49 protein-coding genes (1 of these 49 only partly in view) are annotated in these 56,973 nt (G+C 71.1%); 22 read left to right on the forward strand and 27 right to left on the reverse strand.

From position 1 onward, the window contains the following. Positions 1–225: 225 nt before the first annotated feature. Positions 226–462 (reverse strand): chaplin, encoded by a 237-nt coding sequence (locus ACWFQ8_RS24205; protein ID WP_453788416.1) that lies wholly within the window; start codon positions 460–462, stop codon positions 226–228. A 186-nt stretch (positions 463–648) separates the two neighbouring features. Continuing rightward, a complete protein-coding gene (locus ACWFQ8_RS24210) occupies positions 649–1,632 on the reverse strand; it encodes an aldo/keto reductase (RefSeq protein WP_453788353.1) in 984 nt (327 codons plus the stop codon). 110 nt (positions 1,633–1,742) lie between these two features. Here ACWFQ8_RS24210 and ACWFQ8_RS24215 point away from each other — a divergent pair, with 110 nt between their 5' ends. Together ACWFQ8_RS24215 and ACWFQ8_RS24220 are read left to right on the forward strand one after the other, a co-directional pair. Then, positions 1,743–2,414 carry a TetR family transcriptional regulator gene (locus ACWFQ8_RS24215; protein WP_453788354.1) on the forward strand — a complete coding sequence of 224 codons (672 nt, stop codon included), beginning with the start codon at positions 1,743–1,745 and terminating at the stop codon, positions 2,412–2,414. Between the two features lie 213 nt (positions 2,415–2,627). Further along, on the forward strand, positions 2,628–3,083 hold the full coding sequence (locus tag ACWFQ8_RS24220; protein ID WP_453788355.1) for an N-acetyltransferase family protein: 456 nt from the start codon (positions 2,628–2,630) through the stop codon (positions 3,081–3,083). 40 nt (positions 3,084–3,123) lie between these two features. Here the strand turns inward: ACWFQ8_RS24220 and ACWFQ8_RS24225 are convergent, their stop codons facing one another. Then, positions 3,124–3,399: an isoamylase early set domain-containing protein gene (locus ACWFQ8_RS24225; RefSeq protein ID WP_453788356.1), complete on the reverse strand. Its 276-nt coding sequence runs from the start codon at positions 3,397–3,399 to the stop codon at positions 3,124–3,126. Positions 3,400–3,669: 270 nt separating this feature from the next. Between ACWFQ8_RS24225 and ACWFQ8_RS24230 the strand changes: the two genes are divergently transcribed. After that, positions 3,670–4,884: a phospholipase D-like domain-containing protein gene (locus tag ACWFQ8_RS24230; RefSeq protein ID WP_453788357.1), complete on the forward strand. Its 1,215-nt coding sequence runs from the start codon at positions 3,670–3,672 to the stop codon at positions 4,882–4,884. A 51-nt stretch (positions 4,885–4,935) separates the two neighbouring features. Here the strand turns inward: ACWFQ8_RS24230 and ACWFQ8_RS24235 are convergent, their stop codons facing one another. From ACWFQ8_RS24235 to ACWFQ8_RS24260, 6 genes are all read right to left on the reverse strand, one after another. After that, positions 4,936–5,808 (reverse strand): YihY/virulence factor BrkB family protein, encoded by an 873-nt coding sequence (locus tag ACWFQ8_RS24235; protein WP_453788358.1) that lies wholly within the window; start codon positions 5,806–5,808, stop codon positions 4,936–4,938. A 95-nt stretch (positions 5,809–5,903) separates the two neighbouring features. After that, complete coding sequence (locus ACWFQ8_RS24240) at positions 5,904–6,404, reverse strand: hypothetical protein (RefSeq protein ID WP_453788359.1); 501 nt, start codon at positions 6,402–6,404, stop codon at positions 5,904–5,906. A gap of 132 nt (positions 6,405–6,536) precedes the next feature. Beyond that, a complete protein-coding gene (locus ACWFQ8_RS24245) occupies positions 6,537–7,412 on the reverse strand; it encodes a carbohydrate ABC transporter permease (protein WP_453788360.1) in 876 nt (291 codons plus the stop codon). Further along, positions 7,409–8,386, reverse strand: coding sequence for a carbohydrate ABC transporter permease (locus ACWFQ8_RS24250; RefSeq protein ID WP_453788361.1), 978 nt, complete (start codon positions 8,384–8,386; stop codon positions 7,409–7,411). Before ACWFQ8_RS24250 ends, ACWFQ8_RS24245 begins: the two co-directional genes overlap by 4 nt. Positions 8,387–8,432: 46 nt before the next feature. After that, positions 8,433–9,737, reverse strand: a complete 1,305-nt coding sequence (locus tag ACWFQ8_RS24255; protein WP_453788362.1) for an extracellular solute-binding protein — start codon at positions 9,735–9,737, stop codon at positions 8,433–8,435. A gap of 277 nt (positions 9,738–10,014) precedes the next feature. Beyond that, positions 10,015–10,428 carry a Fur family transcriptional regulator gene (locus tag ACWFQ8_RS24260; RefSeq protein ID WP_453788363.1) on the reverse strand — a complete coding sequence of 138 codons (414 nt, stop codon included), beginning with the start codon at positions 10,426–10,428 and terminating at the stop codon, positions 10,015–10,017. Positions 10,429–10,673: 245 nt separating this feature from the next. Here ACWFQ8_RS24260 and katG point away from each other — a divergent pair, with 245 nt between their 5' ends. After that, complete coding sequence (katG, locus tag ACWFQ8_RS24265; protein ID WP_453788364.1) at positions 10,674–12,905, forward strand: catalase/peroxidase HPI; 2,232 nt, start codon at positions 10,674–10,676, stop codon at positions 12,903–12,905. Here the strand turns inward: katG and ACWFQ8_RS24270 are convergent. After that, the gene (locus tag ACWFQ8_RS24270; protein ID WP_453788365.1) at positions 12,874–14,409 is read right to left on the reverse strand and encodes an MFS transporter; all 1,536 of its coding nucleotides are present in this window, start codon (positions 14,407–14,409) and stop codon (positions 12,874–12,876) included. The two genes, katG and ACWFQ8_RS24270, sit on opposite strands and share 32 nt — an antisense overlap. Before the next feature lie 77 nt (positions 14,410–14,486). Here ACWFQ8_RS24270 and ACWFQ8_RS24275 point away from each other — a divergent pair, with 77 nt between their 5' ends. The 3 genes from ACWFQ8_RS24275 (at position 14,487) to ACWFQ8_RS24285 (ending at position 19,805) form a co-directional block, all read left to right on the forward strand. Next, positions 14,487–15,086, forward strand: a complete 600-nt coding sequence (locus ACWFQ8_RS24275; RefSeq protein WP_453788366.1) for a helix-turn-helix domain-containing protein — start codon at positions 14,487–14,489, stop codon at positions 15,084–15,086. 224 nt (positions 15,087–15,310) lie between these two features. Then, complete coding sequence (locus ACWFQ8_RS24280) at positions 15,311–17,719, forward strand: ATP-binding cassette domain-containing protein (protein WP_453788367.1); 2,409 nt, start codon at positions 15,311–15,313, stop codon at positions 17,717–17,719. A 211-nt stretch (positions 17,720–17,930) separates the two neighbouring features. Continuing rightward, positions 17,931–19,805 (forward strand): SpoIIE family protein phosphatase, encoded by a 1,875-nt coding sequence (locus ACWFQ8_RS24285; RefSeq protein WP_453788368.1) that lies wholly within the window; start codon positions 17,931–17,933, stop codon positions 19,803–19,805. Here ACWFQ8_RS24285 and ACWFQ8_RS24290 read toward each other — a convergent pair. From ACWFQ8_RS24290 to ACWFQ8_RS24315, 6 genes are all read right to left on the reverse strand, one after another. Continuing rightward, positions 19,799–19,954, reverse strand: a complete 156-nt coding sequence (locus ACWFQ8_RS24290) for a DUF6131 family protein (protein WP_453788369.1) — start codon at positions 19,952–19,954, stop codon at positions 19,799–19,801. The genes ACWFQ8_RS24285 and ACWFQ8_RS24290 overlap by 7 nt on opposite strands. A gap of 39 nt (positions 19,955–19,993) precedes the next feature. Beyond that, the gene (locus ACWFQ8_RS24295) at positions 19,994–21,076 is read right to left on the reverse strand and encodes an iron-containing redox enzyme family protein (RefSeq protein WP_453788370.1); all 1,083 of its coding nucleotides are present in this window, start codon (positions 21,074–21,076) and stop codon (positions 19,994–19,996) included. Next, positions 21,073–21,333 carry a CDGSH iron-sulfur domain-containing protein gene (locus ACWFQ8_RS24300; protein ID WP_453788371.1) on the reverse strand — a complete coding sequence of 87 codons (261 nt, stop codon included), beginning with the start codon at positions 21,331–21,333 and terminating at the stop codon, positions 21,073–21,075. The genes ACWFQ8_RS24295 and ACWFQ8_RS24300 overlap by 4 nt, the downstream gene beginning before the upstream one ends. Further along, complete coding sequence (locus ACWFQ8_RS24305; RefSeq protein ID WP_453788417.1) at positions 21,317–21,973, reverse strand: HemK2/MTQ2 family protein methyltransferase; 657 nt, start codon at positions 21,971–21,973, stop codon at positions 21,317–21,319. Before ACWFQ8_RS24305 ends, ACWFQ8_RS24300 begins: the two co-directional genes overlap by 17 nt. 203 nt (positions 21,974–22,176) lie before the next feature. Next, the gene (locus tag ACWFQ8_RS24310) at positions 22,177–22,635 is read right to left on the reverse strand and encodes a hypothetical protein (protein ID WP_453788372.1); all 459 of its coding nucleotides are present in this window, start codon (positions 22,633–22,635) and stop codon (positions 22,177–22,179) included. 181 nt (positions 22,636–22,816) lie between these two features. After that, positions 22,817–23,014 (reverse strand): hypothetical protein, encoded by a 198-nt coding sequence (locus ACWFQ8_RS24315; RefSeq protein ID WP_453788373.1) that lies wholly within the window; start codon positions 23,012–23,014, stop codon positions 22,817–22,819. Between the two features lie 250 nt (positions 23,015–23,264). Between ACWFQ8_RS24315 and ACWFQ8_RS24320 the strand changes: the two genes are divergently transcribed. The 3 genes from ACWFQ8_RS24320 (at position 23,265) to ACWFQ8_RS24330 (ending at position 24,954) form a co-directional block, all read left to right on the forward strand. Beyond that, positions 23,265–23,657 carry a hypothetical protein gene (locus ACWFQ8_RS24320; protein WP_453788374.1) on the forward strand — a complete coding sequence of 131 codons (393 nt, stop codon included), beginning with the start codon at positions 23,265–23,267 and terminating at the stop codon, positions 23,655–23,657. A gap of 140 nt (positions 23,658–23,797) precedes the next feature. Continuing rightward, positions 23,798–24,670 carry a VOC family protein gene (locus ACWFQ8_RS24325; RefSeq protein WP_453788375.1) on the forward strand — a complete coding sequence of 291 codons (873 nt, stop codon included), beginning with the start codon at positions 23,798–23,800 and terminating at the stop codon, positions 24,668–24,670. A gap of 50 nt (positions 24,671–24,720) precedes the next feature. Further along, positions 24,721–24,954: a DUF6479 family protein gene (locus ACWFQ8_RS24330; RefSeq protein ID WP_453788376.1), complete on the forward strand. Its 234-nt coding sequence runs from the start codon at positions 24,721–24,723 to the stop codon at positions 24,952–24,954. Positions 24,955–25,018: 64 nt separating this feature from the next. Here ACWFQ8_RS24330 and ACWFQ8_RS24335 read toward each other — a convergent pair whose 3' ends face one another. From ACWFQ8_RS24335 to ACWFQ8_RS24355, 5 genes are all read right to left on the reverse strand, one after another. Beyond that, positions 25,019–26,299: a cation:proton antiporter gene (locus ACWFQ8_RS24335; RefSeq protein WP_453788377.1), complete on the reverse strand. Its 1,281-nt coding sequence runs from the start codon at positions 26,297–26,299 to the stop codon at positions 25,019–25,021. Positions 26,300–26,518: 219 nt separating this feature from the next. Beyond that, entirely contained in the window at positions 26,519–26,887 is a 369-nt protein-coding gene (locus ACWFQ8_RS24340) for a PRC-barrel domain-containing protein (protein ID WP_453788378.1), read from the reverse strand. A gap of 132 nt (positions 26,888–27,019) precedes the next feature. Continuing rightward, entirely contained in the window at positions 27,020–28,063 is a 1,044-nt protein-coding gene (locus ACWFQ8_RS24345; protein WP_453788379.1) for a fatty acid desaturase family protein, read from the reverse strand. Between the two features lie 257 nt (positions 28,064–28,320). Further along, positions 28,321–29,088 (reverse strand): NPP1 family protein, encoded by a 768-nt coding sequence (locus ACWFQ8_RS24350; RefSeq protein ID WP_453788380.1) that lies wholly within the window; start codon positions 29,086–29,088, stop codon positions 28,321–28,323. Positions 29,089–31,001: 1,913 nt separating this feature from the next. Next, positions 31,002–31,238, reverse strand: coding sequence for a hypothetical protein (locus tag ACWFQ8_RS24355; protein ID WP_453788381.1), 237 nt, complete (start codon positions 31,236–31,238; stop codon positions 31,002–31,004). 83 nt (positions 31,239–31,321) lie between these two features. Between ACWFQ8_RS24355 and ACWFQ8_RS24360 the strand changes: the two genes are divergently transcribed. Next, complete coding sequence (locus tag ACWFQ8_RS24360; protein WP_453788382.1) at positions 31,322–32,539, forward strand: FUSC family protein; 1,218 nt, start codon at positions 31,322–31,324, stop codon at positions 32,537–32,539. A gap of 311 nt (positions 32,540–32,850) precedes the next feature. Here the strand turns inward: ACWFQ8_RS24360 and ACWFQ8_RS24365 are convergent, their stop codons facing one another. Beyond that, positions 32,851–33,072, reverse strand: a complete 222-nt coding sequence (locus ACWFQ8_RS24365; protein WP_453788420.1) for a hypothetical protein — start codon at positions 33,070–33,072, stop codon at positions 32,851–32,853. A gap of 686 nt (positions 33,073–33,758) precedes the next feature. Between ACWFQ8_RS24365 and ACWFQ8_RS24370 the strand changes: the two genes are divergently transcribed. Continuing rightward, complete coding sequence (locus ACWFQ8_RS24370; protein ID WP_453788383.1) at positions 33,759–34,640, forward strand: hypothetical protein; 882 nt, start codon at positions 33,759–33,761, stop codon at positions 34,638–34,640. 64 nt (positions 34,641–34,704) lie between these two features. On the opposite strand, the gene ACWFQ8_RS24375 is transcribed toward ACWFQ8_RS24370, so the two are convergent. After that, on the reverse strand, positions 34,705–35,586 hold the full coding sequence (locus ACWFQ8_RS24375) for a hypothetical protein (RefSeq protein ID WP_453788384.1): 882 nt from the start codon (positions 35,584–35,586) through the stop codon (positions 34,705–34,707). Between ACWFQ8_RS24375 and ACWFQ8_RS24380 the strand changes: the two genes are divergently transcribed. Then, the gene (locus ACWFQ8_RS24380; protein WP_453788385.1) at positions 35,519–36,373 is read left to right on the forward strand and encodes an IS5 family transposase; all 855 of its coding nucleotides are present in this window, start codon (positions 35,519–35,521) and stop codon (positions 36,371–36,373) included. The genes ACWFQ8_RS24375 and ACWFQ8_RS24380 overlap by 68 nt on opposite strands. Continuing rightward, entirely contained in the window at positions 36,370–36,768 is a 399-nt protein-coding gene (locus ACWFQ8_RS24385) for a hypothetical protein (protein ID WP_453788386.1), read from the forward strand. The genes ACWFQ8_RS24380 and ACWFQ8_RS24385 overlap by 4 nt, the downstream gene beginning before the upstream one ends. A 635-nt stretch (positions 36,769–37,403) precedes the next feature. Here the strand turns inward: ACWFQ8_RS24385 and ACWFQ8_RS24390 are convergent. Further along, positions 37,404–37,832 carry a hypothetical protein gene (locus ACWFQ8_RS24390; protein ID WP_453788387.1) on the reverse strand — a complete coding sequence of 143 codons (429 nt, stop codon included), beginning with the start codon at positions 37,830–37,832 and terminating at the stop codon, positions 37,404–37,406. Between the two features lie 145 nt (positions 37,833–37,977). Next, a complete protein-coding gene (locus ACWFQ8_RS24395) occupies positions 37,978–42,027 on the reverse strand; it encodes a polymorphic toxin-type HINT domain-containing protein (RefSeq protein WP_453788388.1) in 4,050 nt (1,349 codons plus the stop codon). Between the two features lie 443 nt (positions 42,028–42,470). On the opposite strand from ACWFQ8_RS24395, the gene ACWFQ8_RS24400 reads away from it, so the two are divergent. The 5 genes from ACWFQ8_RS24400 (at position 42,471) to ACWFQ8_RS24420 (ending at position 50,997) form a co-directional block, all read left to right on the forward strand. After that, the gene (locus tag ACWFQ8_RS24400) at positions 42,471–44,468 is read left to right on the forward strand and encodes an FG-GAP-like repeat-containing protein (RefSeq protein WP_453788389.1); all 1,998 of its coding nucleotides are present in this window, start codon (positions 42,471–42,473) and stop codon (positions 44,466–44,468) included. A gap of 196 nt (positions 44,469–44,664) precedes the next feature. Next, positions 44,665–46,275, forward strand: a complete 1,611-nt coding sequence (locus tag ACWFQ8_RS24405; RefSeq protein ID WP_453788390.1) for an FG-GAP-like repeat-containing protein — start codon at positions 44,665–44,667, stop codon at positions 46,273–46,275. 212 nt (positions 46,276–46,487) lie between these two features. Next, entirely contained in the window at positions 46,488–48,005 is a 1,518-nt protein-coding gene (locus ACWFQ8_RS24410) for an FG-GAP-like repeat-containing protein (protein WP_453788391.1), read from the forward strand. A 207-nt stretch (positions 48,006–48,212) separates the two neighbouring features. Continuing rightward, entirely contained in the window at positions 48,213–49,601 is a 1,389-nt protein-coding gene (locus ACWFQ8_RS24415) for a phospholipase D-like domain-containing protein (RefSeq protein ID WP_453788392.1), read from the forward strand. A 421-nt stretch (positions 49,602–50,022) separates the two neighbouring features. Next, complete coding sequence (locus ACWFQ8_RS24420) at positions 50,023–50,997, forward strand: nucleoside hydrolase (RefSeq protein ID WP_453788418.1); 975 nt, start codon at positions 50,023–50,025, stop codon at positions 50,995–50,997. 537 nt (positions 50,998–51,534) lie between these two features. On the opposite strand, the gene ACWFQ8_RS24425 is transcribed toward ACWFQ8_RS24420, so the two are convergent. Continuing rightward, positions 51,535–51,945 carry a VOC family protein gene (locus ACWFQ8_RS24425; RefSeq protein ID WP_453788393.1) on the reverse strand — a complete coding sequence of 137 codons (411 nt, stop codon included), beginning with the start codon at positions 51,943–51,945 and terminating at the stop codon, positions 51,535–51,537. Between the two features lie 243 nt (positions 51,946–52,188). On the opposite strand from ACWFQ8_RS24425, the gene ACWFQ8_RS24430 reads away from it, so the two are divergent. Together ACWFQ8_RS24430 and ACWFQ8_RS24435 are read left to right on the forward strand one after the other, a co-directional pair. Further along, positions 52,189–52,467 carry a hypothetical protein gene (locus tag ACWFQ8_RS24430; RefSeq protein WP_453788394.1) on the forward strand — a complete coding sequence of 93 codons (279 nt, stop codon included), beginning with the start codon at positions 52,189–52,191 and terminating at the stop codon, positions 52,465–52,467. A gap of 150 nt (positions 52,468–52,617) precedes the next feature. Next, positions 52,618–53,634 (forward strand): hydroxyacid dehydrogenase, encoded by a 1,017-nt coding sequence (locus ACWFQ8_RS24435; protein ID WP_453788395.1) that lies wholly within the window; start codon positions 52,618–52,620, stop codon positions 53,632–53,634. Positions 53,635–53,665: 31 nt separating this feature from the next. Here the strand turns inward: ACWFQ8_RS24435 and ACWFQ8_RS24440 are convergent, their stop codons facing one another. After that, entirely contained in the window at positions 53,666–56,101 is a 2,436-nt protein-coding gene (locus tag ACWFQ8_RS24440) for a polysaccharide lyase 8 family protein (RefSeq protein ID WP_453788396.1), read from the reverse strand. Positions 56,102–56,440: 339 nt separating this feature from the next. Here ACWFQ8_RS24440 and ACWFQ8_RS24445 point away from each other — a divergent pair, with 339 nt between their 5' ends. Continuing rightward, positions 56,441–56,973 carry the 5' portion of a class II glutamine amidotransferase gene (locus ACWFQ8_RS24445; RefSeq protein ID WP_453788397.1) on the forward strand. Its footprint extends 301 nt past the window's final position, so 533 of the gene's 834 nt are visible here — the first part of the coding sequence; it begins with the start codon at positions 56,441–56,443; its stop codon lies beyond the right edge, outside the window.

Here is a 56,973-nt window from a genome sequence, read left to right on the forward strand (position 1 = left end):
ACCACCCCCCAAGACATGCGATCGACAGGGGGAGAAAGTCATGCCAACTCCGGAGGCCGGGCGCCCCATTGCGAGGCAACCAAAACGGTAATGGGAGAGACCGGCCCGTGACGTACGCGCGCCGCGCGCGGCGGAGGTGCGGCGCCCGGCGGGGAGAAACGAGGGGCCCCGGCCCGCCGGTGCGCCGGCCGGGGGCCGGGGCGCGGCGGACCGGGGCCGGGGACCTCAGGTGTTGACGCAGATATTGCCGGCGGCGGGGTTGAGCAGGCCGATCACGTTCACGGAGTTTCCGCAGACGTTGATCGGTACGTGGATCGGGACCTGGACCACGTTGCCCGACAGGACGCCGGGCGAGCCGACCGCGACCCCTTCGGCGACGGCGTCGGCCGACGCCGCGGACGCACCGCCGATCACTGCCAGGCCGACCGCCAGGGCAAGACCCGCACTCTTCCACACTCGCATCACGCGTACATCTCCTCGTAACTGCCGCGGCGGCGCCAGGAGCGCCGCACGACCCCGGTCGGGGCCGTCGCTCCTACTTCGGCAGCCGGAGGCGGCACGGCCTGGTTCGGGACCCCCGTTTCGCTCGAAGGAGTGCCCTTCCGCCCCTGATCGGGCGTACCCGGCCGACCTGCGGCCCGGGGTTCCTCAACCGTCCAGGGACCCCATCAGCTCGGGGGCGTAGCGCTCGCCCGCGGCCACGCCGAGCGGGGCCACCGCCTCGATGCGGGCCAGGTCGGCGTCGGAGACCGTCACGGCGGTGGCGGCGATGTTCTCCTCCAGGTACCGGCGGCGCTTGGTGCCCGGAATCGGCACCGCGCCCCGGCGCAGCGTCCAGGCGAGGGCCAGCTGCGAGGGGGTCACGCCCTTCTCGGCGGCGAGCAGGCGCACCTGCTCGACGACGGCCAGGTTCCGGTCGAAGTTCTCGCCCTGGAACCGGGGGTCCGTACGGCGGAAGTCGTCCGCCGCGAAGCTCTCGGGAGTGGTGATGGCCCCGGAGAGGAAGCCCCGGCCGAGCGGCGAGTAGGCGACGAGGCCGATGCCGAGCTCGTTCAGGGTGTCGAGGACGCCGTTCTGCTCGACACCTCGCTCGAAGAGGCTGTACTCCGTCTGCACCGCCGCGAGCGGGTGCACGGCGTGGGCGCGCCGCACGGTGCCGGGCGCGGCCTCGCACAGGCCTATGTGGCGGACCTTGCCCGCGGCGACGAGCTCCGCCATGGCTCCCACGCTCTCCTCGACGGGGACGTTCGGGTCGATCCGGTGCAGGTAGTACAGGTCGATGCGGTCGGTCCCGAGGTGGCGCAGGGAGCGCTCGGCGGAGCGGCGGATGTAGTCGGGGGTGCCGTTGTGGCCCACGAACGCGCCGTCGTCGGTGAACTCGATGCCCGTTTTGGTGGCGATCACGGCGGCTTCGCGGCGGCCGGCCAGGGCCTTGCCCAGGAGCTGTTCGTTGCGGAACGGTCCGTACCCCTCGGCGGTGTCCATCAGCGTGACACCCAGCTCAAGGGCGCGGTCGATGGTGGCCAGCGATTCGGTCTCGTCGGTGGCGCCGTAGTGGGCGCTCATCCCCATCAGGCCGAGGCCCTCGGCGCCGACCCGCAGGCCCCGCCCGCCCAGTGCACGCGTCTCCATGATGTTCTCCTCGTTCTCGGCCTACTTAGTAACTAACTGGTTAGGTCAACCATGCCCGGAGGGATGCGCGGATGTCAATAACCAGATAGTTACTTGCTAGGCTGCCGGTCATGGTGAGGGACTCCAGCGCAACGAGGGCACGCCTGCTCGACGCCGCGTTCTCCGAGTTCGCGACCTACGGCATCGCCGGCGCGCGCGTCGACCGGATCGCCGAGGCCGCGCGGGCGAACAAACGGCTCATCTACGTCTACTTCGGCAACAAGGAGCAGCTCTTCGACGTCGTGCTCCAGCGCGCCATGGAGACGGGCTCGGAGTCCGTGCGCTTCGACGCGGAGGACCTGCCCGGCTATGCGGGCGCGGTGTTCGACCACCTGGTCGAGCGGCCGGCGCTGATGCGGCTCCTGCAATGGAAGCAGTTGGAGCGGCCGGGGGCGGGCGCCGCGGAGGCGGAGTCGTACCGTCGCAAGATCGCGGCGGTGGAGGCGGCCCAGCAGGCCGGACGCATCGACCCTTCCCTGGACCCGGCCGACCTGCTCACCCTGGTGATGACCCTGTCCCAGGCCTGGTTCCAAGCGATGACCGGCCCGACCGCGGGTACCGGTACCGGTACCGGTACCGGTACGACGGTGGATGCCGCCCCCGCCCCGGGCTCCGGCCCGGCCGCGACCGAGGACACGCCGCGCGCCCCCGGCTGGCCGCCCGAGCAATGGGCCCGCCACCGCGCGTCAGTCGTGGAAGCGGTCCGCCGCATCGTCGCGCCTCGGCCCGACCCGGCCGCCTGAGCCCTCGGGGTCGCGTACGCCCCCGGCGCCGTGCCGGGGCCGGACACGCAGGCGTTCCGGGCGGGCTCCATCTGTCCACCTCGGCGTCACGACGCGCCGCCTCGCGCCACGACGGCGGGTTCCCGCGCGGGTGCCGTCCCGCATGATCGACCGACCGGGTGCACGGAGCCCGGTCTGTCCGCACCATCTTTTCGAGCACGGGAGTTCACGTACATGTCCGACATCACGGTCCGCGCCGCACGACCCGAGGACTTCGCGCAGTGGCGCCCCCTCTACCGCGGTTACGCGGACTTCTACGAGGTCGAGCAGACCGAGGAGGCCGCCGCGCTCACGTGGTCATGGGTGACCGATCCCGGTCACGAGGTCAACGGCCTGGTCGCGGAGGACGCCGAGGGCCGGCTCGTGGGTCTGGCCCACTACCGTCCGTTCGCACGGCCCCTCTCCGCGACGACGGGCTGTTTCCTGGACGACCTGTTCGTGGCCCCGGAACACCGCGGCTCGGGGGCCGCCGACCTGCTGCTCGGCACGCTGCGCGAGATCGCCGCCGAGCGCGGCTGGAGCGTGGTCCGCTGGATCACCGCCGACGACAACCACCGGGCGCGCTCGAAGTACGACCAGGTCGCCGCGCGCACCATGTGGGTCACCTACGACATGGCGCCCGGACACTGACGACCGAGGTCCGTACCCGCCGGCGACCAGGACGGCCCGGTCAGGTGTGGAGCCGGCTGTTGGGGCCGTCCTGGTCGCCGGCGCTCTCGTCGTTGAACCAGTAGTCGCCGGCCGCGAGGTACCGGAAGGAATGCGTGGACTCCTTCGGCAGCTCGACCGTCACCGCCCGCGTCCCGTCGCTGCGCGGGCGCAGGGGGTGCGCCCCGGCCTGCCAGTCGTTGAAGTCGCCGACCACGCTGACGGGCCCCGGCGGCCGGTCGGCGGGGAGGACGAACGTCACTTCGGTACGGTCCTGGCGCAGCCTTCGTTCCAGCACGACGGGGGACTCCTTCCGGACGGACAACGAATGCCCCCATCGTCACGTGCCGCACGCTTCCGCGCACGCGGGGTCACCCGTCCGTCCGTGCAGTGGTGCATCCCCCAACGCCTGGCGACCGCGCTCCTTCCCGCGCCGGGCAGCCCCGCCGTCGCGATCGACACGAACACCCCCGCAGGCCCGAGCGGCGGCACCGGGATCCGGCACGGGAGCCCTCGACGCCGTCGGATAGGGTCCTATGCGCTGATGGCCCGACCGAGGAGTGCCGGTATGACTGACAGAGAGCAGCCGCTCAGCGGTGCGACGGTTGCGGCCGGCAGCTGCCTGGTGGACGAGCGGATCCACCGCATACGCCGGCGTCTGGAGCGCCTCATCGGCATCGCGGCGACCGAGGGCAATGTCCTGCGGCCGCTGCGCAACGGGGACGAGATCTTCACCGCGATGCTGGACGCGATCGGCGGCGCCCGCCACACCGTCGACATGATGACCTTCGTCTACTGGCGGGGCGACATAGCTCGGCGTTTCGCCGAGGCCCTGGCCGACCGGGCACGCGCGGGAGTGCGGGTGAGGCTGCTGCTGGACGGTTTCGGCAGTCGTCTGATCGAGCGGGACCTACTGGACCGGATGAGCGGGGCCGGTGTCGAGGTGGCCTGGTTCCGCAAACCGCTCTACCTCTCGCCGCTCAAGCAGAACCACCGCTGCCACCGCAAGGTCCTCGTGGTCGACGAGCAGACGGCTTTCACCGGAGGCGTCGGCATCGCCGAGGAATGGTGCGGTGACGCGCGCAACCCCGGCGAGTGGCGGGACACGCACGTCGAGGTCCAGGGGCCCGCCGTCGACGGCATCGCCGCCGCCTTCGCCCAGAACTGGGCCGAATGCCACGCGGAACTCTTCGACGAGCGCGACCGGTTCGTCAGCCACGAACCCAGCGGGGGCGCCATCGTGCAAGTGGTCCGCGGCTCGGCCAGTTTCGGCTGGCAGGACATGCAGACCCTGATGCGCGTGATCCTCGAATCGGCGCAGGAGCGGGTCCGTCTGGCGACCGCGTACTTCGCCCCCGACGACTACTTCATCGACCTGCTCTGTGCCACGGCCCGCCGAGGCGTGGAAGTCGAGATCCTCCTGCCCGGCCCCCACACGGACAAAAGGGTGTGCCAGCTGGCGGGACAGCACCGCTACGAGGCGCTGACCGCTTGCGGCGTACGGATACACCAGTACCAGCCGACCATGATGCACGCGAAGATCATGACCATGGACGGTGTCGTCTCCCTGATCGGCTCCACGAACTTCAACCGCCGCTCCCTCGATCACGACGAGGAGGTCATGCTCGCCGTCATGGACGCCGAGTTCACCGCCACCCTCGACGGGCACTTCGACGAGGATCTCAGGGCCAGCGAACTGATCCGCCCGGACCGCTGGAAGCGGCGCTCGCTGCTGCAGCGGGCGCGGGAGAACGCGGTGCTCCCCATCCGCCGCTACCTGTAGCGGGAGGAGCCGGGCCGGCGCTCCGGCGCCCGCGGGAGCGGGAGCGCCGGATCACTCTTCGGCCCGTGCGAGGACCGCGTTGAACTGCGCGCCGGAGAGCAGTGCCAGGTTCGCGAACCACAGCCACACGAGGAAGACGACGACCCCCGCCAGCGAACCGTAGAGGCGGCTGTAGGTCCCGAACTGCGTGTAGAGGGTGAAGAGCGCCGAAGCCCCGAGCCACAGGAACGCCGCCAGGGCGCCGCCCGGAAACCCGCGGCGCATCCCGCGGGCCCGAGCGGGTCCGGTGCGGTAGAGGATGCAGATCAGGGCCGTGACGACCACCAGGAGCACCGGCCAACGCAGGAGCGCCATGGCGTCCGTGCCGGAGTGGCCGGCGGCCGTCGCGATGCGGCGGGCCACGGGGCCGGTCGCGACGAGGCTGGCGGCGCCCGCGACGAGCAGGGCCAGCAGCACGCCGGCGGTGAGCACGAGGATGTGCGCCGCGCGCAGGGGCGGCCGTGTGTCGGGCAGCCGGTGCATCGTGTGCAGGGCGCGGCGGAAGACGGCCAGGTAGCTGGAGGCCGACCACAGTGCGCTCAGGACGCCGCTGACGAGCAGTACCCACAGGGAGGACGGCTCCGAGGTGAGGCCGTCCAGAGCTTCGCGGAGCACCTGGGCCGACTGGGGAGGGGCGTAGGAGGTGAGGTCGAGGATCAGGCGCTCGCGGGTGCCGGAACCGGCCAGTCCGACGAGGGAGACCGAGACCAGCAGGGCGGGCACCAGCGCCAGCACCGCGTAGTAGGTGAGAGCGGCGGCGTAGTCGGCGATGTTGTCGTGCCACAGGCGGACGGCGGTGTCGCGCAGGGACGAGCGCGCTCGTCCCAGCAGCCCGGCGCGGTTCCGCGGAGTGCTCCGGTGCGTGCGGAGGGTGTTCGATGCCACGATGCCCTCTTGCCCGGCGTCACCGCTCCCATCCCCCGTCCCTCCCCACCTTTCGCGCCGGCCCGGGAAGCGCGCACGGCGTGCGGGACCGGGGGTCAGCGGCCGCCGCGGTGTTCGTAGACCGTGATGCAGAGGGCCTTCATCGCGGCCTCCGCCCGCTGGGCGTCCAGGCCCTGGTCGATGGCTTCCAGGGCGGCGGCCGCGGAGACCTGCACCGGGTGCGGGAGGCCCTCGTAGGCGGAGATCCGGTAGGCGACGGTGCGGCGGACGGTGCGCTCCTCCTCGCTCACGCCGTCGGGGGTGAGGGGGAAGACCGCCGCCCGGTAGGTCGCGATGCCGACGAGTACGGCGTCGGCGAGGCCCTCCGCGTATCCGTCGACCGGGGCGACCTCGCGCTCGGGGTGGAAGAGGGCGAGGACCTGGCGGCGCGCGAGGAACGACCCGGCGCCCGCGCCCAGTCCGGCCGCGCCCGCGGTGATCGCGGCCATCAGCCGGCCGCCCAGCAGGAGGCCGAGAGCGGCTCCCCCGACGACCGCGCACATCACGAGCACACCGGTGATCAGCAGGTGTACACGTAGGGCGAACGGGGACGTCATGGTCAGCAGTATGCCGCGCGCCGCGGCCGCCCCGGTGCCGATGTCCCGCGAGCGGGGTGCCGAGAATGCGGTGCGGTCTCCGTGGTGCCGTCGGGGGGAGGGCCGGGGCGCCCCGCCGTCGCCGGGGCGGGGTCAGTCCTTCACCGCGCCGCCGAGACCGGAGACCAGGCGGCGCTGGACCAGTACGAAGAAGAGCAGCACCGGCACCGTCATCACCGTGGAACCGGCCATGACTCCGCCCCAGTCCGGCTCGTCCGGCTTGAGGAACACGAGCAGCGCCATCGGGAGGGTCGACTGGGAGGTGTCGCTGATGATGAACGACTTGGCGAAGAGGAAGTCGTTCCAGGTGGAGATGAAGGAGAACACGCTCGTGGCCACGAGTCCCGGGAAGACCAGGGGGAAGAGGATCTGCCACAGGAAGCGCGTCCGGCTCGCGCCGTCGAGCTGAGCGGCCTCCTCCAGCGCTTCCGGGACCGCCTTCACGAAGCCGCGCAGCATCCAGATCGCGAACGGGAGCGAGAAGGCGATGTGCGGCAGGATCAGCGACCACAGCGTGTTGAGCTGGCCGGTGTCCCGCATGAGGAAGAACAGCGGGATCGTGAGGGCCTCGATCGGCACCATCTGCGCGACGAGGAACATGATGAGCAGGGTCGTGCGGAACCGGAAGCGGAAGCGGGTGACGGCCGTGGCCGCGAGGAAGGCGATCAGTGCGGAGGCGAGGACCACCGCTCCCGTGACGAGCAGGCTGTTGAGGAAGTAGCGCCCGAATTCCTGCTGTTCGAAGACCCGTCGGAACGAATCGAGCGAGGGCGCGAGCGTCCACGGCCGGGGTCGCGTCGACTGGATCTCGCCGGCCGGTTTGAAGGCGGAGAGCACCATCCAGTACAGCGGGAACGCCACGACGGCCGCGACGGCGAGCGCGGACGCCTCCGCCGCCAGCCGCCAGGGACGGCGGACGCGGAAGCGGGTGGTGGCCGCGGGGGTGGGGAGCGTGCCGGTGAGGCTCACAGTTCTTCTCCCTGGCGTCGCACGAGGCGCAGATGGACGAGGGTGACGGCCAGCAGGATCAGCAGCATGACGACGCCGATGGCCGAGCCCAGGCCGTACTGCGAGGAGGCGAAGGCCTTCTGGTACGCGTACACGTTGAGGACGAGGTTCTGCCCGGCGATACCGCCGCCGGCGGTCATCACGTAGATCTGGGTGAACAGTTTGAAGTCCCAGATGATCGACTGGATGGTGACGACGACCAGGATGGGCCGAAGCATGGGCGCGATGACGGAGCGCCAGGTCCTCCACTGGGAGGCCCCGTCCAGCGAGGCGGCTTCCAGCACTTCGGACGGGATCGCCTTGATGCCCGCGTACACGGTCACCATGACGAAGGGGAACGAGCACCAGACGACTTCGAGGAGTACCAGCGCGAAGGCGCTGTAGCGCCCGTAGGTCCAGGAGAAGTCGCCGAGGCCGAACAGGCGGTTGACGGGGCCGTGGTCGGGGTCGAAGAGGAACACCCAGACCGTCGAGCCGGTGACGGCGGGGGTCGCCCACGCGCCGAGCGCGGCCAGCATCAGGGCGAGCGCGGGGAGCGCCCGGACGCGGGTCAGCAGCAGGGCGAGCGCGCAGCCGACGGCGAGCGTGGCGAGAACGCAGACGGCGGCGAAGACGACCGTCGCGAGCAGGACCTGCCAGAACTGGGCGTCGGAGAAGAGGGTCCGGTAGTTGCCGAGCCCCTTGAAGGTGGTGGGCTCGCCGCCGCTGACCTGGGCCTGGGTGTATTCGAGGAAGGAGATCAGGCCGAGCTGGTAGATCGGGTAGACCAGCAGCGCGGCCAGGACGAGGAGTGCGGGGGCGAGGTAGAGCCAGGGCGTCCGGCGGTTGCCGTGCCGGCCGCCGCCGGTACGTCCGGGTCGTCCCGCCGGGCGCGGGGCGGTCCGCTGTCGCGGGACGGTCGTCGCCGGCTCGTCGGTTGCCGCTCGGGGGGTCATAGCGAGGTGTCCATGGGTGCGTGCTCCGTGAAGTCCGTGCGCCCGGTCAGCCCGCGCTGGAGAAGGCCGTGTCCATCTTCTTCGCCGCGTCGCCGGATGCGGTGGCCACGTCCTTCTTGCCGCTGACGATCTCCTGGAACATGGTCGGCAGGACGGTCGAGGCATCGATCTGGCCCCAGCCCGGGGAGGCCGGCACGAACTTGGCGCCCGCCGCCAGCGTCTTGACGAACGGTTCGACGAACGGGTCCTTGCGCGCGGCCTCGGCCCGGACGTCGGTGTACGTGGGCAGGAAGCCCATCGCGTCGAAGAGTCCCCGCTGGGTGTCCTTGCCGGCGAGCTGCTTCATCAGGTCGACCGCGAGGGTGCGGTGGGAACTGCTCTTCAGGACACCGATGTTGTTGCCGCCCGCGAACGCGGGAGCGATCTCGCCCTCCTTGACGCCCGGCAGCGGGACCACGGCGTACTTGCCCTTCACCGCGCCCGCCTCGACGGCCTGGTGGCTGAAGTCGCCGCCGATGGCCATGCCCGCGTTGCCCGAGGCGAAGGCCGTGACGGTCGCGTTGCCGCCCATGGCGGCGCACTTGGCGGCGGGACAGTTGTCGTCGCCGAAGAGCGAGGTGTACTTCTCGATGCCCTTGCGCGCGGCGGCGCCCGCTATCGCGGACCTGTAGGTGCCGCCGCTCTCCTCGGCGAGTTCGCCGCCGTTGGCCCAGATGAACGGCATCGCGCCGTAGGTGTAGGCGCCGCCGACGGCGATCCCGTACAGCTCGGGCCTGGCCTGGCGGATCCTCTTGGCAGTGGTGACCAGTTCGTCCTGGGTCCTCGGCGGCTGGAGGCCCAGATCCGTGAACACGTCGGTGCGGTAGTAGAGGGCCCGCACGCCGACGAAGAAGGGGGCGCCGTACACCTTGCCGCCGACGGTGACCGACCGGACGGCGGTCGGGTCGGTGTCCTTGGTCTCCGGCCAGGCGCCGAACTCCGCGCTGATGTCGGCGAGTCCGCCGTCCTTGACGTATCCGGCGGTGTCGGTGTTGCCGTACTCGATCAGGTCCGGGGCGCTCTTCGGGTCGTTGAAGGCGGCCTTGACGCGCTGGGCGCGGCTCTCGACGGGGATGTACTCGACCTCGACCTCCACGTTCTCGTTCCGCGCGGTGAACGCGGCGATCGCCCCGTCCACGACCTTCTTCTTGGGGTCATTGTTGACCTCCTGGAAGAGCCAGACGCGCAGGGTCCCGGTCTTCTCGTCCTTCGTAGCGGTGTTGACGGAGGTCTGCGGGGCGCAGGCGGTGGCGGTGAGTCCCGCCAGGACGAACGCGGCGACGGACACGGCGGTGCGGGAGCGGAGCTTCATTGGCGATCCCCAGACGGAAGACGAGCGCGAAGGCGTTGCGTTGTGCGCAACGCACGTTTCGTACTGCACAACTGAGAGGAGGCTAGAACGACTTGCAGGCGGGGACAAGTGGTCTCGACCACTCTGTGACCGGATGAGGGATCCCGCGCGTCGCCGCGCACGGCGGATCCACCCCGGGCGGCGGGCGAACAGCGCTGCGCCCCCTCGGCGTCGGTGCCGAGGGGGCGCGGGGGTGGGAGCCGTACCGAGGGGGCGTGGGCCCGTACGGAGAACGCGGTCAGGCGGCGCAGGTCGGGCAGAGGCCCCGGTAGGTGACCTCGACCTCGGACACCGCGAAGCCGAACCGCTCCTCGTCGGGGAGGCCCGCCATCGGGTCGCCGCGGGGGTGGACGTCGCGGATGAGGCCGCAGCGGCGGCACACCAGGTGCTGGTGCGGGTGGTGCGCGTTGGGGTCGTAGCGCTTCGCGCGGCCGTCGGTGGAGACCTCCGCCACCTCGCCGAGGGAGACCAGCTCGCCCAGGGCGTTGTAGACGGTCGCCCGGGAGATCTCCGGCAGCCGCTCCACCGCACGGGCGTGCACCTCGTCGGCCGTGAGGTGGACGTGGTCGCCGTCGAGGACCTCGGCCACGACACGCCTCTGGGACGTCATGCGCCAGCCGCGTCCTCGCAGCCGCTCCAGCAGGTCGCTCATATCGGCTCACCTTATTCAGGCTCGGCGGGATGCCCGGAGTTCACAGTTCTGTCCGAGAACCGATCACATATGGGCTTGGTGTTCTTCTTGACTTGGATTCCGTCCATCGTAGGATCGGTTTCGTAGATAGCCAAGGGACAGGAAGACGCCGGAGCGGCAGGACGGGTCCCGGGCCCCGACTGTTCCCCCGTTCCACCACATGAAGTTCCTGAGCACCGTGATCCGCCTGGTCCGGAAGGATTCCCATGTCTGAGAACCATGACGCAATCGTCGTCGACGCCAAGTCCGAGGGCGGGGGCGGCTGTCCGGTCGCCCACGACCGCGCCGCGCATCCCACCCAGGGCGGCGGAAACCGCCAGTGGTGGCCCGAACGCCTCAATCTGAAGATCCTCGCCAAGAACCCCGCCGTGGCCAATCCCCTCGGCGAGGGGTTCGACTACGCCGCGGCGTTCCAGGCCCTCGACCTGCCCGCGGTGAAGCAGGACATCGCCGAGGTGCTGACGACCTCTCAGGACTGGTGGCCCGCCGACTTCGGCCACTACGGCCCGTTCATGGTCCGGATGGCCTGGCACAGCGCGGGCACGTACCGCATCAGCGACGGCCGCGGTGGCGCCGGGGCCGGCCAGCAGCGCTTCGCGCCGCTCAACAGCTGGCCGGACAACGGGAACCTGGACAAGGCCCGCCGGCTGCTGTGGCCGGTCAAGAAGAAGTACGGCCAGAGCCTCTCGTGGGCCGACCTCATGATCCTCGCCGGCAACGTCGCCCTGGAGACGATGGGTCTGGAGACCTTCGGCTTCGGCGGCGGCCGTGCGGACGTCTGGGAGCCGGACGAGGACGTGTACTGGGGTCCCGAGACCACCTGGCTCGGCGACGAGCGCTACACCGGCGACCGGGAGCTGGAGAACCCGCTCGGCGCGGTCCAGATGGGCCTCATCTACGTCAACCCCGAGGGCCCCAACGGCACTCCGGACCCGCTCGCCGCGGCGCGCGACATCCGTGAGACGTTCCGCCGGATGGCGATGAACGACGAGGAGACGGTCGCCCTGATCGCGGGCGGTCACACCTTCGGCAAGACCCACGGTGCGGGCCCGGCCGACCACGTCGGCGACGACCCCGAGGCCGCCCCGATCGAGGCCCAGGGCCTCGGCTGGAGCAACTCCTTCGGGACCGGCAAGGGCGGCGACACGATCACCAGTGGTCTGGAGGGCATCTGGACGAACACTCCGACCACCTGGGACAACAGCTTCTTCGACATCCTGTTCGACTACGAGTGGGAGCTGTTCAAGAGCCCCGCCGGCGCGCACCAGTGGCGGCCGAAGGACGGCGCCGGTGCGGGCACCGTGCCCGACGCCCACGACGCGTCCAAGAGCCACGCCCCCACGATGCTGACCACGGACCTCTCGCTCCGCGTCGACCCGGCCTACGAGCAGATCTCCCGGCGCTTCCACGAGGACCCGGCCGCGTTCGCGGACGCCTTCGCCCGCGCGTGGTTCAAGCTGACGCACCGCGACATGGGCCCGGTCGTGCGCTACCTGGGCCAGGAGGTCCCCTCCGAGACCCTGCTGTGGCAGGACCCGCTCCCCGAGGTGACGCACGAGCTCGTCGACGCCGACGATGTCGCCGCCCTCAAGCGCACCGTCCTCGCCTCGGACCTGACGGTGTCCCAGCTGGTGTCCGCGGCGTGGGCCTCGGCCTCCTCCTTCCGCGGCAGCGACAAGCGCGGCGGCGCCAACGGCGGGCGGGTCCGCCTCCAGCCGCAGAGCGGCTGGGAGGTCAACGACCCCGACCAGCTGGCGACGGTGCTGCGCACCCTGGCGGGTATCCAGGAGTCCTTCAACTCCGCGCAGAGCGGCGGGAAGCGGATCTCGATCGCCGACCTGATCGTGCTGGCCGGCGCCGCAGGCGTCGAGCAGGCCGCCAAGGACGCCGGCTTCGAGGTGGCGGTTCCCTTCACCCCGGGCCGCGTGGACGCCTCGCAGGAGCAGACCGACGTGGAGTCGTTCGCCGCGCTGGAGCCGACCGCCGACGGCTTCCGCAACTACCTCGGCAAGGGCAACCGGCTGCCGGCGGAATACCTGCTCGTCGACCGGGCGAACCTGCTGAACCTGAGTGCTCCCGAACTGACGGTCCTGGTCGGTGGACTCCGCGTCCTCGGCGCGAACCACCAGCAGTCGTCGCTCGGCGTCCTCACCAAGACGCCCGGGTCCCTGACCAACGACTTCTTCGTCAACCTGCTCGACCTGGGTACGACGTGGACGGCCGCGTCCGGGGACCGGAACACCTTCGAGGCGCGCGACACCTCCACCGGCGAGGTGAAGTGGACCGGCACCCGTGCCGACCTCGTCTTCGGGTCGAACTCGGAGCTGCGCGCGCTCGCCGAGGTCTACGCGAGCGACGACGCGAAGGAGAAGTTCGTCAAGGACTTCGTCGCGGCGTGGGACAAGGTCATGAACCTCGACCGGTTCGACCTCGTCTGACCGGGACGTCCGGGCCGGTCTGCGCGTCCAGGCCGGCCCGGACGCTTTCCGCCGCGCTCCCGGCCGCGGGCGCGAGCGCGCGGGCGAGTGGGCGGGCGAGGGCGAGGGCGACCAGGACCGCCGTGCCCGCGACCGCGTACGTGATCCGCGTACCGGCGGCCGTGGCCGCGGGAGCCGCCGCCGTGAGGCCGGCCGTCGGCGACGCCGACGCGAGGGCGAAGACGGTGCCCATGACGGACGCGCCGGTGACGAGCCCGAGGTGGCGCGACAGGTTGAGGAGACCGGAGACGGCCCCCCGCCGATCCGCCGCCACGTCCGCCATGACGGCGGTGTTGTTGGCCGTCTGGAACACCGCGTACCCGGCGGCGAGGAGCGCGAGGGGAGCCGCGTAGCCCCCGACTCCGAGCGTCGCCGGCAGCAGGGCCAGGGCGCAGCAGCCGGCCGCCATGGCGACGAGTCCGGCGACGGTCGTACGGGACGCCCCGAAACGGTCCGTGACACGGCCGGCCGGCACCCCGGCCAGAGCGGCGACGACCGGTCCTACGGACAGGACCAGTCCGACGAGGGCGTCGTTCAGCCCGAGCGCCCGGGAGAGGTGGAACGGCCCGACCACGAGCGTCGTCATCATCACCGTCGAGACGAGGGCGCTCATGGCGAGGCCGCCGCTCAGCGCCGCATCCCGGAACGCGTCCAGGCTGATCAGCGGTGACACGGCTTTCGCTTCGACGCGCACGAACAGTCCCGCGCCGCATGCGGCCGCCAGCAGCAGCGCCGCGTCGAGCGGGCCGAAGCCACCGCGGCCCGGTGTCAAGGCGAAGGCGTAGGCGGCGAGCGTCAGGGCGAGCAGCAGCGCCCCGGGCCGGTCGAAACGGGCCCGCCCGGCCTCGCTTCCCCGCCGGTCGGCGGGCAGGTACCGGTGGGCGAGGAACAGTGTCAGGAGGCCCAGCGGTACGTTCACCAGGAACAGCGCCCGCCAGCCGGGCCCGGCGAGCAGCACTCCGCCCAGGGAGGGGCCCAGCGCGGTTCCGACGGCGGACATGGTGCCGAGCAGCCCCATGGCGCGGCCGGTCCGCTCCTTCGGGACGCTCTCGCCGACCAGGGCCACGGCGAGCGCCGTCATGACGGCGGCCCCCAGTCCCTGCGCCGCCCGGGCGGCGATCAGCAGTGACAGGGTCGGCGCGGCGCCGCACAGTACCGAGGCCGCCGTGAAGAGCAGGGTCCCGGCCAGGAGCAGCCGTCTGCGGCCGATGATGTCGCCGAGGCGTCCGGCGCCGACGATCAGGGTGGTGACGGCGAGGAGGTAGCCGAGGACGACCCATTGGACCTCCTGGAAGGAGGCGTCGAAGGCCCGGGCCAGGGCGGGCAGGGCCGCGGTGGCGCTGCCGATGCCGAGCGACGAGAGCAGCATGCAGAGCGAGAGCCCGGCGAGCGCCCCTCCGACGCGGCCGGATCGCTCGTGCGGGTGGGCCTTCGGGTGGGGGCGTGGGTTCGGGCGTGGGTTCATGCGCCGGAGCGTGCGCGCGGCGTGCCGTATCGGCAAAAATTGTTGCCGATACCGGGACGGCGGGATGGGATGCCCTTATGGACCGAACCTCTCCCCACCGGGCGACCCTCGACGAGGTCGCGCCCCGGCTCCGGCGGCTGCGCGCACGGCGCGGTCTCACGCTGGCCGCGCTGTCCGAAACGACCGGCATCTCCCGCAGCACCCTGTCCCGGCTGGAGTCCGGTCGGCGCCGCCCCTGTCTGGAACTGCTGCTGCCGCTGGCCGCCGCGTACGGGGTGCGCCTGGACGAGCTGGTCGGCGCTCCGGAGGCGGGGGATCCCCGGGTGCGGATGGCCCCCCGCCCCCTGGCGAGCGGTGGTACGGCCGTGCCCCTGACGGGGACGCCGAGCCCGCTCCAGGCGTACAAGATGCTCATCCCCGACCGCGGCGCCGAGCCGTCCTTGCGTACGCACGAGGGGTACGAGTGGCTGTACGTGCTGGACGGGCGGCTGCGGCTCGTGCTCGCCGGGCACGACCTGGTCCTCGGCCCGGGCGAGGCCGCCGAGTTCGACACCCGGGTCCCGCACTGGTTCGGCAGCGCGGACGGGCGGGCGGTGGAGGTGCTCAGCCTGTTCGGCAGGCAGGGGGAACGCATCCACGTCCGGGCCAAGCCGAAGGTCCGGACCCCCGCGGCCTGACCCGGACGGCCGGTACGGCTGGGCGCGTCCCCCGAAACCACGGTCCGGGAGCCGGTCAGGATTCGAGAAGCGCCGGCTCCCGGCTCCCGCCTAACGTGGGGGCCACGGATTTCGCCGCGCCCACCCCTTCACCACCGCTGATCGGGTAGACAGTGGACCGTCGCCGCGACCGCGTCGATGGAGCTCGCGGGAGCGACCCGACCCCCGGATGGAGACACGACACGATGAGCAAGGCCAGGAAGACGGTCCCGGCGCCGCCCGCGCAGCACGGGGCCGACAGCCACGACCTGATCCGCGTGCACGGCGCGCGCGAGAACAACCTCAAGGACGTCAGCATCGAGCTCCCCAAGCGCAGGCTGACGGTCTTCACCGGTGTCTCCGGTTCGGGCAAGAGCTCCCTCGTGTTCAACACGATCGCCGCCGAGTCCCAGCGGCTGATCAACGAGACCTACAGCTCCTTCGTGCAGGGCTTCATGCCGACGCAGGCGCGCCCGGAGGTCGACGTGCTCGAAGGGCTGACGACCGCGATCGTCGTCGACCAGCAGCGGCTGGGCGCCGACCCCCGGTCCACGGTCGGCACCGCCACCGACGCCAACGCGATGCTGCGCATCCTGTTCAGCCGGCTCGGGAAGCCGCACATCGGCTCGCCCAACGCGTTCTCCTTCAACGTCGCCTCGGTCCGGGGCAGCGGCGCGATCACGGTCGAGCGCGGCAGCGGCACCAAGACCGTCAAGCAGACCTTCTCCCGCACCGGCGGCATGTGTACGCGCTGCGAGGGCCGGGGCTCGGTCTCCGACATCGACCTCACCCAGCTCTACGACGACTCCAAGTCCATCGCCGAGGGCGCCTTCACCATTCCTGGTTGGAAGTCGGACAGTTGGTGGACCGTGCGGACCTACGCCGAGTCGGGCTTCCTCGACCCGGACAAGCCCATCCGCAAGTTCACCAAGAAGGAGATGCAGGACTTCCTCTACCGCGAGCCGACCAAGGTGAAGGTGGAGGGCATCAACATCACCTACGAGGGCTTGATCCCGAAGATCCAGAAGTCGTTCCTCGCCAAGGACCGGGAGTCGATGCAGCCGCACATCCGGGCCTTCGTGGACCGGGCGGTCACCTTCACCAGCTGTCCCGAGTGCGGGGGCACCCGGCTGAGCGAGGCGGCGCGGTCCTCGAAGATCGAGCGGATCAGCATCGCCGACGCCTGCGCCATGCAGATCAGCGACCTGGCCAGGTGGGTCCACGGCCTCGACGAGCCCACGGTGGCCCCGCTGCTCGCGACGCTGCGGCAGACCCTCGACTCGTTCGTGGAGATCGGGCTGGGCTACCTCTCGCTCGACCGCGCGTCGGGCACCCTCTCGGGCGGGGAGGCGCAGCGCGTCAAGATGATCCGCCACCTCGGCTCCCCGCTCACCGACACCACGTACGTCTTCGACGAGCCCACCACGGGCCTGCACCCGCACGACATCCAGCGGATGAACAACCTGCTGCTGCGGCTGCGGGACAAGGGCAACACGGTACTCGTCGTGGAGCACAAGCCGGAGACCATCGTGATCGCCGACCACGTCGTCGACCTGGGCCCCGGCGCCGGCGCCGCGGGCGGCAGCGTCTGCTTCGAGGGCACCGTCGAGGGGCTGCGGTCCGCCGGCACCATCACCGGCCGCCACTTCGACGACCGGGCCTGCCTCAAGGAGAAGGTGCGGACGCCCACCGGCACGCTGGAGATCCGCGGCGCGACGACGCACAACCTGCGCGACGTCGACGTCGACATCCCGCTCGGGGTCCTCACGGTCGTCACCGGTGTAGCCGGTTCCGGCAAGAGCTCGCTCGTGCACGGCTCGCTGCCGCACCGGTCGGGAGAGGTCGGCGAGGGCGTCGTGTCGATCGACCAGGGCGCGATCCGCGGCTCGCGGCGGAGCAACCCGGCGACGTACAGCGGCCTGCTCGACCCGATCCGCAAGGCCTTCGCCAAGGTCAACGGTGTGAAGCCGGCACTGTTCAGCGCCAATTCCGAGGGGGCCTGCCCGAACTGCAACGGCGCGGGTGTCATCTTCACCGACCTCGCGATGATGGCCGGTGTCGCCACTCCGTGCGACGAGTGCGAGGGGAAGCGGTACCAGGCATCGGTGCTGGAGTACCGGCTGGGAGGCAGGGACATCAGCGAGGTGCTCGCGATGTCGGTGACCGAGGCCGAGGCGTTCTTCGGCTCCGGCGAGGCGCACACACCGGCTGCGCACCGCGTCCTGACCAGGCTCGCCGATGTGGGGCTCGGTTACCTCGGTCTCGGCCAGCCGCTCACCACGCTGTCCGGTGGCGAGCGGCAGCGGCTCAAGCTGGCCACGCACATGGCCGAGAAGGGCGGCATCTACGTCCTCGACGAGCCGACCGCCGGGCTGCACCTCGCCGACGTCGAGCAACTGCTCGGCCTGCTCGACCGGCTCGTCGACTCCGGCAAGTCCGTCATCGTCGTCGAGCACCACCAAGCCGTCATGGCGCACGCCGACTGGATCATCGACCTCGGTCCCGGCGCCGGCCACGACGGCGGCCGGATCGTCTTCGAGGGCACGCCCGCCGACCTGGTCGCCGACCGCTCCACCCTCACCGGCGAGCACCTGGCGGCCTACGTCGGCGACTGATCGGGGCCCCGGATCACGGACGGCCTGGTCAGGCGGGGGCGCGGTGAAACAGCGCACGCGAGCGGGGCGGCCCCGCGTCGAGGGGGCGAGGTCGGCGCCGGACCCGACCCGCGCTGAGCGGGACCGGGCCCCGGCGGCGGCCGGTCGTAGCGCCCCCGCCGTTCTGCGATGCTGAGGGGGAGAGCCTCGGGACGGCTGGACCGGAGGGCAGATGGCAGAGCAGGGCGGGGAGCCCGAGGGGGTCCTGGACACCGCGCGGCGGCGGGCCCTGCGGCTGGCCGGACTGTCGGCCGCCCCCGATACGGGGATGGACCGTTTCGCGCGACTGGTCACCCGGCTGCTCCGGGTGCCCATGGCCTTCGTATCGCTGGTGGCGGAGGACCGGCAGGTCCTGCCCGGCATGATCGGCCTGCCCGAGCCCTGGGCGGCGGGGCGGGCGCTGCCGCTGTCGTACGTGCCCGGCCAGTACGTGGCGGCCTGCGGGCAACCCCTCGTCGTGCCCGACACCCGCGCCGACGCGCGACTGCGCGCCGACGCCGCCGTCACGGACCTCGGCGCGATCGCGTACGCCGGGATGCCGCTGACCGACGCCAACGGGCTCGTCCTGGGTTCCCTGTGCGCGCTCGACCGCGCGCCCCGGAGCTGGGAGGACGAGGAGCTGACCGACCTGGCGGACCTGGCGGCCGCCTGTTCCGCCGACCTGCGCCTGCGCATCCTCTCGGCGCGGCGCAGGTCCGCACAGGACGTACTGGAGACCGCGCGGGCCGCGGCCGAACGGGCCCGCGGCGACGCGGAGCGCCTGGAGCACGAGGCGCAGGCCGGCCTGGACCACGCCGAGCTGCTGCTGCGGGCCTCGGAGGAACTGGCCCAGACCTCGGGTCTGGAGGACGTCCGGCGGCGGCTGGGTGACCTGTTCGTCGGCGTCGGCAAGCCCTCCTACGTGGGCCTGCTCGTCGCCGACAAGAACGCCCTGCACCGGATCCCCGACCCGGACGTCGCCTACTCCCTGGAACGCGAGACGCTCGTCCTGCCCGCGGGCGCCGCGTTCCCGAGCGCCCGCGCCGTGCGGGAGCGGCGGTCCGTGTTCGTGCCCGACCGCGACGCGCTCGTGGCCGGCTACGGCCCGGAGGCGGTCGGCCTGTTCGACCGGATGGGTTTCAGCACGGTGCTGTGCCTGCCGCTGTGGGGCAGTCGTGACCTGCTGGGCGTCCTCGCGATGTGCTGGAGCGAGCGGCACGAGGTGAGCATCCCCGAGCGGGCCGCGCTGACCGCCGCGTCAAGCTATGTCGCGCAGGCGGTGGAGCGCGCCCTCTACCTCGACGAGCGGATCTCCGTGGCCCGGCAGCTCCAGGCCGCCATGCTCACCGACCTCCCGCCGACCGGCGTGCTGGAGACCGGCGCCCTCTACCAGCCGGCCGCCGACGACAACATGGTCGGCGGTGACTGGTACGACGCGTACCACCTGCCGGACGCCGGAACATCCCGCCCCGGCGCCTCCCTCATGATCACCGTGGGGGACATCACCGGGCACGACATGCGCGCCGCCACCGTGATGGGCCAGATCCGCAGCATGCTGCGGCAGGCGACCTTGGACCATCCCCCGTACAGTCCCGCCGCGGCCCTGACCGCCCTCGACGCGGCGTGCTCGGTGCTGCCCGTCGACGCCGGCGGCACGCTGGTCCATGCCCGCCTCGACCCCGTCGAGGGCTCCCCCGATTGGTCCCTGACCTGGTCCAACGCCGGTCACCCGGCGCCACTGCTCCGCGCCCCCGACGGGCGGGTGACGCTCTTGGAGGAGCACGACATCCTGCTCCACCCGGCTCTCGGCCCCGTGCCGCGGGCCGAGCACCGGCGGGCGCTTGCGCCGGGCTCGACCCTGTTGCTGTACACCGACGGGCTGGTAGAGCGCCGCGGTCACGACATCGATGCCGCCACCGCCCGACTCGTCCGCCTGGTGGCCCTGCACGGGGACCGGCCGCTGCCCGAGCTGTTGCGCCTGGTCAGCGACCGGCTGGCGACGCCGCCGCCCGAGGACGACGTCGTCCTCCTGGCACTGCGCGTTCCGGGAGCCGTGCCGGCTCAGTAGTAGTGCTTGCGGCCGCCGACGGCGTGACCCGCCGCGCCCAGGATCCAGAGGATGGCTCCGATCACCAGCAGCACGATCCCGATGGTCCACAGGATCGAGATCCCGGTCACGAAGCCGATGATCAGTAGGATGATTCCGAGGACAAGCATGGTGTCCTCCCTTTTCGTTCGACGGTGGATTTCCGGCGGTTACGCGGTCGTGGGCGTCATAGAGAGTCCTTTCCCGTCCGGAGTGTTCGTGGGCGCCGCCTGCCGCAAGGGCCGGCGCAGCGCGCTGCGCCCCTGGTCCCAGGCCTCACGGAGATACGCCGCGAGGCGGTCCTCCAGCAGCACGGTCGCCGCACACCCGAAGGCGACGTCCGCCTCCAAGTGCGGCTCGTCGGCCAGCAGGCCGCCGATGACCTCCTGGCGCACGACCTGCTCGTGCACGGCGTCGGCCTCGACGTGCTCGGCGTAGAAGTGCTCGGCGGCGGGTCCCGCTCCGCAGCGCCGCAAGGCCTTGGCCAGCCGTCGGGACCCGGGCGAGGAGGTGACCTCGACGCACGCGAAGTGGCCGACGAGAGCCCCGCGCAGGGCGCGGTGCAGGCCGAAGAGGGACATCAGGTTCACGGTCGCGAGCAGCGGGGCCGGCGCGTGGTCCAGGTAGTGGCCGTACGCGGGATCCAGGTCCAGGTCGGCCATGAGGTCCGCGAACAGGCGGGCGTGGATCCGGTCGGCGCGGCCGGCGCCGAACTCGTCGTACTCGATGGCGACCATGGCGGCCTTGGCCCGCCCCGTGAGCCTGGGCACCACCCAGATGTGCGGGTCGGCCTCCTTGAGGTGGTAGACCGAGCGCAGAGCCGCGTATTCGCGCAACTGCCAGAGTTCGCCCTCGGTGGCGAGGTGGTGGCTGAGGCTGTCGGAGAGGTCGACGGGCTCGACGAGCAGCGGCGCGAAGGCCTCGTCGACCGAGCGGGGGGCAGCGGAGAGCTCCGTGCGCAGGGCGTGCAGGAAGCGGGTTTCCAGGGCTTGGCGCAGCCGGAGCAGGTCCGGGTCCCATTCGCGTTCGCCGTCCACGCCGTCGAAGCCGCGGTAGTGCAGCTCGTACAGGAGGTGGAGTGCCAGCTGGAGGTCCTCGCCCCACGGGTCGGCCTTCAGCACGGTTCCGGTGGCGTACACGGGCGGGCCGCCGGAGCTCAGGGCGTCCCGCACGGCACCGGACAGCGCGCCTCGTCCCTCGACCAGCTGGGGGCCGGCGGCGGTCGTCGTCGCGCTCGGCGCGGGAGGGGTCATCGCGGGTTCCTGTCCTCGGGCGGCGAGTCGGCTCGCTCGCGGCGGCGGTGGCTGGTGTCGCACCAGGGGTACGTGCGGCTGCGGCGGCAGGTGCACACCGCGACCACGAAGCGGTCGGAGCGGGCGAGCGTCCCGTCGTCCAGGACGATCTCGACCGGGCCCTCGACCAGGACGGGGCCCTGCGGGTCGACGGACACCCGCCGGGCGGGCCCGGGGCCGGATGCCGGGTACGGGGTGCTGTCAGCGGCACTGGGCACGGATGATCACCAGCTCTTCCCATTCCTCGGCCCGGGCCGCCAGGCCCTGCCGTTCCAGCCAGGCTCGTCGCGACCGCAGCACGGGGCCCCACGGCACGGAGACCCGCGCCGTCACCTCGGCACTCATCCGCGCACCGCTCAGCCGGTCCACGGTGGCCTCCGCTCCGCACATCCCCGAGTGCACCATCAGCAGGACCCCGCCCGGGTGCAGCAGGGCCGGAGCGCTCGCGCAGATCCGGTCGATGATCCCGCGGCCGTCGGGGCCGGCGTCCCACGCGCGCTCCGACCCGCGGGACGGCAGCCGGGCGCCGGGGGCCGGTACGTACGGCGGATTGGCGACGACCAGGTCGAAGCGGCGCCCGCCGGTGCGGGCCGCGAAGTCTCCGTGGAGGACGCTCAGGGGAAGGCGCCGACGCAGGGAGTTCAGCCGCGCCGTGACCACGGCGGGCCAGGAGACGTCTACCGCGGTCACCCGTGCTCCCCGGCCCGCGGCGTGCAGGGCCAGTGCGCCCGTGCCCGTACCGATTTCCAGCGCGTCGGTCCCCGGCCCGAATTCCTCGCGGGCGAGTGCCGCCGCGAGGAAATGGGTGTCCTCCTGCGGTTGGTACACACCGGGCAATGCGATCAAGCCCGCGTTCAGGTGGGTGCCCGTATGGGGAGTCGTAGTGGACACCGCGTACCTCCGGGATCGAATGCGGCCACGGAGCGATCCGCATTGCTTGATGAGAACCTGCGGCTACCCCGTCACACGCGCCCCACCCGAATTCTTTCGATCTTCGGAGGATCGGACGGAATTCCGGGGTGGATTCCGCGGAACGCCCGATGCGCTCAACCGGACCGGGATCAGATGTCGGCGCGCGTGGCGGACTGGGCGGCCCGCACGGCGACGTTGGCGGCGTCCTCCAGGAGCGGCGCGGCCGGTCGGCCGCCGCCCGTCAGGGTCCCGGCCGGTCGGCCGCCGCCCGTCAGGGTCCCGGCCGGTCGGCCGCCGCCCGTCAGGGTCCATCCGCACAGGGCTGCCCAGGCCAGGGCGGAGGAGGCCGCCTTGACGCGCTCGGCCCGGCGGGCGAGGAAGGTGCCGAAGAGCAGCGCGTCCCCGACGTCCACCGCGATCCGGCCGAGGACGGCCGTACGCAGCGCGGCGCCTTCGGGAGCCGCCAGCATCGCGGCGCCGATGACCGCGTCCCGCACCCCCAGGGCACGGATCAGCAAGGCCGAGGAGCCGTACTCGGCCAGCCCGCAGGGGCGGGCCAGCAACCCGGGGCGGCAGGCGACCGCCACTCCGTGACCGAGAGTGGCCACGCCCATCACCCTTGCCGCTGCGGTACGCATTTCCGATCACTCCGTTCGATGGGCCCGGCCCGCGACCCACCAGGGGCCGCGGTCGCACGGCGCGCCTACCCCTGTCCGAGGCACCGAATCCCTGGTCCTCGCGGGTCCGGTCCTCGTGGGGCTGCTCCTCTTGGGGCTGCTCCTCGTGGGGCTACTCCTCGTGGCCGGAGCCGGAGCCCCCTCGTTCGGCCGAGTCGCCCTCGGCGTCCTGGTCCTCGTCCTCGGTCGTGCCCGAGCGGCCGACGACGGCGTCTTCCGCCTGCTCGCGCGCCTCGCGGTCGCCGCTCTCGCCCTCAGCCTCGGACGGCGTGGTCCTCGGGTGGCTCCGGGTCTCGTCCTGGTCTGCCATCGTGTCCTCCTCTGGTGGTGCCGGTGGTCTCCAGCGACTACCCCGCCCCGGCGCGCTGAGACGCCCGTGCGCGATGCGCCTACGCTGGAGGGAGCGACACAGCCACGTCGGCGCCCGCGGACACCCCGTCGGCGGCCGAGAGGCACTACGGGGAGCGGGTACGCCCGGTAGCGAGCACGCCAGCGCGGGAAGCTCCGCAGAGCGCGGAGAGCGAGGCCTTCTTCCCGCCTCAGGAAAGGCAGGCCGGCCCATGGCCAAGCAGCCGAAGTCATCCCAGCCCCCGCACGGCGAGGGGCCGAGCCCGCACAAGGGCACCTCACAGCACGGCTGGTCCCCCGACGTCGACGAGACCCGGCAGCAGGACAACCCGAGCGCCCACCGCTCCTTCCACCCCGACCAGTACGCCCCCGGCAAGGGCCCGGGCCGCACGGTGTCCGCGGAGGAAGCCGGGAACCCGCACGGCAGGCCGACGAAGAGCACGAGCCGACGCGGCGAGGACCACAGCAAGGCCGGCAGCGACGACAAGGGCATGCACGACACCGGACCGCAGGGCCGCTCCCGGCGCCCCAGCGGTACCAAGGACGCCTCCGCCACCACCGGGGTCGACCCCCAGGACCCGCCCGGCACCCGCGGCGCCGGCTGACCCGCGGCGCCCGCTGACCCGCGTCGACCGGGCCCCGTACGAACGGCCCGCACGCCACCCGTGCACAGCCGTCACCACGGGGCCCGCCGCGCGCGTGCGGGCCCCAGCACCAGCCTTACGCAATGAGGAGGCCGGCCACCGTGTCGACGTCGAGCCACGAGATCTCCGGTGCGCCCTGCTGGGTCAGCCTGCTGGCCCGGGACCAGGAAGGCGCCCGGCGGTTCTACGCTGCCGTACTGGGCTGGGAGTTCCCTCCCGGCAGCCCGGGAGCGGGCACGGTGGTCGCCTTCCGCGACGGGGCGCCCGTCGCCGGCATCGGGGCCCTGGCCGGGAGTTCCGGCGTACCCGTCGCGTGGACGCCGTACTTCGCCGTGGAGGACGCCGACGCGACCTCCGCGCGGATCCGTGAACGCGGCGCGACCGTGGCGGTCGGCCCGCTGGCTTTCGGGACCGGCCGGGCCGCCTTGGCGGCGGATCCCGCCGGGGCCGTCTTCGGCTTCTGGCAGGGCGAGGTCGTGCCCGACTGGGCGGTGGGCCGGGGAAGCGCCCCCGCCTGGTTGGAGTTGCGGACCCGCGACGCGTTCGCCGCGGCCATCTTCTACGGCGAGGTCCTGGACTGGGGCAGCGAGCCCGCCGGATGCTGCACCGTCGCCTACGAGCACGACCACGTCGTGCTGCGGCACGGCCGTGACACCGTCGCCCGCATCAGCGGCGGCGCGCTGGAGGCGGCCCCGGATCCCGCGGTACGCCCCCGCTGGCACGTCCACTTCCGGGTGCCCGACCTGGAGAACGCGATCGAGGCCGCCACCGAGCAGGGCGGCCGGGCCGCCTCTCCCGTGCAGACCTCGGCGCTGAGCCGGGGAATCGTGCTCGCCGACCCAGAGGGGGCGCTCTTCACCGTGGTGGCGCTCCAGGACCCGCCGTCCCGGCGGTCGCCTCCCGGGGCTGCGGCCCCGCGCGCGAGCGCCGCGACGGCCGGCCCGGGCGGTACGGGCGCCGCGGGGTCCGTATGACCTCCGCCGAAAGCCCGTGCAAGACGCCGGATACCGGGTAGGCGCCGCACATGATCCCCTCAGTTTCGCTCGCTGCTTCCGGTTCCTCGTCGCTGTATCTGATCATCGCGGGCGTGGCGGTGGCCGCGCTGCTGATCGCCGCGTTCTGGTACGGGTCCAAGCGCACCGCGCGGCGCAAGGACCCCGGCGCCCGGCCGGTCGACCAGAACCCCCAGGCACAGGCCCGGCAGGACTCCTGGCACACCCCTGAGGACGACCCGGACCAGCAGCGCCCCCGCCCCTGACGCGCCGCCGACTCCGGCTTCGCGTATCCCCCGCTGTGCAGCGCCCGGGCCGGTCGCCCGGGCGCTACGTCGTGCCCGCCCGCGGACCGCCGGCCTGCTCCGAGGAGTCGAGCCGGGCGGTGACGGGGGTGGCCGTGATGCCGTGCAGGAGGACCGAGAGCAGGACGGTGAAGGTCACCACCGCCCACAGTTCCCGGGCGGGTGCGGCGAAGTCGGCCGCGCCCAGGGCGTACGCCAGGTAGAAGAAGGAACCGATCCCCCGGATGCCGAAGACCGCGATGACGGCGCGCTCCCACCCGACGGCCCGGCCCCGGATCTGCACCGCCCATCCCACCACTGGGCGGATCACCACGAAGAGCAGCAGTCCCAGAACGGCCCCGCGCCAGGTCAGCGCTGCGAGCCCGCCGTCGGCGATGAAGCCGCCGACGAGGAAGAGCACGACGGCGGTGAGGAGCCGCTCGATCTGGTCGGTGAAGGCGTGCATCACCCGGTGGTAGCGGTGCCCCCGTTCGGCCCCGCGGATCGCGCAGGCGGTGACGAACACGGCGACGAATCCGTAGCCGTGCACCAGCTCGGTCAGTCCGTACGCGGCGAAAGTGGCGGCGAGCGCGACGAAGCCCTCGCGGTGCTCGGCGAGCCGCAGCGCCTTCCACGCCGCCTGGAAGAACATCCAGCCGAGGAGCCGGCCGACGGCGAGGCCGACCAGCAGCCCCACCGTGCTGCGCACCAGCACGTCGCTCCAGACCCAGTGCCAGAGCCCCTCCGTGGACCAGCCGCTCGGGGAGGCCGTGGTCAGGGCGACGGCCGCCAGGACGAAGGGGAAGGCCAGCCCGTCGTTGAGGCCGGCCTCGCTGGTCAGGGCGAACCGGACCTCGTCCTCGTCGTCCTCCTCGTCGGTCGGCTCCCCCACCCGCACTTCGGCGGCGAGGACCGGGTCCGTGGGGGCGAGGGCGGCCGCGACCAGGAGAGCGACGGCCGGCGGCCACCCCAGCAGCCACGCCGCGGCCGCCGCCGTCAGGGCGATGGTGAGCGGCATGGCCAGGCCCAGCAGCCGCCACGTCGTCGACCAGGCGCGCAGCCCCGGCGGGCGGTTGATGGCCAGCCCCGCGCCCATCAGTGCGACGACGACGCAGACTTCCGTGAGGTGCTCCACCACGCCGCGGTGCTGGACGGGGTCGAGGTCGGGGAGGGCGTCGAGGGGCAGCAGGAAGACGAGGAACCCCGCCGCGAGGAACACCATGGGCAGCGACAGCGGCCGTTTCGCCAGGGCCGTCGGCAGTACCGCCGCGCACAACGCGCCCAGCCCGGCACAGGCGTACACCATATCGATCCCGGTCAGAGCCAAACCGAACCACCATTCCCGCGCGGAACTCTCGTCCCACGCCTACCCGATCTGCTCGCGGCCGCCCGAAAGCCGCGAATGTCCTGCCGCCGAACGGCCCAGCCCGGTCCGACCCGTGGCCGCACCTCTTGGAGCCGGGCACGGGAAGGGGCCCGAACTCGTCGAGTTCGGGCCCCTTCCCGTGCCGGGACGGCGCCGGAGCGGCGCCGGCCCACTGCCGGATCAGGCCGGGCGGCCGCCGAAGGGGGCGCCTGTGCCGTAGTACGTGCCCAGTTCCTCGCGGTAGCCGCTGTCACTGAGGTGCTGGTCCCGGTGGAACTCGGGAGCGTCCTTGACCTGCCCCTTGGTGCGGTCGACGTAGATCTTCTCCTCGGCCGCGTCGATCCGGACCACGGTGCTCGCCGGAAGGAGAACCTCCTTGCCGAAGATCCACACCCCGGTGTCCACGACCAGATAGGCGTCACCGACCTCGTCGGAGTGCTTGTCGACCTTACCGATGCTTCCGTCGGTCGCCTCGACCTTGAAACCGGTGAGATCAGTACCGGCAAGGTAGCCGGAGGTCGACTTGAAACTCCACACATGCTCAGTCACGCGAAAACACTCCTTCGGTAAACAGTGGGCGGTGAGTATTTCCCTCACCGCTCCTCCTTTGCCTGAACTCCGCATGCCCCGCACCCGGACCTTCATTCGCCGGAATTCAGATATCGGACCGGGGAGGGTCTGTCACGTCGTACGGGGCTTGCGCAGCGGAGCCCCGGCCTCGTGGAGGCTGGCGAGGGTCTGCCGGTAGGACTCGACCAGACTGGTCTCCAGGTAGCTGATGCCCAGCTCCTGGCAGTGGCGCCGGACGATCACCTGGGCCCTGCGCAGGTGGGGGCTGGGCATGCTGGGGAAGAGGTGGTGCTCGATCTGGTAGTTCAGGCCGCCGAGGACGAGGTCCGTGAGGAGACCGCCCTTCACGTCGCGGGAGGTCAGTACCTGGCGGCGCAGGAAATCCGGCCGATCCGTGCCCTTCAGGACGGGCATGCCCTTGTGGTTCGGGGCGAAGATCGAACCGAGGTAGACCCCGAACAGGCACTGGTTCAGGAAGAGGAACGCGATGGCCTTGCCGGGCGGCAGCACCAGGAACAGGGCGCCCAGGTAGGCGGTGAAGTGAGACAGGAGCAGCAGGCCCTCCCACACCCGGTTCTTGAGCGCGCGGTCGGCCAGCGAGCGCACCCCCGACACGTGCAGGTTGAAGCCCTCCAGCAGGAGCAGCGGGAAGAACAGCAAGGCCTGCGAGCGGCCCAAGAGCCGCGGTAGGCCGCTGGCGGCACGCGCCTGGTCCTGCGTCCAGACGAGCACGTCCGGATCGAGGTCGGGGTCGAGGTCCACGTGGTTGGGGTTGGCGTGGTGCCGGGTGTGCTTGTCCTGCCACCAGCCGTAGCCCATGCCGATGCCGAGGTTCCCGGCGATGCGCCCGGACAGCTCGCTGGCCCTGCGCAGACGGAAGACCTGACGGTGTGCGACGTCGTGCGCGAGGAGGGCGACCTGTCCGAAGACGAGGGCGAGGAAGCTGGCCGCCACCAGCGTCCACCAGCTGTCCCCGATCAGGACGAAGGCCGTCCAGCCGGCCGCGTAGAGCCCGATCACGACGGTGAAGCGCAGCGTGTAGTAGCCGGGGCGCCGCCCCATGAGCCCCGCCGCCTGGATCTTCCTGGACAGCCGTGCGAAGTCGCTGCCCGATTCCGTGCGCGCGGGAGGGGGACGCGTCTGGGGGGAATTCATGATCAGGGGGCTCTCTTCTGTTCTCGACCGCGAGGCGACGGCGCGGGACCGTGCCTTCCGCGCCTACCCGGAATCCGGGGGCCAACCTGAACCGACCCGTCCGGTTTCCCGTGGCGGGCGGCGGCGTCGGCGCCTGCCGTACGCGCCGGTCACCCTGCGGTTCCGGCGGTCACCTCACGTCGCCGCCGCTCGCCCGTGCGGGAGGAGCACCACCGTGCCGGTGCGCCGAGGCGCCGCACCGGCCGGTGGGGGCGCGGCTACAGGTACGGGTCGAAGGGGATGCCCACCGGCTTCGCCTCCGCGAGGTGCGACTGGAAGGAGCCGTCCTTCAAGCCGAAGTGTGCGCTGCCGAAGTCGGCCTGGCTGAGCTTGTCCCGCAGGGTCGCGGGGTAGCCCGACCATCCGACGAGCGCGGGGAACTGCCAGGTGCCGCGGTGGTTCTCGGGCGGTTCGTCGTTGGTGTTCGCGGCGCGGAAGCAGTGCGTGCCGACGCCGTCCTTGTGATAGACGACCTTGGGGTGGGTGCCGTCCCACCGGATCCGGTCGCGCGCGTGGAGCGTGAAGTCGCCGTGGGCGGAGGTCGCGACGTACTTGGCCTCGCCGCCCTGGATCCAGACCACCACGTGTTCCCAGTCGTGGCGGTGGCCGCCGAGGCTGATGCCGGGGATCGCCTGGTCCTTCTCGAAGTACAGCGCGTACACCACGGCGCACCAGCCGTTGTTGCAGGTCCAGCGGGAGTAGCCGTTGGTGTTGTCGAGGTCCGAGGCGTCCCGGCAGTTGCCGTTGAGGGCGCCGGTGGGCTTGAGGCCCGGGTTCAGAACTCCGCTCGGCCCTATGGCGGGCGTCGGATAGCAGCCGTCGGTGTCGTAGTCGTAGGCCGGCTGGAAGGTCAGCTCGATCGCTTCGGCCTGGCTGGGCAGGGCCGGGGGCGGCGCCGCGAAGGCCACGTGGGGAAGGCCGACGACCAGCGCGAGGGCGGCGCTGACGACCACGAGGGATCTCCGGATGTGACGGTTCGTCCGCAAGGCAGGCCTCCTGGCCGGTCGGTTCGAGGGGCGGGCGAATCGCGGCCACCGTCGGCCGACACGCCCGCAGCATCATTCGCGAACCGGAGCGGCACAGCAAGGGTTCGCACGGACCCTCTTCCGTGCATGGTGGAGGTTTGTACTGCCTTGTGGACAAAGGGAGTTGAAGAGACGTCAGCAGGGTCCGGCCGCAGAGCGGGCGCGGTCCTGCCGCGGAGCCGGACGGTGCGGCGCCGGCCTCTCAGCCGGCCGAGCGGCCGCGTGCCTGCCGCAGAGCCGGACGGTGCGGCGCCGGCCTCTCAGGCACGCCGGAACCCGGGGCGGTATGCACACAGGGGAGGACGCGTTGAATCCGTCGCCGAAGGGGCGAGCGGAAGGGCCCGGCGGGAGGGGCCGGCACGGAGCCCTGTCCGGGGCGGCCTTGCGGAGCGGTCCCGGGCTACGGGCCATTGCGGCCGGGTGGCAGAGGCCGGACCGGACCTGGGCGGGGCGGTGCGGATCGGGACGCCCCGCCCAGGTCGGGGGCGGCCTTGCGGAGCGGTGCCGCGCTACGGGCCCCTGCGGCCGGGCGCCAGAGGCCGGATCGGGCCTGGGCGGGGCGGTGCGGATCGGGACGCCCCGCCCAGATCGGAGGTGCGGCCTTGCGGAGCGTTCCGGGCTACGGGCCCCTGCGGCCGGGCGGCAGAGGCCGGACCGGACCTGGGCGGGGCGGTGCGGATCGGGACGCCCCGCGCCGGCGGCCTCCGGCGCGGGGCGTCCGGCAGGGCGGTGTCACGGGGTGGCGCCCGCGGCGCCCGGGGCGGCGCGGGTGCGGGTCACACGGTCGTCGTCAGAGGGTGTTCATCACGATGATGGCCGCCAGGTCGAGGAGGATGACGGTGACGACGACGCCGACCGCGATCCAGGCTCTGCGCGATTCGTCCATGCGTTCGACTCACTTCCCGGCCCGCACGGGCCGCGCGCTCGGGGCCCGGCGACCACCCGGAGGACGCGCCGGCCTCCCGCCATGATGACCCGGTTCCGCCGGGGGCGCCCGGCCTGCACCGGTAGGGACGAGCAGGGCGGGCGGCCTCATGGGAGTGACACCCCCAGGGCGGGGGTGGCGGCCGCCGCGAAGAGGGGGGCGCGGCGCCGGATCATGGCCGCGGGGGTCCGGGGGTCTGCTCCGGGTGCTGGATCCGCCGGCGGACGGGGGTGGCGACCAGGTCCGGCAACACGTACCCGAGCGCGTCGGCGTCCAGGGGGTCTAGTCGGCGGACGGAAGTGGGCGCGGCGCCGCTCCCGGCCACCGGCCACCGGCCACCGGCCACCGGCGCCACCCGAGCACCCGAGCACCCGAGCACCCGAGCACCCGAGCACCCGGCCACTGTCAACTGCCGCCTCCCGTACGTCCACCCGGACGGCGCGGTGCCCGGCGCCCTTCGCCCCCGTACTGCGGGCTACCGAAGGGGCGCTCGATCCGCGGGGCATGCTCGGTCCCGGCGTGCTCGTGGGCCGGGCGGGCCCCGCCGGTGACCGGTCCGCCGCTCGCGTGCGGGCCGCGGGGGCCGCTCGTACGGTGGAGTGGACCCCGGGAGGCGTTGTGACGTACCGGTTCCGCGAGAACGAACAGGTCGACTTCGAGGTACCAGCGCTGCGCGGAGCGGCCTACCGGAAGGGCTCCGGCCCCCGGCGCCGCTCGGGCAGCCGGTTCGGGCCCGGGCCGCCCCTTTCGGATCCGACCGGTTGAGCCCCCGCCCTCCGGTGCCGTGCATCGCGGGGTGGAGGGGCGCCCGGTCACCGGCCGCACCCGGGTGTTCCGGCCACCTGGGGGCACCCCGGACGAAATCCCGGGGACGAGGTGCGGTGCCGCACAGCGCGGGGCGGTCAAGATCCGAAAAGAAGGGGCCGCCCGGGGGCGGACCGGTCCTCGGTCAGCTCGCGCCGTCCTCGTGGTTCATCCGCCGCTCCTGGAGCTTCCTGACCTCCTCCGGGGTCTTGCCGGAGACCGGCCTGCTGGCCTCGGGGTGCACCGGGTCGGGGCCGGGGTGCTCGCTCATCTGCTCCTCGCGCCCCTTCCCCGGCTCCTGCTGCTTGTTCTCCATGCCCCCGGCGCCCTTCGTGTCCTTGGTGTCCTTCATGACGACAGCTCCCTCACCGGTCTCGTCCACGGGTACTCCTCCCGTCTACCCGCTCACAGCACGGCAATCCGTGCGCGGTGCGTCAGCCGCCGACGCCGGGGAAGGGGCCGGGTATGCCCCAAACGATCACTAGCTTCGCCACCCGTGTCGCCCGGCGCCACCGCGACCCGGTCGCCGTCCAAGCCCTGCGCTCCACCGCGGCGGCCGTCCTCAGCTATGTCGCCGCCCTGCAACTGAGCAGCGAGCCGAACCCGCTGACCGCGCCGCTGACCGCGCTGCTCGTCGTCCAGGTGACCCTGTACTCGACCCTGACCACCAGCATCCGACGTGTGAACTCCGTGATCGTCGGCGTCCTGATCGCGATCGGCTTCAGCGCTCTGGTGGGCCTGACCTGGTGGAGCCTCGGTCTGCTCATCCTCGCCTCCCTGGTGGTGGGCCACCTGGTCCGCGTCGACGAGTTCGTCCCCGAGGTCGCCATCAGCGCCATGCTCGTCCTCGGGGTCACCCAGGTCGCGGACACCGCCTGGGACCGGGTCCTTGAAACGCTCATCGGCGCGGTCGTCGGCCTCCTGGTCAACCTGCTCCTGGCACCCCCGCTGTGGGTCGGCCCGGCGGGTACCGCCATCACCGACCTCGCCGGCCGCATGAGCAGGCTGCTCGACCACCTCGGCGAGGACCCGCTCGGGCCCGCCAAGGTGGAGCAGGCAGCGGCCCGGCTCCACGAGGCACGCCGCCTGGACAACGACATCGCGCAGGTCGACGCCGCTCTGCGGCAGGCCGAGGACAGCCTCCGGCTCAATCCGAGGGTCAAGGAGGGCCTGCTCTTCCGGCTGGTGCTGCGCACGGGCCTGGACACCCTGGAGATCTGCGCGGTGGTGCTCCGCGTGGCCTGCCGGACGCTGACCGACCTGTCGAGGGCCCGTCCCGACGGCCCGCTCTTCCCGTCCGAGACCACGGAGGCCCTGCGACAGGTGCTCCGTCACACGGCCGTCGCCGTGGAGAGCTTCGCCCAGCTGATCACCGCCCAGGTCAGCGCCAACGCCGAGGAGGCGGAGGCCCGCCTGACCGGGGAGCTCGCCGTGGCCCGGGCGCACCGCGACCGGCTCGCGGAGCTGCTGGCGGCCGGCGCCCGTGAGGATCCGGAACATTGGCAGCTGCACGGGGCGCTGCTCACCGAGATCGACCGCGTCCTCGACGAACTGGGCGTCGACAAGCGCTCCCAGCGGCTGCTGGAGGAACTGGACGCCCACACCCGCACCCGGCGCACGGGCCTCCTCCGGGAGCGCCTGCCCGCGCGTCTGCGCCGCGGCACCGGCCGGGACCTGCCGTAGCCCGAGGCGCGTACCCGGGCTGCCAGCGGGTGCCGGGTGGACCGGGGGCCCGGCGCCGAATGCCCCCGGTCCCCAGTGCTCCCGGCGCCCCGCGACCGCCGGCGCCCAGTGCTCCCGGTGTCTGTGGTCCCGGTGTCCTGTGGTCCCGGGGCCGGTGGGGCGGCACACTGGAGCTCCCCGCCCCCGAGCTCCGCGTCCGACCGCCAGGAGTGACGTGCCCGTACCGATCATCATCGACTGCGATCCCGGTCACGACGACGCCCTCGCGATCATGCTCGCGGCCGGCGACCCGGCCGTCGACCTGCTGGCCATCATAGGTGCCAGAGGTAGTACTCCCGCTCCTCGGCTAGGGCCTCGGGCCGGAGCTGAAAGCCGCGCCACACCTGGACGTGCGATTGGATGTGGTCAAGCACGGTGCGATCGGCACGGCTCGCGTGGTCGATGGCGCGGGCGGCCTCGCGGTAGCTCAGGCCGGCCTCGGCTGCGTGAGCGCGGATGCGCTGCTCGTAGGCGTTTGAGCCGCTCTTCGTCATGTGCTTCTCCAGACAGCCACGCTCCGCCCAGGTCAGCCGAGATACAGGTTCTTGGCAACGGGCTTGTGCACGGGCCCATCCCGGTGTGCCCGGTGAAGCCTTGGCCGAACTGGGTAGCGGGCGGCGTGGACGCCCGAGACGGCGGCGAGCGGCGTTCGTGGCATGCCGCCTCCGGATCGTAGAGGAAGGCGCATAGACGCTGCAGCCGACCACGCCGTGTTGCTGCCGCATCCCGCCTCGTCGTTCCGCCCCTGCGGCTCTGCGGCCGCCGTGGGGGCGTATCCCGGCAGCGCAGCGGCGGTGATCGGCGTCCGGCTCAACGCCATCTGCCAGTCCTTGCGACGCCCCGCATTGATTCGGCCGGAGTCTGCCGCCGACCGCGACCAGCCATACGGCACGTGAAAGGGGCCTGTTGCAAGCGCGTTCGTCAGCTGGGGAAGAACCGGCACCCGAACGGGAGAGGCGGTGGGCGTGCCGTACGTTTCCTGCGGGACGTCGGCCTACGATGTCGGGGCAGCCGTGGGGACCGGCTGAAGGCCTGCGGTGCTGCCCGGACAGACCGCCCATGCGCCCAAGGGTGCGATACCCCGTTCTCCGTCACCACTCGCTGTCCGCCGCCTCGATGCCTTCGCATCGCCCATCTTCGTCCGGCTGCGGTCCGGGACGCGCCCGAACGGGAATTCACCATGCCGTACAGCCGCGACAAGGCCTACCTCGCCATGTGCAGGGAGGAACTGCGGATCCCCGACAACTACCTGCGCCGGATGCGTCAACGCAACGGGCTTATCCGCCTGGACACTGAGGAGCCCGGGCAGCAGCAGTTGCAGGGGCTGCTGTTCGACTGCTTCTTCAGCAGGGGGGCCGAGCATCCCTTCGACCTGGCAGGCTGTCGCACCTTCCCCGACCTGCTGGCTTATGTGGGCTGGATCGCTCCCCAACCTGATCGCTTCGTCCTCCAGGTGACCACCGCCGCCCGTGTCGCGAGCTATCTCCTCCCCTACGTCCGTACATTCACCGACCAGTCGTACGAGGTCTCGGGGATTCCGGGCCTGCGGCTGGAACGGATCACCCGAAGGGCACTGTTGCTGCGTCACCTGCCTACCGGCGGCCTGATCGAGGTTCGCGAGAACGTGTGTGAGGGCTCGCTCCAGGACATGCGAAACAGTGTGGAGGAGGAAGTTCGGTCATCGCGCTTCGCCAGCGAAGCGAAGGACGGCCGTACGCCTGCTTGGCGAGAGGAAGACCTGACGCCGGGCGAGGCTGCTATGGCGCAGCACTGGCGTCCATCACCCACCACCTCACTACGCAGCGCTCTCCTGGGCCGTGCCAACCTCTGGTGGAGCGCGCACCGCCACCGCGCCCACCTCGCACCGGCCCGCCGGAGCAACGCGGAACGCTGCCTACAGTGGTCCAACGGCAGCACCACTGAGGAGATCGGCAGCCTCCTGACCAACAGCCCTGTCAAGATCAGTGCGGCCCAGTTCACCCCACCCAGCAGCCTCTTCGACGTGGGCCTGATCCGCCTCCACGACGGAGTCCTGGAACTCATGGGCCGGTCCAACCGGTAGCTGGCCTACGGCAGGCCCGTCGCCGGGGGCGGCGAAGGGGCGCCCCCGGCTGTTCACGGCGCAGCTACCAGCGCTGGGGCGGGACGGGTGGTCTGCGGCCGGTGAGGGCTTCGGCCCGATCCATGAGGGGTGCGGAGATGTCGCTGTATTCGCCGCGTGCGACGGACTGGAGCAGTTCGCAGAGCGCGGCGAGTTCCCCGATCTGTCCGGCCGGTGTTCCGAGGACGTCGGCGAACTCGTCCCGCACGCGCGCCGCGACCGCGGGAACGCGCAGGCTGTAGGCGTGGAGGAGGCCCGCGTCGAAACCGACGGGCACGCTGCCCCAGCGTTCCCAGTCCATGATCGTGATCGGGGTGCCGGTGAGGTTGGCCCAGTGCAGGTCGCCGTGCCCGGTCACCCGCGCGATGTGGTCCGGGGCGTCGATGCCGAGGAAGAGGGGGAAGGAGCGGCGCATCCACAGCGTCCTCACCGCCTCCCGGTCCGTCGGCACCCCGGCCAGCATGTCCAGGGCTTTGTGCAGCTCGGTCCACCACCCGTCGGTGAGGCCCGGGTCGGCGAGGAGTTCGGGGGTGGCCGGGGAGATCACCGGCTGGGGGACGTACGAGATCAGGTCGGCGTCGTAGGTCCAGCCGTCTTTGCTCCAGCGGACGGTGGCGTGCAGGCGCGGGCGCGGTACGGCATCCGGGATGTGCTCGGCGCCGGTGATGCCCTCGTGCGGTAGGCGGGCCGTCGCCCGGTCGTCGGGGGTGGCTTCGACGCGGAGCCAGTGGTTCTGAGTGGTCGTTAAGTCCGACTTCTCTTCGTTCGTGATCGCTCGATCGTGGTACTGATCGCGGTCCGGGCTGCTCGATGGGCATGTCCATGTTGAGATGCGGGGCGTGATGAGAGAGCCGTATCTCAGCGATTCGTCGGATGGGCAGTGGGCGTTGATCGAGCCGATGATCACGGCCTGGAAACAGAGCCGGGTGGCGCGGTCGGCGACCGGGGATCCCGGGTCCTGTGACCTGAGGGAGGTCGTGAACGCGATCTTCTACCAAAACCGGACGGGCTGTCAGTGGCGCATGCTGCCGCATGACCTGCCGGCCTGGTCGGCGGTGTTCTACTACTTCAGGTTGTGGCGCGAGGACGGGCTCGACCAGCGGATTCAGGAACTACTTCGCTGCCAGGTCAGGGAGAAAGCCCGCCGATTAGAAGACCCGTCCCTCGTGATCATCGACACCCAGTCCGTCCGCGCTGCGGCGGGTGTCCCCAGGACCACGACCGGGCTGGACGCGAACAAGAAGGTCTCGGGACGCAAGCGGGGACTGGCCGTCGACGTGCTGGGGCTGATCATCGGCGTCGTCGTCATGGCCGCCTCGGCGCACGACAACGCCGCCGGCATCGCCCTGCTCGACCAGGCCGCCGAGCGGTGCGGAATGCGCCTGGAGAAAGCCCCGGTCGACCAGGGCTTCAAGGAAGCGGTCATCGTTCACGGCGCACTGCTGGACATCGGCGTCGAGGTCGTCCGCCGCAACCACGCCGACCAGGGCAAAAGGTTCGTCCCGCAGCCCAAGCGGTGGGTGGTCGAGCAGACGAACGGCACGCTGATGCTCCACCGGCGCCTGACCCGTGAGTACGACCACCGGCCCGACACCTCCGCCTCACGCGTCTACTGGGCCTCCACCGCCAACATGGCCCGCCGTCTCACCACACCCACGCCGGCCTGGCGCGACACCATCGGGCTGGCCGCGTGAACATCACCGAACTCCTGGTGGACCTTCACCTCCGGGAGAACGAGGCCACGGCCCGGGCAGACGAACTCCGCCATCAGATCGCACACTTCACCGCCGCCCTCACCGAGACCGAAGCACGTCTTACGGACCTCGCCACCACCCGCGAGATCATCGCCGAACTCGCACCTACCGGCACCGAACCCGATCCGCCTGAGTCGAGCACCGCCTACCAGGCCATCGTCGACGCCTTCAACCAGCACCCCCACCAGGCATTCCGGGCCCGCGACCTGCACGAACTCCTCGACATGCCCACCGACGAAGCATCCGTCAACATCACCCGCAGCCGCCTCGGACGCCTCACCCGCCAAGGCTTCCTCACCCAACCCGGACGAGGCCGCTACCAGAAACGGACTTAACGCCCACTGAGGACGGCCCGGATTCGCAGTTCTGCGAGGCCCTTCGCTCTCAAGCCGGCCCGCGGCGGCCCCACCGAGAGATGGCGACTGCCAGCACCGCGACCTGACCAACCACCCCCGGCGGCTCTCGACGAGCTGACCGAACGGCACAGCCCCGGGCCGACATGGTCCCGGGGCTTCGTGCTGCCTGTTGTCCGATGAGTAAGCGATCCACCTCCCCGCCGCCGCGCAGTTCTTCGAGCGCGAGGGGCACCTTCAGGTGCCTCGGAGGCACGGCGAGACGGGAGGCCCGAGCGGCTCCGACTGGGGCCGCCGTGCCCCGCTCCGGCGTCGTTGTTTGGGAGACGCGTACACGATGCGTCCTCCGTGGAGTGCGCTGAGCGGCGCTACCCCGCCCGGCCAGGGCCCCCTCTCTCTCGTCCGAGTGTCAGGCGCATGCGAGCCGGTCGGTCACGAGCCATTCGACGCGCACCCCTGGATGAATCCCATCCTTGCTGACGACCATCCAGTGCCACCGCCGCACCCATTCACAGCCACCATCTCCCACCCATTCACAGGGACAGCCCTTCGCACGCATGCCCACGGAAGATGGCTTCGGTGGCATGCACGTTCAGTTCGCGGCGTGGGAAGCGTCGTCAGTCCTGGTCGAGCCAGGCTCTAAGGTTTTCGTCTTCCCATTCGGACAGTTTTCCCTTCGCCATCACGTACTGGGCGTACCGGCGGATGACCGGGACCCGGTGTGGGTCGGGCAGGGCCAACACGGCCATGCACTGCTCGTACGTCGTGCCGATGATGACGACACTCCCTGACAAGGACATGGTGAGCAGACCGCCCGTCCAGGGGCGGCAGGGGCCCGTGATCGTCGACGGGCTGTGTCCGGCGACGTTCCATTCCTCGCCGAGCCGGACCCGGGCCCAGACCGAGTCCGATTCTTCGTCGGCTCGCACACCGAGAAGGAATTCCCGTTCCTTACCGAACAATCCGAACTGCGATGCCAGGCGGATCCATGCATTGTTGACATCACGAAGAGGGTCGGGGCTGCCGTACTGGATGATCTCATCCACCCGGCCGTCCTCCGGCCCGCATGAAGTCGCCAGGCCGACGACTGACGGAGGGCAGGTCGTCACCGTCTCCGCGATTCCCACGAGGGAAATTCCGGAGGATGAAAGAGCAGCCGACAATGCATGCGTATCCATGATTTCCTTGATTTCAGAGGCATCCGGAGTCGAACTGATTGAGATTGCCGTAGTTGTGGCCTCCGTCGGGGCCGGGCGGGAACCATGCATACTTGTCTGGCTCGCCAGGCTTGGAGCGGACGACTAGACGGTACCCGTTGTCTCCTGGCCTGACCTCGTAGATCCTCGAGGTCACCCGCTCATTGGCAGGAACGCCCGCATTCTCTGCAGTCGTCCCCCAGAATCTCCGCATCGACGGGCTGAGATCCCTTCCGGAGAAGAAGTCGAGGGTCCCATCGGGGTTCCTGCGCTGAGTCCGGGTGCCGGCCAGTACCTCCCGAGCCGCGGCGCTGACGAAGTTCGGCATCTCGCGGGGGGTTCTGCTGTTGTGCACCAGCAGCGGCACGGCGCCGGCCAGCACATAGTACGTGTGGAGGGAATTGACCGTGAGGTTGTAGGCCCCCCGGAGGGTCTTCCATTGCCGCGTGCCGGAAATGCGGGCCGTGCTGTCGTCCGCAAGGCGGAGCTTGTCGCCGGTCTTGAGTGCGGCGGCCTCGGTCCACTTGCGGGTCGACTCGGACCAGAAAGGGTGGTTATCGGTGGCCGTGACGGAGGCTCCGCCGCGTGCGGGATCTAGGGTGATGTCCGTGAAGTCCCGGTCGTCCGGGGTGTAGATGGTGGCGTCGACCCGGCGCGGTCCGGCGGCGTCGGTGACGGGGTCGGTGGCCTGGACCATGTCGCCCACACGGATCTTCTCGATGGGCTTGGCCGAGCCATCCCCCATGAGGACACGCGTGCCCGCCGGGAAGCTGTTCGTGCTCACCCCGCAGGTACGTGTCCTTTTCCACAGGCTGCCGAGCTGCTCGTATACCTCCTTTGACTTGGGGCCGAGGTTTTCGGCGTGCCGTGCCCACTTTGCCGGTGTAGTGGCCCAGCCCGCGAAGGGGATCATCGAGGCGCAGGCGAGTCCGGCGTTCATCCACAGGTCCTCGCCGCCTGTGGGCGAGAAGTGGTTGATAGCCCCTTCGATCGCGTACAGGGCGCAGCTGGCGCCGTCTGCGGGCTCTCCGATACCAGGGAGCGTCCCGAAGCCGTCCAGCAAGGCGTGGGTGAGGTCGATCTGGAAGCGAGCGTCTTCGGGTGACGTGATCCCGTTGATGGCCAGGGGGATCTTTATCCAGGCTGGCAGACGGTCGAAGGGGTTGTCTGTGGTGTCGGTTGCCGTGAAGCGGAGGGCTTCCTGGATATCTGCGAGGAATTGGTCGACCTGGTAGCGGTCGAGCGTAGTCCGGTATTTGTTCGCGGCTTCGTTTGCGCTGAGGCCAGCGTCAAGCGCCGACGTACGAGCCGATTCGGCTGCCTTGTAGGCGCCTTCGGCATATCCGACGGCAGCGACGAAACTCGCCTGGGCAGATGCAGCTGAGTCATCCGCCCTGCGGGCGCTGAAGGCAGCCTGGTCTTCGGCCTTGCGTGCGGTGGCGGCTGAAGCCAGGGCGTCGCTGGCGGACTGGTTGGCACGGTGGGCTGACTGCTGGGCCTGGTTGGCGTAGGCGGTGGCTTGGTTGCCGTAGGTGATTGCCTTCTGGGCATGGCCCTTGGCGATGTCGGCGAAGCCCTGGGCCGTGGCCGCGGCCGTGGCGGCCTGGTAGGCGTCCTGGTACGCGGTGGCCGCGATACCACTGGCCTGCGCAATGATTCCCTGGACCTGGGCGATGTGGGCCGCAGTCAGTTGGTCTTTGCGTTTGGCGCGGTACTGGCCGGACTCTATGAAGGTGATCAGGTGGGTGTCGGGACTGGCCAGTGCGGTCTCGGCCGCGGCCTTGAGCTGGGGGCCGCCGCCATCGGACAGTCGAACTGCCTCGACGCGGTAGTCCTCGATGCGTGCCCGGTGCTGCTTGGTGGTCAGGAAGTCGGTGAGAGCCTTGGGATTGGGATCGGCGAGGGCCGCCTTGACGGCGTCCTTGACACCCTCCCCGCCTGCATCACCGATGCGGGTGACCTCGATGCGTTGGTCGGGGGCTGCGGCCTTGTACTGGCCTGCGGTGAGGAAGGTATGAACCTGAGCGGTGTCTCCCTTCATGGCTGCCGCCGCCGCGGTACGCACGTCTTCGTAGGGCGAGTCCTGCGAGAGGCGGTTGACCTGTTCGCGTTCGTCCTGCTCCTGCGCCTTCTTCCAGCCGGCGCGGGCGTACTCCACGACAACGGCGTCGGCGCCGATGAGCGCCGCCTCCGCCGCGGATCTGCTCCATGACCCACGGGATTGGATGGCGGTCAGGGCCATCTTGCGTCCGGTGGCCGCGATCTGCGTTTCATTGGCGCCGGGCTGGGACGCCTGCTCGGCGAGCGTAGTGAAGGCGGCGTCGAGCTTGACCGCTGCCTGCTCAAGGCGGACGGCTTCGGCCGTGAGGAGTCTGGCTGCTTCCTTGGCGTCTCGGGCCAGGTTAACGGAGGCCGCAGTGCGTGCAGTGACGTCCTCAGCCTCGGTCTTGCGGGCCGCCTCCTGGACTGACTGGGCCTGCTTGACGGCGCTGTCGGCGGCCTCGGCCGACTTAAGGGCCTGCTCGGCGTTGACCTTGGCCGCGTTGGCAGCCGCTTGCGCGTCGCCTGCATGCTCGGCCGCCTTGAGGGCGGCCGCAGCCGCGTTACGGGCGTGGCCGGCGGCCGAACGGGCGGCATCACGCGCCTGGCGAGCAGCAGCGACTGCGCCGGCCGCGTGGCCCTGGGCGGCGGCGGAAGCGCGCTTGGCCTCGGCGGCATGGCGGCGGGCCGAAGCTGCGGCCGCCTGCGCCTCGTCGGAGTTGACACCTGCCTCACTGGCCCATTTACCGGAGGAGTCGGCGAAGTCGGCGCTGGCGATCATGTCGTCGATGGCCTTCATCGACGCCACCAGAGCGACGTCGGCCTGCTCGAGAGTCTTGGCCATCGCTTCGGCCGAGTCAGCGATCTTCTCCGCCTGCTCGGCAGCCGTGACGGCGTCGGCTGCGACCTTCGCGTTGACCTTGCCGTGGGCTGCGGCGTCCCATGCCTGGGTCGCAGCGCGGGAGGCGTGCAGCGCCGCGTTGGAGGCATTGTGGGCGGCGATCGCCGCAGTCTGGGCAGCCGCGTTGGCCGCGCGTGCCGAGGCGATGGCGGACTTGGCGGCGGAGGCGGCGCGTCGGGCGGACTCTGCGGCGCGCCGTGAGGCGTCCGCGGCCTTGGTTGCATCGTTCCTCGCGGCCTCGGTCTCAGCGGCGGCTTTCGCGGTCTCCTCCTTGGCCAAGCGAGCCGAGTTCTTGGCCTTCTCCGCCTCGTCCACCGCGCTCTTCTTGGCCTTCTCGGCTGCGACGCCGGCGTCCGCGGTCTGCTGGGCCAGCTGCGAGATCGTGGCGTGTTCCTGGTCCTGGGCCCGGGCGATGTACTGACCGTAGGTGAGGAAATCGCGGATGTCCTCGATGCCCGACTTAAGGGCGTCGGCGGCCGCACGCTTGGTGGCAGGGCCGCCGGAGGCCTCGATCTGCGTGACCCGGACGCGGGCGTCGTCGTCTCGCTGCTTGTACTGGCCCTCACTCAGGAAGGCGCGGATTCCCTCGATCGAACCGCGCATCGCCGCGTCGCCGACCTCGCGGACACCAGGTCCTCCGGCGTCGATGATGCGCGTCGCCTGAACGCGTTCGTCGTCTGCGAGGGGCTGCTTCCAGCCCTCCTGCATGAACGCGGCGAGATCCTGTGGCGTACCGGCCAGCGCTGTGGCGGCGGCCGCGCTGAGGCCAGGGCCAGCGTCGGTGACGAGTTTGAGCGCGGCCTCACGCAGGTCGAGTTCCTCGGCGACCTTCTGACCGTTGGCCAGGTATTGGCGGACCTGCTCGTCGCTGCCGCCCAGTGCTGTGCCGGCGGTGGACTTGACGGAGGGTCCACCGGTCTTCCAGTGCTGGAGGACCTGCTCGCGCTCGGTCAGCGGCGGGACGACCGGGCCTTCGGCGGCGGCGGGCGCCGCGGATATCAGGCCGGCGAGCAGAGCGAGCGGAAGCAGGCCTCGCGCGGCGCTTCTAACGCTCGCGATTCCTCTGCCGCGGCCTCGGGCCCACCGGTCTAGGTTGTGACGCACGGAAAGGGTTCCCCTTGCTGGTCTGTTGATGCCGCCGCGCGCGCGGGAAAGCCCCCTTGAGGGGCAGTGGCGTCATTGCCAGTCGGCGCGCGCAGAATGAGAGCCTGCTGCCTTCTGTCATTCGGCGTCCCCAGGCCGAAGGCGGCAGGCCAGATCCCGGGCCTTCGGCCCGGTACAGATCTGCTTGATCACGAGCAGAGATCCACTCAGTGGCCGGATGGTTGTAGATCAGAGACAAGTCTTTTTCTCTTCGTTACATTCACCGCGCTGATCTGGACCGATCTGCCCCTCCTGGCGCTGGGCACTGGGTAGTTGTGGCTATGCTGCTCTGCGGCCCCCCAGGCGATCACGGCCGTCCGCAACGACGTGGCACGGTCCCCCATTTCCTTACGCCCTCCCCCTTCAGGCGGTGAGGGCGTTGTCGTGAAAGCGAATCAACACCAGTGCGCATACGCAGATGGCTACCCGTAGCCACCCTGACCGCGGCCGTCGCCATGGGAACGCCCGTGCCGCTCGCCTCAGCAGTCGGCGAGACGCCGGCCAACGCCGACGCCCCCTATGTACTTGAGGACGGGGCCTATCCCCACAGCAACGACATCCTGGCCGCCACAGGGGCCAGCCTGATCGCCGGCGACGGCAACATCACGCACACCAGCTGCTCTGGCCCGTTCCAGATCCAGGTATGGGCGCGAAACCTGAAGACCAGCGAGTCCACGCTCTGCTTCAAGGCCGCCAACACGGGCTACCTATCCGTTAACATCCCGCGCGCTTACCGCATCGAGACCGTCGCCCGGGACATCAGGGCCACGGTCTCGACCAACGGAGCCACACAGACCCTGGACTTCCCCGCAGGCAGTGCCCAAGCAATCGGTGAGGGGACTGCCACCGACCCCAAGCAGACCGTCCTGCTGGAAATGCGCGTCACTGCCTCCAGCACTGCGGCCGCACAGCCGCCGACGGGCGACAATCCGCTGGCGTTCGCGGGCAAGCTGCAGATTGGCGACACGCGCTCCTGCACGGCGACGCTAGTCGACCCGCGCTGGGTGGTCACCGCGAAGAGCTGCTTTGCCGACAAGCCGTCCGAGAGCATCGACGTCCCGGCCGGCGCTCCCAAGCACAAAACGATTCTGACCGTCGGCCGCGCCGACCTGGCCACCAGCGGCGGCCACACCACGCAGATCGTGGAACTCGTACCGCGCACGGACCGCGACCTGGTGATGGCCCGCCTCGACCAGCCCGCGTTCAATATCGTCCCGGTGTCCGTGTCGGCGAAGGCGCCCGCCGCGGGTGAGGAACTCAGTCTGGCCGGCTTCGGCCGCACCCAGGCCGAGTGGGCTCCCAGCAAGCTCCACACCGCCGCGTTCTCCGTTGGCAGCATCGCCGCGACCGGCTTCGACACCACGGCCAAGACGCCCGCCGACGCGACCGTCTGCAAGGGTGACGCCGGCGGCTCCGTGGTACGCACCGAGGACAGCAAGTCCGCCCTCGCCGCGGTGAACAGCCGCTCCTGGCAGGGCGGCTGCCTCGACAGCAGCGAAACCCGTACCGGCGGCTACAGCACTCGTGTCGACGATCTCGGCCAGTGGATCGGCGAGCTGCGTGCACGGCGTTCCGCTGCAGTGAACGAGGCCGGTGGCAGCGGCAAGGTCCGCTGGGCCGACTTCGACGGTGACCGCAAGCCCGACTACGTCACCATCGCCGACAACGGCGCCGTCAAGGTGTGGCTCAACCACGGCGGCGACCCGGCCGGCGCGAGCGGCTGGCAGGAACTCGGGCAGGTCGCTTCCGGTGTCATCAGCGACCGCAGCCGCGTACGCCTCGCCGACTTCGACGGCGACGGCAAGTTCGACTACATCGTCATCAACGCCAACGGCTCCGTCAGCGTGTGGCTCAACCGCGGCGGCGACCAGGTCGCCCCGTGGCAGGAGATCGGCCAGGTCGCCACGGGCCTGACTTCTGATGTGAGCAAGGTCCGCTTCGCCGACTGGGACGGCGATGGCCGCACCGACTACCTCCTCTTCAACGACGCCAACAACGTCGACGTCTACCTCAACCGCGGCGGTGACAAGGTCGCCCCGTGGCAGCACATAGGGCGCGTGACGACCGCCAACAATGACCGTAACCGGGTCCGGTTCGCGGACAACGACGGTGACGGCAAGGCCGACTACCACCTGATCAAGGCAGACGGGAAGGTCGACCTGTACCGCAACCGCGGCGGCGACGTCGTCGCCAACGGCTGGCAGGTGGTCGGACAGATCGCCAACGGCGTCACCCTCGACCACACCAAGGTCCAGTTCGTCGACTTCACCGCCGACACCCACGCCGACTACATCCTCGCCGACATGGACACCGCCGGCAGCGCCACCGTCTACGGCTGGAACGGCGGCGACTCGGGCAACGGCTGGACCAACATCGGCAAGGTCGCCCACGGCGGCGTGTAGGCCAGAGGTGATCTGACACAGCGGGCCCGTACGGCGGATGTGGATGTCCGCCGTACGGGCCCGCTTCGTTCAAGCGCCCATAGCGCGCCTGCGGTCGACTGCGCTCGCCCGCTCACGGGAACGGACGCACCCCCACTTTCCCCTGACCTTCGGCAGCCGCCGGCTGGCCGCGCCGAATACGAGAAGGCACCGATTCATGAAGAAACTGACCGTCTCCCTTGGGCTGGCCGCCGCCCTCGCAGGCACAGTCCTGGCCACTCCCACCCCCGCATCGGCATCGGCATCGGCCTCGGCCTCGGCCTCGGCCAGGGCTGCCGAGGCATCCGCTCCGCACCCATTGAGAATCATGCCTCTGGGTGACTCGATCACCTTCGGTGAAGGCAGCTCCACCGGCGCCGGCTACCGGGGCCCTCTGTGGGACCTGATGGCCCAGCAGTCGCGCTACGCGCCGGACTTCGTCGGATCCGGCCGCTTCGGCAGCGTCGTCGACCCCGATCACGAGGGTCAGAGCGGCTATACCGTCGCCGGTGTCCGTGCCGGCATAGACCGGTGGCAGGCGGGAGCCGGCCCCGACATCGTGTTGCTGCATCTGGGCATCAATGACCTCAAAAATGACCACACCGACCCAGTGGCCGCCGCGCAGCAGTTGCTCGGCCTGGTCGACCGCGTCCGGGTCAACCAGCCCCAGGTGACCGTCATCGTCCAGGGACTTCTCACCGACACGCCCGGCCTGGAGCAGCAGACCGCGGCGTTCAACGCCGTCGTACGCGCCGAGGAGGAGCCTCGCCAGGCTTCCGGGCAGCGTTTCCGCTATGTCGAGGCGCCCCGGATGGACGTGGCGGCTGATCTGCCCGACCGGCTGCACCCGTCCGATTCGGGATACCGGAAGATGGCTGCGGCCTTCCGTCCCGCGATCGACGCGGCCGTGGCCGACGGTTGGACGAGCCGTCCTGCACGCTCGCGTGCCGGCAACGAGGCCGGCGGGAGCGGTGCGCTGCGGTGGGCTGATTTCGACGGTGACGGCAAGCCCGACCACGTCACGATCGCTGAGGATGGCAGGGTGTCGGTGCGGCTGAACAGGGGCGGTGACGTGCCCGGTGGTGGTGGCTGGCAGGATTTGGGCCAGGTCGCCTATGGCACCACGCTCGACCGCAAGCGAGTGCGCCTGGCCGACTTCGACGGCGACGGCCGCTTCGACTACCTGGTCGTCAACTCCGACGGGTCCGTCAACGCGTGGATCAACAAGGGTGGCGACAAGCCCGGCTCCGCGGGTTGGCAGGAGATCGGCCAGGTGGCGACCGGGCTGACCGCGGATCTGACCAAAGTGCGTTTCGCCGACTGGGACGGCGACGGGCGCACCGACTACCTGTTGTTCAACGACGCCAACAACCTCGATGTCTGGCTCAATCACGGTGGCGACACCGCCGGCTCGAACGGGTGGCAGCACACCGGACGCGTCACGACCGCCACCCACGACCGCAACCGCGTCCGCTTCGCCGACAACGACGGCGACAACAAGGCCGACTACCACCTCATCCAACCGGACGGAAGGGTCGACCTATACCGCAACCGCGGCGGCGATGTCGTCGGCGCGGGTGGCTGGAAGGCCGCCGGACAGATCGCGACCGGCGTGACCACTGACCACACCAAGGTCCAGTTCGTCGACTTCAACGCCGACACCCACGCTGACTACATCCTCGCCGGCACCGACGGCAGCGCCACCATCTACGCCTGGAACGGCGGCGACGCCGTCGGCTCTAACGGCTGGACCCACGTCGGTACCGTCACCGGCAGCGCGTCTGACTGAGCGACACCGACGCCCGAACCAAGACCGAGGGTCCGGGCGCCGGCAGGACCCAGCCGAGTGGCTCATCGTGGAGATCACCGACGCCTGCGCTATCTGGACTGAGGCCCACTCCGTCACCCCCCCCTCTGCATCCGTCGCACGATCCCGAAAGAAGACATATGTCGCACCACCGTCCGCGTACCCCGCGGATGACCGGGCTCCTGGTCACCACTATGGCAGTCACTGCCGGCTTCGCCTCTGCAAGCACCTCGCAAGCGGTTACCGGATCCGAAGCCCCGGCCGGCCAGCACCCCTACACCGTCAAGCTGCACATCGGCGACAAGGCGAACAGCCGCGCCTGCACCGGCTCGCTCATCGACGCGTACTGGGTCGCTACCGCCGCCAGTTGCTTCGCGGCTACGCCGGGGCAGCAGGTCCCCGCGGGCAAGCCCAGCCTGGCGACCTCAGCCACTCTCAGCAGCGGCCAGGCCGTCGAGATCACCGAAATAGCGCCGCGCGCGGACCGAGATCTGGTTTTGGCCCGCCTGGCCGTGCCCGCGACCGGTATCACCCCCATCACACGGGCGAGCACCGTCCCCGTCGCTGGCGCAGACCTGACCGCCGCCGGATTCGGGCGCACGAAGACCCAGTGGATTCCGGGCAATCTACACACAGGCACGTTCAACGTCAGCACCAGCGACACCACCACCATCGCCGTCAGCGGTAGGGGCACCGACTCCATCTGCAAGGGTGACACCGGCGGGCCTCTCCTGAACGCGGCTGGCGAACTCGTCGCTGTCAACTCCCGCTCCTGGCAGGGTGGCTGCCCCGGCACCGACCCCGCCGAGACCCGCACCGGAGCCATTGCCGCGCGCACCGACGACCTCGGCGAGTGGATCGCGAAGACCGCAGAGCCCCGACGCTCCGCTGCCGCGAACGAGGCCGGTGGCAGTGATCGGGTGCGATGGGCCGACTTCGACGCTGACCGCAGGCCCGACTACATCACGATCGCCGACAACGGCACGGTCCACGTCTGGCTGAATCGCGGCGGCGACACGGGCGGAGGCTGGGAGACCGTGGGACAGGTCGCCTCCGGCACCACCACCGAACGCAACCGCGTACGCCTAGCGGACTTCGACGGTGACGGCAGGTTCGATTACCTCGTCATCAACGCCAACGGATCTGTCGACGTATGGCTCAACAAGGGCGGTGACAAGGTCGCACCGTGGCAGGGCATCGGCCAAGTAGCCGCCGGGATGACCACCGACGTGAGCAAGGTTCGCTTCGCGGACTGGGACGGCGACGGCCGCACCGACTATCTCCTCTTCAACGACGACGGCGCTGTGGATGTCTACCTCAACCGTGGGGGCGACAATGTCGCACCCTGGCAGCACATCGGCCGCGTGACGACTGCCGCCAACGACCGCGGCCGGATCCGCTTCGCCGACAACGACGGCGACGGCAAGGCCGACTACCACTACGTCAAGCCCACCGGCGGCGTCGACCTCTACCTCAACCGTGGCGGCGACGTCGTCCCCGTCAACGGATGGCAGTTCAAGGGCCAGATCGCGTCTGGGGTCACCACTGACCACAGCAAGGTCCAGTTCGTCGACTTCAACGCCGACACCCACGCCGACTACATCCTCGCCGGCACCGACGGCAGCGCCACCGTCTACGGCTGGAACGGTGGCGACGCAACCGGCCCCAACGGCTGGACCGACATCGGCAAGGCCGCCCACGGCGGCGTCTAGGAATTCTCCGACTCCTCGAGTGCTCATGGCCGTTCAGGATTCAGGAAACTGCGGCCAGGAGTGCCAGCCCCGACATTATGTCGAGGCCTCTTCACCGACATCCGGCCTCGAGGAACCGGACATCACGAAATCCCGAACGCGTGATCCCGACCAACCTCGCCGCCCAACAGTCAATTGCATGACCGTCTGCCGCTAAAGGAAGCCCGAGTGATACGCCACGTCAGCAAATCTGTGACCACCATGGCCGCAGTCGTCCTCCTCGCAGGTGCCAGCGTCACCGCCTACGCCGTCGCCCCGTCGGCTGCGGTCACCGCAGACGCTGCGGCCGCCATGCCGTACGCCGTGGAGGACTTCGCCGGCTACGTGCCAGGACCGGCGCCTGTGACGTTGGAAGCCACCTTCAACGACCCGGACAAGACGACAGAGCGTCCGCACGGCGTCAGTCCCAGCGCGTGGGGCGACCAGAACGCCCTCCGCGACCAGCTGATCGACCTCATCCAGCGAGCGGAGAAGGGCTCACTCGTCCGCGGCTCCATGTACCTGTTCACCGACGACGAGGTCCGCAAGGCACTTCTCTCACGCAAGGGCGAGCTGCGGATCCAGCTGATTTTGGACGGAGACACGGTGGCCACGGGAGGCGGCGAGTACCAGACGCTGAGCGAGGCACTGGGGAAGGTGGAGTACGGGCAGAGCGTCGACGCCGACACCGCCGGCTCGTTCGTCCTGGCCTGCCCACAGGACCGCGGATGCGTCGGCAACCGTGTCCTCCCCCCGGCGAGCGGTTCGGGCGAGGGCGAGTCCGCCATCAACCACAACAAGTTCTTCGTCTTCGAGAAGGTCGGCACCACCGCGAACGTGGTCTTCCAGTCCTCGGCGAACCTGACGACCAACCAGCGTGTGGGCATGTACAACAACGCCGTCACCATCCCCGACGCCGGGCTCTACCAGGAGTACAACCGCTACTGGAAGCAACTCCTCATGCACGGCTCCCAAGGCGCCGGTCTGGCGGACAACTACACGGCCAAGGACGTCGGCCCGTACAAGACGTACTTCTTCCCGCGAGTGGAGTCCGACAACGACACCGCCCTTGGCTCCCCCGTCGACCCGCGCAACGACGCGTCGAGCGACACAGTCGTCTCCCTCCTGAAGAACGTGGACTGCAAAGCCGTACCCGCCACCCAGATCCGCATCGGCATGTACGCCTTCACCCGCACCCAGGTCGCGGAGAAGCTCCGTGACATGCGGGCCGCGGGATGCCAGGTTCACGTGGTACACAACGGGGACCCCGGCAACGTCGGCAGCACGGTCAAGAACGTCCTCACGACCGCCAAACTGAACAGCCTGAGCAAATGCCAGGGCACCGAGGCAGGTGGCACGGCACGGGGCATCCACTCCAAGTACCTGCTCATCGACGGAACCTACCTGGGCACCGGCGGACGCAAGCTCATCTTCACCGGCAGCCACAACTACACGTACCCGAACCTGCGCTCCCAGGACGAAACCCTCCTGAAAATCGAGAACACCGCCCTCTACGAGAAGTTCCGCGAAAACTTCGACCAGACGGTCCTCACCGGCGGACACTGCCCTCCGGCATGACTCACGATCCGGCCACTGCTCTCAACCAGAGCCGGACCAAGACCAGCGACACGCGGCCGACCCGCACCACCAGCGCCTCCGCCACAGGGCGGCGCTTGGGACTGACACGAAAATGACCCCCCTTTGAGCCAACTCGGTGCAGCGGATCCCGCCTGCGGGGTGCCACTCCATCGCCGGGCCGGCCGCGTCCCCGTGCTCCTCGCACCAGGACACCGGGACCAAGTCCCCGCAGTCGTACCGGCGGCACGCGCACTCCTCCGCCAAGCCGGCGTACGGCACCCCGTGACGGACCACCCCGCCCGCCGGCCCCTCCACGGTGCCCCGCAGGCCGGACGGCCACGCCACCGTCACCCGCAGGCCGCCCGACACCGACCGGAACCGGTCGATCACCCGCACCTCCCCCAGCACCGCCAACGAGCCCGTGCCCGGGGCGGTCAGCCGGCGCACCGACGCCCCGAACTCCCCGGACGCCAACTCGGCCAGCGCGTCGGCGGCCGCGTCGGTGGACCCGACGGTCGCGGGCAACCAGACGCTGGAGAAGACCACCCTGAACGCGCGGCGGGTCTGCACGGTCGCGGGGATCTCCGGCGTGCCCGTGGCGGCCGGCTGCGCCCGCCCGCTCACCCGGCCGGCGACGGTCGCGCAGGACGTGCACGGCATCTCCGGCCTGGACGGCCCGAGCTTCCCCGAACCCACCGTGGACGTGGTCGAAGAGCACGCGGTGGACCTCGTCCACGGGATCCTGGCCGAGAGCGCCGAACCGATCACCCTCGTCCCGACCGCGCCCCTGACCAACATCGCGCTGCTCCTGACCCGCTACCCGCGGGACGCCTCCCGGATCCGGGAGATCGTCCTGATGGGCGGATCGACGGAGCGGGGGAACCGGACCCCGGCCGCCGAGTTCAACGTCCGTACCGACCCGGAGGCCGCGGACATCGTCTTCCGCAGCGGCGTGCCGGTCACCATGTGCGGTCTCAACGTCACCCACCAGGCGTTGGCGACGCCGGACGTGGTGGCGCGTTTCGAAGGGCTCGGCACCCCCCTCGGACGTACGTGCGCCGAACTGCTGACCTTCTTCCGGTCCACCTACCGCACGCTCTGGGGATTCCCGGACCCGCCCCTGCACGACCCCGTCGCGGTGGCCCGGGTCATCGATCCCGCGCTCGTGCACTGCGTCGACGCGAACGTCGTCGTGGAGCTGAACGGCCGGTACACGCGCGGCGCGACCGTGGTGGACCTGCACCGCTCCACCGGCCGACCGGTCAACGCGCGAGTCGCCATGACACTGGAGACCAGCCTCTTCTGGGACCGGATGGTCGCCGCCGTCGCGGCGCTGGGGGCGGGTACGGAAGGGGACCGTGCCGACGGTCCGGGCCCGGCGGGGCCCGCTGCCTGAGCAGGAACGGGACGCCTCGGCCGGCCGCCCGCGGGGAGCCCGCCGGCACGCCGTCGTGGGCCTGTCCTGCTGGCCCTCCTCGGCACGGGACCGCCGCCGCGTCCCCGGCCCCCGCCACCACCTCCCATCCGGCCTCCGACCGCTCCGACCGCGAGCACCTGGGCGTCATGCACGACCGGTCGTGGACGGTGAGCAACTACTGGAGCCTCGGCGACCGGGCAAGGACCTGGCGTGCGTCAGCCGCTGGTCCGAGGTGCCCCTGGACCGCCAGGAGCCGGGCCTCCGACGGCTGTTCACGATGAGCCACCACCCCAATGTGCCCACGGCCCTCACGGCGGCCCTGGACAACGGCGCCACCCTGCGCGACCGCATCGCCGGGCGCTGCCGGCCGGCCGCCGGGGGGCGCGATCCGCGAACTTCGTCTCCGCGGACTTGCACCGCCTGTCGGACGGCATCGGACACATCCCCGCCTCGATCGTCGCGGAGCTCGACGCGACGCCCTGAGGCGGGGATGGGGGTCCCGCGGTTCGGGAGCCGCTACGCCGTCGGCGGCTGCCGGACCGCCGCGAGGACGAAGGAGTGGCCCGCGGGGTCGGTGTACCGGCGCTGGTCCGTGCGCTGCTCCGGACCCATGGCGTCCTGCGTCGCGTCCACGGGCCGGGCCCCCAGACCGACGGCCTCGCGCTCGGCCTCGTCGAGCATGTCCGCGGCGACGAGGATGCGCAGGTGCGCCTGGAGCGAGTCCTCCGGGCGCGGCCAGCTGGGCGGCGCGTGCCCGTGGTCGCGGCGGATCCCGAGCAGGACCCCGGCGCCGCCGGTGAGGAGCAGGAGATCGCTGTCGCCGTCGGCCGGTCCGACCTCGGCGTCGAGCAGCGCGGCGTAGAACCGTGCCAGGGGCTCCGGTTCGGCGCAGTCCAGTACGAGTACTCCGGTCTTGGGTACGGTCATGCCCCGCACTTACCCCGCGCGGCCGACCCGACACGGGCTGTTGCCCCTCTCCTCCGCACCGGCGGCGCCCGGGTGGGCGGGGACGGAGGGGTAGGAGCGCGCTGGAGGTCATACCGTGTCCCATGCAGACCGGCTCCTGGAGCCCGGAGAACGCGGCAACGCCGCCGCCCGCCTGGAGAAGCGCCGGCCGGGCGGACTCGGGGACGGGCACGCGCGTTCGCCCGGGAACTGCGGCTGGAGCTCATGCGCGAGCACCTCGACGCGGAGGACGGGCCGGGTCCGTGGACGGATGAGGCGCTGTGCGATCCGGGGACCGCTTTCGAGGCCTTCCGCGACCGCGCCGCGGCGCTCGACGCCTGGCACGACGGCGGGGGCCGCGGGCCGCGGCCGCCGGACCGGCTGCGCCGGTACGTCCCGCCGGAGCTGCCCGCCTTCCAGCGGGTGCTCGCGGGCGCGCTGCACCACGTGCTGGTGGATCCGGGCGGCCGCCCGATGGGCATGCGGCTCCGCAACCGCTTCTGACCCGGCCCGGACCCGCATCCGGTCCGGACCCGATGGCGACCCGAGCGACCGTTGCGTGCGAATCGATCTTCGTGATGGAAGGATCTTGACGATCGGAATGCGGCTTCCTAGAGTCTGCGCGGCCGCACCCAGCCGCAAGGAGCACCCCAGATGCCCGGTCGCCGCCCGCGCACCCTGCTCGCGATGGACCCCGAACTCCTGCCCCGCCTGCTCGACGGACCCGCCGCACAACGGCTGCTGCGCGTAGCCCGGTTCGACGCGGGAATCGTCGCGGACGACTTCGGCAGGCCCGAGGTGGCGGCCGCCCTGGCGGAGGCGGAGGTCCTGCTCACCTGCTGGGGCGCCCCGGTGATCGACTCCCGGGTCCTGGCGGCCGCGCCCGCCCTCAGAGCCGTGGTGCACGCCGCAGGATCCGTCAAGCACGTCGTCACCGGGGCCTGCTGGGAGCGCGGCATCCTCGTCTCCTCCGCGGCCCATGCCAACGCGCTGCCCGTGGCCGAGTACACGGTGGCGATGGTCCTGCTCTCGAACAAGCGGGTGCTGGAGCTGCGCGAGGAGTACCGCAGCGTGCGCGGGCGGCCGCACGACTGGCATCTGCGGTACGGCCACGCCGGCAACTACCGCCGCACCGTCGGGATCGTGGGGGCCTCACGCGTCGGACGCCGGGTGATGGAGCTCCTGCGCCCGTACGATCTCGAAGTGGTGCTGTACGACCCCTGCGTGACGGACAGCGCGGCCGGGGCGCTCGGCGCCCGCACGGTGGGGCTCGACGAACTCTGCCGGCTCTCGGACGTGGTCAGCCTGCACGCGCCGGAACTGCCCGAGACGCGCGCGATGATCGACCGCGGCCGACTGGCACTGATGCGCGACGGCGCCACCCTGATCAACACGGCACGCGGTTCACTGGTCGACGGCGCCGCCTTGACCGACGAGCTCGCCTCGGGCCGACTGCACGGGGTCATCGACGTCACCGAGCCCGAGGTCCTGCCGGCCGACTCACCGCTCTACGACCTGCCCAACGTGCTGCTCACCCCGCACGTCGCGGGGTCGCTGGGCAACGAACTGCACCGGATGGCCGATGCCGCGGTCGAGGAGATCGCGCGCTACGCCTCGGGCCTGCCGTTCGCCCATCCGGTGCACCGCGAGGACCGCGGCCGTACCGCCTGACGGGGCCTCCCGCCTCGCCCGGCCCCCGCCGTCAGGTCAGCGCGACCCTGATCCGCTGGGTGGCGCCGGCCAGTGCGGTGAGATCCCCGAAGACGAGCGTCAGCGCGGAGCCGGTCGTGGCGGAGGTGACCGCGGCCGGTCGGGAGAGCACCGAGGCCACGGGCCGGTGCCAGGTGACCGTGAGACCCGTGCGCCTGCGCATCGGGTCCGAGACGCACAGGGTGGCCGTGCCGTCGCCGTGCTCGCGGACCAGGACGCAGGCCGGTCGGTCGGCGGTGAGGCCGCCGACCGTCCCGGCGAACCAGAAGTTCACCGCCGTGACGCCCAGCGAAACCACCTCGACCGCCTGCTGGTCGTCGCCGTTCGCCAGCACGGTGAGCCAGCCGGAGTCGGCGGCCCGGGCGGCGGTCGCCGCGGCGGTGGCCCCCGGCATCAGGATGTAGGCGCAGGCGCCGCGGACCGGGTCGGTGCCGTGGTCGAACCAGAGGGTCAGGTAGCGGCGGGTGATCGGGTCCGTCGTCCCACCGGTGTTGATGTCGTGCCAGCAGCCGGTCCGCGCCTCGCGCAGGGCCTTGACCGTGGCCCCGCCGGGGAACACGTAGCCGCCGTGGCCCGCGATCTGCGCCCATCCGGTGCCCGTGAGCGTGGCCGACCAGCCCAGTGCGCCGGGTTGGACCACGCCGTTCACGGTGAGGGCCTGGGTGCCGTCGGCGCCCAGGTTGCGGTTCTCGACGACGGTCTCCACCGCCGCGCCGTCGATCGAGCTGACGGAGGCCGCCAGGCAGACGATCGAGTCGGCCAGGCAGAACCACGACTTCTTCGCGTACAGGGTGCTGGACAGCCCGCGGACGAGCTGCCCCAAGGCGGCGTACTCCCCGTCCGTGGCGCCGCCGACCCAGTCGGCGTCCGGCCTCGGCAGACCCCAGGCTCCGCCCTCGGCGTCCGCGAGGGGCGTGCGGGAGACCGTGGTGCCGGGCAGCCGGTACGGGTCCACGGTGGGCCAGAAGGCGTCGGTGTACTGGCCGTTGCCGTGGGTGTCCCCCCACCACTGCAGCATTCCCGCCCCCGCGTGCCAGCCGCGCAGGTTCTCGCCGTTGCCGGTCTCGTAGAAGGCCATCCGCGTGGAGGCCATGCTGATGGAGGCCGCCCAGCCGGGGCGCCGGTGGACGGCCCGGTCCATGCCGGCGAAGAGCCGGTGCCCGGTCGGCTCGGCGATCGCGCCGACGGCGCTGTCGTCCCGTACGGCTGTGAGCCGGACCAGGGCCGGAACGCTCAGGTCGGTGTCACAGAGCACGGGGCTGTAGTGGTCCCGCTGGATCCAGCCCTTGATCAGGCCGCGCCAGTACTGGTTCTCGGCGGCGCTCGCGGCGGTGGCGAGCAGGGCCAGGGAGGCGAGGGCGCCGTGACCCCGGCCGTGGTCGCCGCCCTGGAAGCCGTGGGAGTTGGTCCGCGGGTTGCCCCGGCTGGTGGAGCGGCCCGAAACGGCGTCCATCATCAAGCCGTTGTAGAGGAACGGGGCGAAGGACTTCGCCACGGAGTCGAGGAAGAGCTGCCGGCCGGGGTCGGTGACGGCCCAGGTCGAGCCGTCGAGCAGGGAGAGCAGACCGGCCAGTCCACCGAGCAGCACCAGGCCGTACGAGCCGGTGTGGGCGAGGTGGTCGTGCTGCACGAAGGACCCGTCCGCGTAGAAGCCGTCTCCGGTGGTGACGAACGGGAAGACCGGGGACAGGGCGTCGCGGGAGAGGGCGATCTTGGCGGGGGTCTTGCCGAGGATTCCGCGCAGGGCGATCGAGCGGCACAGGTCCACCCGGTTGGCGCCGGTGCTGGTACCGGTGTAGTCGGCGACGCAGGTGTCGGGGACGAAGCGGTCGACGGCGGCCAGGTAGTCGGCGAGCCGGTCGGCGGAGAGCTGCCCGTAGAGGATCGTGCTGATGTCCAGCAGGGCCTGCGGGGCGCCGATCCGAAAGTCCCACCAGTTCCCGAACGGGATCGTGGAGGCGTTGTAGGCCCGCGCGTGGAGGTGGTCGAGGCCGGTTCTGACGGCGGCGGCCAGGGCGGGGTCGCCGGTCAGGCCCGTACCGGGCTGGGCGTAGGCCTGGGTCATGGTGCCCAGCCGCGCGTAACTGGCGCTGATCGAGGAGGAGACGGACAGGGGCAGATCCGGCCAGAGCGAGCCGCTGACGGCGGCCATGGTGGAGCCGAGCTCGGTCGCCCGGGTGCCCAGCAGGGCCAGCTTCTCGGCGAAGGGCGCCGCCGCCGGGTCGAATCCGCTGCCCAGCAGCGTCTCGCGCCACTTGGCGCGCAGGCGGTCGTAGGCGTCACCGTCGGCGTCGGCGGGGCCGGTGAGGTGGGGGGAGGGGCGGCGGGACCACGGAACGGACACGGAGCCTCCGGTTCTGGGCGCCCCTCGTGCGGCCGCCTCGGTGCCGAGCGGGGTGGGGGACGCCCGCTGATCGGTTTCTAGCATGTGCGGGAAAGGCTCGCCCACGGGGCGCGTACGGATCGATACGCGCACACGATCGGGTCGGTGCGAGGGGGCGCCGGCGGCCCGCGGCCGGGTCGCCGGCGCCGTCCTGATCTGCACCCTGGTTCGAGACCCGGCCTCGCCGCAGCGACCTGATTCCGGCCTTGCGCACGACGTGGCCCCGCTTCGTCCCGGGCGACGACCTCCTTCGGCAGCCCCCTGTTCGAGAGCGGTGTCCGCCGAAATCCTCACCGCGGCCCCGGACCCGCGTGGCGATCATCAACGGCGGACACCACAATAGGATGGCCAAGGAAGCGGATCGATGGACGCAGGTGACCGCCCATGTGCCGATGGCTCGCCTATTCGGGAACGCCCCTGCTGCTCGACACCATCCTGTACAAACCGGCCCATTCGCTGATCGACCAGAGTCTGCACTCCAAACTGGGCGTGGAGACGACCAACGGCGACGGGTTCGGCGTCGGGTGGTACACGCACGACATCGCCACCCCGGCGCTTCTCAGGGATGTCGGCCCCGCCTGGAACAACCGCAATCTGCGGGAGCTCGCGGACCACGTGACCTCGCCGCTGTTCTTCGCCCACATCCGGGCCTCGACGGGTACGGCGGTGCAGCAGTCGAACTGCCACCCGTTCCGGCACGGCCGTTGGATGTTCATGCACAACGGCGCCATCTCCGGCTTCCACCTCATGCGCCGGGACCTCACCCTGCTCGTCGATCCTGCCCTGTACGCCGACATCGGGGGGACCACGGACTCCGAGGTGTTGTTCTACCTGGCCCTCACCTTCGGCCTGGAACAGGACCCGCCGGCCGCCATCGCCCGGATGGTGGGCGCCGTGGAGCGCGCCGGGCACGAGCA

The organism is Streptomyces sp. NPDC055254 (assembly GCF_053606025.1).

Excerpts from the sequence above, each read along its gene's own strand:
- ACWFQ8_RS24270 (WP_453788365.1), bottom strand. The coding sequence starts at position 14,409 with ATGAACCCACGCCCGAACCCACGCCCCCACCCGAAGGCCCACCCGCAC.
- ACWFQ8_RS24435 (WP_453788395.1), top strand. The coding sequence starts at position 52,618 with ATGCCCGGTCGCCGCCCGCGCACCCTGCTCGCGATGGACCCCGAACTC.
- katG (WP_453788364.1), top strand. The coding sequence starts at position 10,674 with ATGTCTGAGAACCATGACGCAATCGTCGTCGACGCCAAGTCCGAGGGC.
- ACWFQ8_RS24290 (WP_453788369.1), bottom strand. The coding sequence starts at position 19,954 with ATGCTTGTCCTCGGAATCATCCTACTGATCATCGGCTTCGTGACCGGG.
- ACWFQ8_RS24255 (WP_453788362.1), bottom strand. The coding sequence starts at position 9,737 with ATGAAGCTCCGCTCCCGCACCGCCGTGTCCGTCGCCGCGTTCGTCCTG.
- ACWFQ8_RS24315 (WP_453788373.1), bottom strand. The coding sequence starts at position 23,014 with ATGGCAGACCAGGACGAGACCCGGAGCCACCCGAGGACCACGCCGTCC.
- ACWFQ8_RS24230 (WP_453788357.1), top strand. The coding sequence starts at position 3,670 with ATGACTGACAGAGAGCAGCCGCTCAGCGGTGCGACGGTTGCGGCCGGC.
- ACWFQ8_RS24360 (WP_453788382.1), top strand. The coding sequence starts at position 31,322 with ATGCCCCAAACGATCACTAGCTTCGCCACCCGTGTCGCCCGGCGCCAC.
- ACWFQ8_RS24275 (WP_453788366.1), top strand. The coding sequence starts at position 14,487 with ATGGACCGAACCTCTCCCCACCGGGCGACCCTCGACGAGGTCGCGCCC.
- ACWFQ8_RS24410 (WP_453788391.1), top strand. The coding sequence starts at position 46,488 with ATGGCAGTCACTGCCGGCTTCGCCTCTGCAAGCACCTCGCAAGCGGTT.
- ACWFQ8_RS24215 (WP_453788354.1), top strand. The coding sequence starts at position 1,743 with ATGGTGAGGGACTCCAGCGCAACGAGGGCACGCCTGCTCGACGCCGCG.
- ACWFQ8_RS24240 (WP_453788359.1), bottom strand. The coding sequence starts at position 6,404 with ATGACGTCCCCGTTCGCCCTACGTGTACACCTGCTGATCACCGGTGTG.
- ACWFQ8_RS24440 (WP_453788396.1), bottom strand. The coding sequence starts at position 56,101 with ATGCTAGAAACCGATCAGCGGGCGTCCCCCACCCCGCTCGGCACCGAG.
- ACWFQ8_RS24220 (WP_453788355.1), top strand. The coding sequence starts at position 2,628 with ATGTCCGACATCACGGTCCGCGCCGCACGACCCGAGGACTTCGCGCAG.
- ACWFQ8_RS24295 (WP_453788370.1), bottom strand. The coding sequence starts at position 21,076 with ATGACCCCTCCCGCGCCGAGCGCGACGACGACCGCCGCCGGCCCCCAG.
- ACWFQ8_RS24250 (WP_453788361.1), bottom strand. The coding sequence starts at position 8,386 with ATGACCCCCCGAGCGGCAACCGACGAGCCGGCGACGACCGTCCCGCGA.
- ACWFQ8_RS24430 (WP_453788394.1), top strand. The coding sequence starts at position 52,189 with ATGCGCGAGCACCTCGACGCGGAGGACGGGCCGGGTCCGTGGACGGAT.
- ACWFQ8_RS24425 (WP_453788393.1), bottom strand. The coding sequence starts at position 51,945 with ATGACCGTACCCAAGACCGGAGTACTCGTACTGGACTGCGCCGAACCG.
- ACWFQ8_RS24205 (WP_453788416.1), bottom strand. The coding sequence starts at position 462 with ATGCGAGTGTGGAAGAGTGCGGGTCTTGCCCTGGCGGTCGGCCTGGCA.
- ACWFQ8_RS24280 (WP_453788367.1), top strand. The coding sequence starts at position 15,311 with ATGAGCAAGGCCAGGAAGACGGTCCCGGCGCCGCCCGCGCAGCACGGG.
- ACWFQ8_RS24210 (WP_453788353.1), bottom strand. The coding sequence starts at position 1,632 with ATGGAGACGCGTGCACTGGGCGGGCGGGGCCTGCGGGTCGGCGCCGAG.
- ACWFQ8_RS24320 (WP_453788374.1), top strand. The coding sequence starts at position 23,265 with ATGGCCAAGCAGCCGAAGTCATCCCAGCCCCCGCACGGCGAGGGGCCG.
- ACWFQ8_RS24345 (WP_453788379.1), bottom strand. The coding sequence starts at position 28,063 with ATGAATTCCCCCCAGACGCGTCCCCCTCCCGCGCGCACGGAATCGGGC.
- ACWFQ8_RS24260 (WP_453788363.1), bottom strand. The coding sequence starts at position 10,428 with ATGAGCGACCTGCTGGAGCGGCTGCGAGGACGCGGCTGGCGCATGACG.
- ACWFQ8_RS24285 (WP_453788368.1), top strand. The coding sequence starts at position 17,931 with ATGGCAGAGCAGGGCGGGGAGCCCGAGGGGGTCCTGGACACCGCGCGG.
- ACWFQ8_RS24330 (WP_453788376.1), top strand. The coding sequence starts at position 24,721 with ATGATCCCCTCAGTTTCGCTCGCTGCTTCCGGTTCCTCGTCGCTGTAT.
- ACWFQ8_RS24405 (WP_453788390.1), top strand. The coding sequence starts at position 44,665 with ATGAAGAAACTGACCGTCTCCCTTGGGCTGGCCGCCGCCCTCGCAGGC.
- ACWFQ8_RS24370 (WP_453788383.1), top strand. The coding sequence starts at position 33,759 with ATGCCGTACAGCCGCGACAAGGCCTACCTCGCCATGTGCAGGGAGGAA.
- ACWFQ8_RS24365 (WP_453788420.1), bottom strand. The coding sequence starts at position 33,072 with ATGACGAAGAGCGGCTCAAACGCCTACGAGCAGCGCATCCGCGCTCAC.